Origin of the sequence: uncultured Thomasclavelia sp. (assembly GCF_944324745.1) — a bacterium.
GTDB lineage: Bacteria > Bacillota_I > Bacilli_A > Erysipelotrichales > Coprobacillaceae > Thomasclavelia.
On the sequence record NZ_CALUXO010000053.1, the window covers coordinates 1 to 53225 of the forward strand.

Here is a 53225-nt window from a genome sequence, read left to right on the forward strand (position 1 = left end):
ATATATTCCTCCAATGGATCATCCTTGGAGAAATAGCAATTTTCTTGGTTTCTTATCAAAACAGAAGCATCGTTCTAACGGTGCTAATGTTTAACTTTTTTTAGGACATTTTCAATTTCGCTTGACAGCAGATAATTCTTAAGTTAAAGTAAAATATATGAATTAAAGAAAATGATAACAAAATATTGATATTATTTTATCACTATGATAATATATTTTCATGAGGGGTGTGGATAATGAAAAGTTTAATTGCGATAATACCGTTGTACGATGAAACTAAAAATAGTTATTGGATGTTGCCAGGCTATATGCAGGGAATAGAAATGGCTGGCGGGCTTCCAATAATGTTGCCTTTAAGCGATGATGAACAATTATTAATGCAAGTTGCTAATACATTTGATGGATTTTTATTTACTGGGGGTCATGATGTATCACCAGCACTATATAACCAGCAGCCAATTGAACAATGTGGTATGCCATGCTTAAAAAGAGATAGTATGGAAAAGAAATTATTTGAATTAGTGCTTAAACAAAATAAACCAGCATTAGGAATATGCCGTGGCATTCAATTGTTTAATGTTCTTTCTGGTGGTACTTTATATCAAGATTTGCCAGCACAAAAACCAAGTACTATTAACCATCATCAAACTCCGCCTTATGATCATCCCATTCATCAAGTCAAACTCGTAGATGACACCCCCTTATCTAATTTATTGAAAGAAGACGTAATTGCTGTAAATAGTTATCATCACCAGGCCATTAAAGATTTAGCACCGACTTTTAAAGCGATGGCTTATAGTGAAGATTATTTAATTGAAGCTATTTATCATCCTGATAAAAAATTTATTTGGGCGGTTCAATGGCATCCTGAATTTTCTTATCAAAATGATCAAAATAGTCAAAAAATCCTATCAGCATTTGTCTGTGCCTGCAAAAAAGGAGCTTAATTAAGCTCCTGATTTTTTAATTTATTTAAAATTTCCTGTAATTCACTTTCATCAAAATGATACTTAGAATTACAGAACTGGCAAGACAATTCAGCTCCGTGATCTTCATCAATCATTGCCTGCAGTTCATCTTGACCAACAGTCATCAATGCTGCGGCCATCTTTTCTTTTGAACAATCACATTCAAAATACAAATCTTGAGTTTCTGTAATTTCAACATCTTCAAATAAAAGTTTTAAAATTTCTTCTGGTGTTTTCCCTTCATTAATTAAGGTAGAAACTGGGGGACATTTTTTTACCGCCTGTTCAATATAATCAATATCCTCATCAGTAGCATCTGGAAACAACTGAATAATAAACCCTCCAGCTGCTAATACTTCATTAGTTTCACCAACTAAGACCCCAAGAGAAACAACTGATGGTGTTTGTTCACTAACAGCAAAATAATAACTAAAATCATCACCAATTTCTCCAGTTTGTAATGGTACTGATCCAGTAAACGGCTCTTTTAATCCCATATCACGAACGACTTGTAAAGTCCCTTGATTTCCAACAGCAACGCCTACTGCTAATTTACCAGTATCATTATAAGTATAATGAACTTCAGGATTAGCAACAAAACCTTTAATTTTACCATCACCATTAGTTACACACATCATTGTTCCAATCGGACCACCACCATTAATGATAACTGTCATCTTCTCTTGATCTTTATTCATTTTAGCCATCATCAAAGAAGCAGACATCATTCGACCAATTGCTGCCGATGCTGTTGGCCATAAGTTATGTTTTTTACGCGCTTCATCAACTAAATTTGTGGTTTTACAGGCAAATACTCGACAATTTTTACTATTAACTATACCTCTTACTAAATAATCTTTCATATTAACCTCCTAAAAAAATATCGCAATTGATGATAAAACCATCCAAATTAACATACAAAATATAATAAACCAAATAAATATTTTTCTTCCACGATTAGACATATATATTCCTTTCATATTAATATTGCTTTAACAAACTAATAAAGAACAATAATTTTTGTCAAATCAAAACGAAAACTATGAAAAAAAAGCGACTAGCGCTTTTTATTTCATATCATCTAATAAATCATCAGCATCATCATATGAAGAGTTTTTTGATGAATCATTACTATCATTATCGATAATTTCGACATCATCTCTTCCATTATGACGATCTAACATTTTACCAGTATTAAACAATGATTCAATTTGTTCACCAGCTAATGTTTCATATTCTAACAATGCTTCAGCAATAATTGACAATTTATCCTTATTAGCTTCAATAATTTCTTTAGCTTTAGCATAACTTTCATCAATTATTTTACGAACTTGAACATCAATTTCATAAGCAATTTGGCCAGAATGCGAATTATTATGCTGAGTATAATCACGACCTAAGAAAACATTTCCTTGACCTGAATCATATTTAATAGGTCCTAAATCAGACATCCCTAATTCAGTTACCATTAAACGAGCAATTCTTGTTGCTTGTTCAATATCGTTTTGAGCTCCAGAACTTACATCACCAAAGAAGATTTCTTCAGCAACACGACCACCCATAAATCCGGCAATATTGGCCATTAACTGTGATTTAGTTTGGAAATATGTTTCTTCTTTAGGGGTCATTAAGTTATAACCACCAGCTTGTCCACGAGGAATAATAGTAACTTTCTGTACTTTATTAGCATCTTCCAAAGTTAAACCAATAACCGCATGTCCAGCTTCATGATAAGCAACTAAACGACGTTCTCTTTCAGTATATTTACGAGATTTTTTAGCTGGTCCTCCTAAAACTCTATCAACAGCTTCATCAATATCATCCATTGAAATTACTTTATGGTTTTCACGAACCGCTAATAATGCTGCTTCGTTTAAAACGTTTTCCAATTCAGCTCCAGAGAATCCTGGTGTTCTTTGAGCAATGTTTTTAAAATCAACATCTGGTGCAAATTTCTTATTTCTAGCATGTACTTTTAAGATTTCAGTACGAGCATTTTTGTCTGGATTTGCCACTTGAATTTGACGATCAAAACGACCTGGACGTAATAATGCAGGGTCTAAAACGTCAGCACGGTTAGTTGCAGCTAAGATAATGATACCTTCATTACCACTAAATCCATCCATTTCAACTAGTAACTGGTTAAGAGTTTGTTCTCTTTCATCATGGCCGCCACCCATACCAGTTCCTCTTTGACGCCCAACAGCATCAATTTCATCGATGAAAATAATACATGGTGCAGTTTGTTTAGCTTTTTTAAACATGTCACGGACACGTCCAGCCCCTACCCCAACAAACATTTCAACGAATTCAGAACCAGAGATTGAGTAAAATGGTACACTAGCTTCACCAGCTACAGCACGAGCTAATAAAGTTTTCCCAGTTCCTGGAGGACCTACAAGTAAGACCCCTTTAGGAATACGGGCACCCATTTGAGCAAATTTTTTCGGATTTTTCAAGAATTCCACTAACTCTTTTAATTCTTCTTTTTCTTCATCGGCACCAGCAACATCACTAAAACGTGTATTTTGATTCTTCTCTAATTTAGCACGAGAATTACCAAAATCAAAAGCTTTAGCATTGCCACCGCTTTGTCCCATCATCTTGAAGATAATATACATACCTCCAAGTAATAGTACATAAGGTAATACACTAATTAAAACTTGTACAAATACTCCACGATCATTAGCATCAACGATAGTTGTATCAATATCTTTTTCACTTAATAACGCTGTAAGTGACTGCATTTCTGCTTCAGTATTAGGAATTGTTGTAGTAAACTCAACTGTTTGGTTTTTACCATCAACTTTAGTTTCATAACTTCCTGTTACATCAACTACTAATGAAGATGGAACAATTTCAACTTCTTCGATATCTTCTTCTTGAACAATTTTAACGAACTCGTTATATTTAATTTCTTCACTGCTACTTTGATTCATGAAGGTTACAAAACCAGCAATCAAAAATAGAACAATGACCCAAGGAAGTATCGATTTGATTAATCCACTTTTGTTCATATACACTCCTTATTTATAACATTCTTCTTTTAATATTCCAACATATGGCAATTGGCGATATTTTTCATTAAAATCTAATCCATAGCCAACGACAAATGCGTTAGGAATTTTAAATCCAATGTAGTCAGCTTTCATATCAAAAACATGACATTCTTCTTTATCCAACATGGTAACAATCTTAACACTATTCGCATTTCGCTTCAAGAGCATTTCTTTTACGTTAAATAAAGTTTTTCCAGTATCTAAAATATCTTCTACAATCAAGATATTTTTACCACTGACATCATCTTTTAAATCTTGTTTAACAACTAATGTTTTCGATTCAACACCTTCATAGCTGCTTACATCCATATAATCAAATCGAGCATCGAAATCTAAATATTTAGATAGTTCAGCTAAAAAAGGTACTGACCCTTTTAAAAGTCCTACTAATAATACTTGTTTTCCTCGATAATCTTCATTGATTGTTTTTGCCAGTTCCTGGCATTTTGCACTGATTTGTTCACCAGTAAATAAAACTTCTTTTATATCCTTATGCATACTTTCCACTCCTAGTCATGTTCATAATTTTACCACATATAAATTAGGTTTTAAATATAAATACCTAATATTTTTTGCCAGATGGGGTACTAAAACAATCTCACCTTGATTATTTACGACAATCGGCCAAATACTTCGTTGTTTACGAGGTATTTTATTGTTGATAAATAATCTGGAAACCTTCTTTCTACCACCAGCTGTCATGATTTCATCACCAGGAAGAACTGTTCTTACAACAATTGGAAATTCCTGTTCATTCAAATAAACGCCTTCATTTAAATGACCTACTTCACTTAAATAAAAGTATTTATGATAATCATAGGTTAGATGATCATATTGAATGAAATAGCCATGGTTATCCTCATAACTAGCGACACGTATATTATTATACTCTTTTATGAACCTAATATTAACGGGAAGCGACATCTCAATATTTGGTTTAGAACTTTTCAACTGCTTAATGATTTCTAGAATCAATGTTTCACTAATCAACGGTGGATAGACCTGTTCCTTAACAATTTCATAAATAAAACTTTCTAATAAAGTTTCAGGAATCAACGTATAATCAATCACCCCGTTTTGATGATAAAGCTGCAAATATTTATCAATCTTTTTTAATTGATTAAAATAGCGTTGATTATGTTCATCTTTCCATTGTAATAGTTTAGCCACTTTTGCTTCATCATAATCTTTCAAAACAATATTTCTAACATAATCTCTAGTAAAATCAGTTTGAAAATTAGTATAATCATCGCGATAAGGCACATGATGTTCATGACAATAATTTCTTAAATATTCTTTTTTTACCGATAAGCAAGGTCGAATAACTTCTAAATTAAAAATATGGCTCACTTGCTTAATTCCTAGATACCCTTTAGTATTATTTCTTTTAAGCTGCATAACTACGGTTTCAATGATATCATCTAAGTGATGAGCTAAAATCACCTTTTTTGTCTTAAACTTTCTACCTGTTTCTAAATAAAAATGATACCGCAAGTTTCGTGCTTGTTCCTGAAAATTATCTTTTCCATAACTATCAGGATCGATTTCTTTAACAAAACAAGGAATTTGATTTTTTTTGCAATAATCGCTAACTGTCTGTTGATCCAAATCACTATCATCTCGTAAATGATAATTTACATGACAAACAACAATTTGATATTGGCTTTTAAATAACATATCTAATAAAGCCATTGAATCACAGCCACCAGAAACCCCTACAATATATAGCTGTTCCTTTTCTAACAATCGTTTAAAGCTATCCATAATTCCACCTCGATTATCTTTAACATTATAGCAAATTATTACCTTAATGCCAGATAATTTGCACTTCTTTTTTTGAAAAAATTAGATATTTAGACTTTAAAAAAAATAATGAATCGCATTCAAGCGACTTATTATTACTAATCATACTTAAAAATAATATTTTTCAATTATATTTTATTTCTAAATTTAATTGTCACCCGCTCTAGATGAAAAAGACAAAATTTATAACCTGTTTTACAAAACATAAACTACTTAGTTGCTATTCTACTTAAAACTATTAATCTACTGTCTTCCAATAAGAGTAAAATCCCACTAAGATAGGTTGATTTTTATCTATCTCGGTGGGACTTTATTTAATTAATATCTTTTTTTCAATTGATAAATAATGATTCCTGAAGCTACTAAAACTAATAATGCTGCTGTAAACATCGTTTCATCACCAGTAGCAACTTTTTTAGTCTGTTGCTTAGTAACTTGATCACTAGTCTGATCATCTACTTGACTTTGACTATCATCAATTACTTCATTAGTTTCATCGTTTGTTATTTCTTGATTAACTAATGTATAGTTGTATGGAATTACTGTCACATCATTTAAAATACCATATTCATCACCATCACGATCATCATCTTGATTGACAGCTAAAACTGCATTTAATAATGTAGAAGCAACTTTAACTTCAATTGTATTAGTTCCACTATTTAAATATGGCCCAATATCAACTAATGTATCAATTTGATTTACTGGAATTGTTTGTCCATTGATCAATAATTCATAAGTATCTGTTATGGTACCTAAATCTAAATAAGCGCCACTACCTTCTTGCCAACCTTGATCAACTTCAAAAGTAGCTTTATATGTTCCAATTCCTGATACATCCTGACAACCATCAAGTTGATTCCAAGGGACTAATTGTTTTAAATCAGCAAATTCAAGATATTCTTTTTTCGTACTAGTAGGATTATCTCCTGGTAGCCAGCTTTCAATCGTTAAGTCCCAATTATCAATGACAAAACTATCTTGAGCCTGTGGCAATGATATAGCTACCTGTTTACCATCTGATAAGACCACATTAGCTTCTTGATTAGAGCCGATTGCAATTAATTGATCATTTTCATTATACGCTACTTTAATATCGCTGCTAGTAGCTGTGGCTACATCTTTTAATGGTTCATCCATTAAAACAATTATAGTTGAATCATTACCACTTAAACTTAAATCTACCGTTACCGTATTACCATCACTGCTATATTTAGCTATAGGCGTAATCTTACCAGTCCAAGTATTAAATTGATAAGGAATACCACTACCTTTTAATGTTACTATCGTATTAATATCTGCAATCGATGGAGCTTCACGATAAGTATCCACATCACCATAATTATAGAAATAATAAATATCCTTGTCTTCATCTTGACGATGAACATTTAGTAATTTTGTTTGCTGACTATAAGCTGCTGCCGGTGTAATTTGTAATTCTTGTAACACTTGATATACTTGATCAACACTGGCAACCTGACGCACATTTGTTTGTTGCATTAATTCACTAATAATTGGATTAATATCACTTTCTTGATAGAAAGCATTTTGACTTGGTAAATCTCCCACAATAATAATTGGTAAACCATTTTTAGCATATTCTAAAAATCTCTTTGCCGTTTTTTCTGGTAGATCCTCCTGATAATTTAAGATCAGTGCCTGATAAGCAGGACCATCATAATCCAAACGGCCATTAGTTACTGTGGCATTTTCTAAATCAAGACTAGCTGGTGAAACAAAATCATAAGTATAACCATTTTGTTCCAACAAACCATTATCTTCGTATATTTTCTGACATCCAACAAAGTCAATATTTTCATAATAACTATGATCATAAATAGCTAAATCAACTTTAGCTTCGCCTTGACGTAACAGATATTGATTACGGGCAATAAAATCTGTATAACTACGCGCATCGGTCCAGTTAGGTTGTCTTTCACCCCAGCTATTTGACCATGTTGACGCTTCAAAACCATCAAAACCTGGCCATTGAACCCCATCGACATATCCATTAACACTACCTGGTCCATCATATTGTCCATTATAAGCATAACCATGGAAAACAACCTGATTTACACCTCCGGCAAAAGCTCGCTGAACATGCCACGCCTGGCTTTGGAAAGTTTGTTGATAGTTACCACAATCTTTTTCACCATTACCCCGAGTCTTGTATTCTCCAGTTTCCGGATCTTTTTCATTCCATTGTTCGGTCCATTCAGCAGCTGACTCAATTGAATAAAGTTCTTTATCAGTTAAATGAACCGCTCCTGATTGTAAACGATAAAAATCTAAATAATCATCACCATATAAAGTTTCTGTTTCTGGAATATCAACATACATCGCTGTTCTTGCTGTTTCTAATGTTTTTCCATATGATGTTTGATAACGTAATTCTAAACCATACTTTTGGCAAAATTCTTGTAATGGTTTAAGATGATTTTCAATATACAAATCAGTCAAATAATCTTTAAAATCATTTTGCAGCGCTTCATTATTTTTATTAAATGAAAAATCTGGTTCTGGTTCTCCCATATAATTACCTATAGCATCTTGGTCATAGATAGCTGGTAAATAAGCTGCAACATCATAATTATTTTTTTCTTCAAAACCGGTTAATAAACCGTAAGTCCAATCTAAATGAGTTTCAAACTCTAATGAATCAATAAATAAAGATTTTACATTCTTAAAACCATCACCATAATATGGTATCAAGTTATTTTCCCAATAATCAATAATCATTTGACTACCAGCTTTACTGTAATGATCAACTTGATTATTTCCATATTTTTGATTTCCTGATGGATGCTGCCACCAGGCAAATAACACATATTCTCCATCATCTTCAGGAGTCCATGAAGTCGTATAAGTACCATCTTCATTAGTGATAACGTTGTTAATGTCTAATGATATACAACTATCAAAATCTAATACTTTATTTTCCTTATCGACATATTTGGCAATCGTAACTGCCGCTAATTCAATTTTTCCATTAACTAAACTAACATCTTCCAATGCTTCATCAGACATTGGTAACTGACCATTAAATGGATTATCCTTAGTAATTCCATCTTGATAAGCCCCGTCTAATTCCATTTGAGCTCCTTGACTTGGATCATTGACATCTTTGATTGTTGGTAAAGCTAGTGGCCAAGCAGGAGTCATCGTAAAATCAATTGTAAAAACATATTCTCCGGCCACTTCTAACATATGTTTGATCATTTCATTCCATTGTTCACTGCCCCAATCAATTGAATCGCCACCTTCACCGCCAGTAGCTACTGGAACTATCTCAGCCCCACCAAAACCAGCATTGACCATTGATTTAATTTCAGCTTCAATCTCGGCTTTAGTCATATGTGATCCCGGAACCCACCAACGTGTCCGAGGACGATTTTCCATTGCAACATCAACAAATCCATCTATAAACGGATCATTCCCAGCTGCCTGACTAGGAATAATTAAACCACCGACTAATAATGTAGTTGCCATAATTCCTACTAATCCTTTTTTCCATGTTTTTTTCATATCCTACCTCCATCGCTGTCTAAATAATACCGTTTTACTAAATAAATTAATATTGACGAATCGGACATTTATTATGAAAAAAAACGACATTTTTTATCTTCATGTCAAATAATGCTATAATTAAGGTAACGGAGGCGAATATTATGAGCAAATTATTTTTAGATACTTTAACCGATCAAGAAAAACAACATCCAACTTTTTCTAAGCATAATCCTAATTCTTATTTAAGCAATCAGCCAGTAAGCAACAATAATTTTGAATTACGAAAAATTTTAAAATACTTTGATTCTAGTAAGACTTATATGTCATTAAATGCATCAGAAGAATTTAATAATTCACTTTCTATTGATATTAAATTGGAACAGCTAAATCAAATAGATAAAGATTTAAAGGTTACTTATCGAAAAAGCGTCTATCATAATCATGATTTCTTTGAAATAATCTATGTCTATGCTGGTAAATGTATTACAATTATCAATGATCATAAAATCGAACTACCAGTTAATCACCTTTGTCTATTTGACTTACAAACCGTCCATCAATTAATCATCCCTGATGACCAAACAAAAGTATTTAATATTTTAATTAGTCAGGAATTATTAACTCAAACTTTTTTACAATTATTAGATAATAATGATTTTGTTTCTAATTTCTTTATTAAATCAATTTATAATATCTCCAAACAAAATGAATTTCTAATTTTTGACTTAAACCAATATGACACCGCTTTATCTTATGTTAAACAAATCCTGGTCGAATTTTTTAGCCATAAGCCTTATTACAATAGTATGATTCAAATACTACTAGCAGCATTATTTCTATCATTAGCTAGACTATATCAATCAAAATTAGTCACTACAACAAAACAAGATCATAAAATTGATATCCAGCAATTATTGACTTATATCCAAGATCATTATCAAACTATCACTTTAAAACAGCTGGCTGAACATTTTGGCTATACAACTAGAACGATGATGCGTTTTCTTCAAAAGTATACTGGTCATACTTTTACAGAAATTCTTAAAGATTATCGCTTACAAAATGCCTGCTACTATTTAAAAAATACTTCGACTCCAATTGATGAAATCGCTCAAATGACCGGTTATGGTGATCGCAGTTATTTTGATAAAGTATTTAAACAAACATACCATCTTACACCAAAAGAATATCGTGATGCTTAAAAAGACTAATGGATATTGAAATGACTCCTTATTTAAGCCTCCTAGCTTATTTTTGTTCATTTCCCATCCACTAGTCTTTTATTCACTAGTATTTTCAATTATCTTAATAACCAGGATCGTTATATCATCAAGATTATTTTCATTTAACACTTGATCCATTAAGTATGTCGCAATTTCTTGCGGATGTTTACTTGCCAAGATATCTAAATGACTGCTTAGAATCTGTTCAAAACGACTACCAGTACCATCACTGGACATGATGATTACATCGTTATTTTGTAGACGCATTTCATAACTGTGCATTTTTAATTTAGAGACGACCCCAACCGGTAATGATTTAGTGGCTATTTTTTCTAATTTACCATCTCGTAAATGATAGCTGGGATTAGCACCATATTTAATCATCTTCATTTTAGCACTAGCTAAATTAATATTGCACAAATCTAAGGTCGTAAAGATATCATTGCGGTTTTTTATTTTTAATAATGAGTTAACGGAATCAATCGTATCTTTTAAACTGATTCCATTTAAAATTAACTTTGATAAAACTTCCAATGTCAGCTTGCTTTCATCTGCGGCTAATTTTCCTTGGCCCATGCCATCGCTTAAAGCTAAATAATGTAGATTATTTTGATGAAAGACACTAAAAGAATCGCCACAATGCATAGGATCTAGTGAATATTGCTGGATTCCATATTGTAATGAAAAGTTTTGCTGGTGTTTTAAAACTACTGAAGTATATCCCAGATAATGCATTGTATCCTTGACGGAAACCACATCTAATGTTTCATTTAAATAGGTTTCAATAATTGGGATCAATTCATTGATAACACCATTTTTATCAATATCTAATAAACCAATTTCTAATGTATAAGTATGCATAGAAATTTGATGACGATATAAATATGTAATATTGAAATGATAAGCTAATAAATGTTCTTTTAAACTATCGTCATTTAATGGTGTTTGTGATAATGAAGCGCTAAAGTTATCAAAAACATCACTCAATAGTGAAAATTCATAAAATAAATCTTTTTTTAAATGCGAATTTTCCTGATTGACTCTTTTTATCTTTTCATAACTTTCCCGATATTCATTTACAGCACTAATAAATTTATCAGGATTAATGCAATTTTGTTCAATATACTTCAAATCTTCTTTACTATAACTACTTTTAAATCCTTTATTAATCAATTTACCTAAACGACTGACATTACCATCATGATAGAAACACAAATCACGACTTGGACAATGACTACAAATATCTTCATAAACATATCCGACAAATTCACCAACATTAACGTCACGATTAGCTTCTTGAAAAATTGATGTCAATTGTTTAAATAAAGAGGCGAATGTACTGGCTCGTTGAATTAGTTTATTACGACTAGTAACTTGCTTATATTCTTCACTTAATATGCCGGGCTTTAGCTTTAAAGTGGGAATAAACAAAAATAAAGCTGCACTTATTACAATGACAAATCCATGATAAAAATAGTCGTATGTAATAAAAAACGGCAAAATCAAATGGCTCAATAAATACTGTGATGTACAGATTAATTTATTTTCTGGTTTATACATAAAGAAAATACTAAAAGGAAGGATTAATGATAATATCTCATCTTTAAGTAACGAATTAATAAACATCAAAACAATTGATATATATAAGATCGTGGGCATCGTACTTTGAATACCTAGGTAGTAAACGCTAAGTAATAAGTAGAATCTTAATAATATCATGGTATAAACCTGATTGATTTCCATTAATGAAATAATCGCCAGCATGATTATCACTGATAAAATCATCATTCTCTTATTAGTATAAACTTCTATCGTATTATGGACAAAGAGAGGGATAACTTCCAGGTAAAGTAAACTATGTATAATAGTAAAGGATAATATAACCAATATTTCTACATATGAATATTGGTAAATGTATAGAAAAATCGAACTTACTAAAGTAATTATCAGGGCTAAATACTTACTTTTAATAAACTTTAAATACATCAATATTTGCATCAAAATGATACTAGTAAGGGAGACTATCAATAGCATGTAACCATCATTATTTATATAAGTCACCAATATAATTGCCAGGGTATAAGTGATTATATAACGATAGCCACACGCAAATGATATTACTAGCATGGGCAGGACAAAACAAATAGATGTGTCATAAATTTTTACTAAACCTAGAAGGAGGGTCAGCCCAAAGATTGATAGATACGCCATTTTACCTTTTTTGATTTTTGTTTTTGCTTTCGTTACTGTCAAATCCATTTCATTCACCTCATAATCAAGATTATAGAGAGTAGTAAATGAATATTTTGTCACATTTTTTATTATGGATAAAAAATAACGATATTATTTTAATTTTTACTATTTAAAAGTATCTTAATGGCTGGTAGATTGTAGATATCGTTGATACGCTTCATTCCAGCTTTGATAATTTTCATCATTTCGATGATCACCTAATTGAAAATTATTTTTTAAATAATCTCCTAAATAACTGGTGACTTTTTTAGCACCATAATGATTTAAATGATCTCCTTGATCACGGCTATCTTGATTCCAATCGATACCAGGTGAGGTTTGGGGTAAATTCAAATCTAAATAAGGAATTTGATGTTCATTGACAAATTGTGATATTCCATTATGGCGTGGATAATTCCAGTTAATAGTACTTGGCGTACTTAAAAGCATAAAAGTTACCCCGTTTTCTTGACAAAATTTCGCCATATCTAAAACATAGTTTTCATTTATTTTATTAATTTTTTGAATTTGATCACTGTAAGTCATATAATTACTATCGTCGGCTTTAGCTACTACCGTACTATAAGAATATCCTTTATAATCATCTCTCCAAGTATATTCAACATCACCACCAAAATCAATTACCTTTAATGACTTCCAGCGATTATGATATTTAAAAATCGGTAATTTATTTTCAAATATGTTTGTTAAGGCGGTGGCTAAAGAAAAGTTACGATAAATAGCATCAGTCTCTAAGATCACCAGTTTGGGTTTTTGTTTTTCAAAAGCCTGAAGTAAAAAGTATTTACTTTCAGTCAATAGTTGACCAGAAGTTCCACAAACATAGCTAGTAATTCCATGGTCATTCCATAACTGCATTGGTGTAATTGCCGAATAGGATTCACTATCACCAATTACTAAAACATCAATACTATTTTCTTTTTCACCTAATATGCCATTAGCTGATAAATTATCCATTCCAAACACATCAAGATTATTTTTAGGAATAACAATCAGTGAAGCTCCTAATAAAAATAATCCCAAACCAATAATAAATAATGTACTATACAAGATATTTTTCACTTGCTGCATAATTACACCTCGATTAAAAATTTGCATAAATCGGATCAACTGGTATATATCCAGTTCCATAAGCCCCAAATACAATAATGAAAATAATTAATGCATAATATAGGCCCCATCTTATTACAATATTTTGCTTAGCAACTGTCTGTCTGATCTTAATATTTTTTTCTTTAAGAATACTAATGATCAAAACAATGATCACAGCGATGGCCAGAATGAAAAAATCATATTTATCCATACCTAATTCATATATTTTTCCATTAGTAAATGATTGCAATGAAAAATCACTAAAAATTTTGATAAACATTCTTATACCAACTTTTAATCCTTCTGCTCTAAAAAATAATTCTCCGATAACTACTAGTATACTTGTTTTAATTATCCGAATAAGTTTATATCCAAAACTTGCTGGATTGATATGTAATTTGTTTTGAATCTTTTTAATTGTTGGCTCAATAAAATTAGCCGTTAAAATTAAAGCAAAGTGATATAATCCAAAAAAGATATAATTCCAACCGACTCCATGCCACAACCCATTACCTAACCAGACTGCCAGTAATGCAATCCCGCCAGCCAATACGGCACCATGATGATTACCAAACCGTTTTCGAAGTTTTGATGATAAATTTTTTATCGGTTTACTCATTGAAAGGGGATAAAACAAATAATCCTTAAACCACAAACCTAAAGAAATATGCCAGCGCTGCCAAAATTCTGAAATACTTTTAGAAAAAAATGGTTGCTTAAAATTTTCTGGCATTCTAACTCCAAAAATCTGGCCACTTCCAATGACGACATCCATTGTTCCAGAAAATTCCATATATAATTGGCAAGTATATAACAAAGCGCCAACAAAAATAATACCACCATCATAACTGCTATAATCTTGAAAAACATTACTAATAAATGCATTAAGACGATCAGCAATGACCATTTTTTTAAACAGCCCATAAAATATTCTCTGGATTCCAAAGGTTAGATTTTGATATGTAACAGGATTTCCTTGATATAAAGATTCTGTAACTTCACTATATCGACAAATTGGCCCTTCCATTGTTAGTGGAAAAAAACTCATATACAAAGCTAATCGTCCTAGACTTTGATCAGCTTTTATTTTTTCATAATAGACATCAAATAAATATGATATCGCTCTTAAAGTATAAAACGATATTCCAATTGGAATAATAAATGCTGGAACACTCAATGAAAAATCTAATTTAAATATAGCTAGCAGGCTATTTAGATTCTTGATTAAAAAGCCACTATATTTTAAAACAACTAAAATACCTAAATTTAAAGTTACTGCCAAAGCCAAAATCTTTCTTTGTTTATTGCGATAACAAAGTTTAAGACTTTTGCGCTCACTTTTGGCAACCGTTTTTAATTCTTCATTCTGACGGTTTTGAACTAAAGTCAACCAAATACCAAAATGATGAATACCAAAAGTAGCTAAGACTAAATAAATGACTAATTCTTTACTGATCAAATAGAAAAAACAATAACTACATAATAGTAATACCAGCCACCGATATTTCTTTTTTACCAAATTATAAACAATGACAACAAGTGGTAAAATGATTCCTAAATACTCAAAGGAACAATATGAACGCATCTTAATTATCCTCTTGTAAAGACATGATCATTGTATAGATAGCTTTTACTGAATTAAAATTAGCAGGAACGATAGCTACTGCCGGAACAGTAACATCAAATTCATCTTCAATTTCAGCAACTAATGATAATATCGTTAGTGAATCTAAAATGTGATTATCAACTAATCTTTCATTATTTTCTAAATCTTCTCCTGGTAATAAGTCTTCTAAAATTTCTAATAATTTATCCACCTTTATTTCCTCCTATTGAATTGCTCGATTTAATAAATCGGTTCTAACTGAATCACGAATACAAATAAAACTATTATCGGGATTAACGCGAATTATCATTGGTAAATCCCGGCTTAAAAATAACGAAATACCTTCCATCATACAATATGCACCAGTTTGCCTAAATACCAATAAATCTCCTATTTGTAAATTGGAAATAGGCAACTGTTTAACTAAAATGTCATTGACAGTACATAAAGCCCCACAAATATTCCAATTAATTTCATTTTGCTTATTTCTAGCTGGATAAATATCCATCAATGGATGTTTCATTGCCATTGATTGTCCATAATAAACTAAATGATTGATACCCCCATCAACAATGGCATAGTTTTGATTATTATTAGTTTTTGTATCAACAACTTTTGTCAAATAATAGCCACAACTCGCTGCAATGCTGCGCCCTAATTCTAAAGTAATCGTGGCTGGATAATTAATTGTCTGCAATAACTTGGAAAATTCCACCAAATGATTGCTTTCATTAAAATTATCCTCTTTAAAATACGTTACTGGTAACCCGGGTCCAAATTCTAAATTATGAATTTTAATTCCTGTTTGATCAGTAATTTCATTTAAAAATTCTTCAAGAAATTTCACTTCTTTAGTTAATTTTTTTAATGAATATTTTTGAGTTCCAGAAAAATATTGAATCCCAAAAACTTCAATATACGGATTTGATTTTGTTTCTTGCAATAATTGTAATACTTCTTCTTTATCTAATCCAAATTGATTACCACTAGTCAATCGGATCAACATTGGAGTTATTTGCTGATGCTTTTTAGCACATTGTTCTAATAAACTAAATTGATTTAACGATTCGACTGTATATGCTCGAACTGATAAATGAGAACCAATTAACTCGTCAATCACTTCTGGTGTTTTATATACACCAGAAACAACTAATTGTTTTGGCGCAATCTGTTCTTTTTGGCAAATCCGAAGTTCCCCTGGTGAACAAACTTCAAAACAGGTAACTTGTGATTTTAAAGAGCTAATGATAAATGGATTAGCTTTCATGGCATAACAGATTTTGATTTTATCAGTTAAAATTGTTGATAAAAGTTTTATTCTTTCATTTAAGCGATTGATGTCAAAAACATACATCGGGGTAGGATATTTTTCAACCAATTTTTTTACCATTATCTCATTCATGAACAACACTCCTTTTCAATAATAATTTTCGATCTATTTTTCCATTTTTATTTAATATAAAATTATCAACTTGTTTAATTTTACTAGGAATCATATATATCGGTAACTTTTGTTTAAGATCCTGGTAAATAGCCTCTTTTAAACAATCACCTTGATAAAAACAATAAATACGACTTTTTTTATCATCATAGACAACACAGCTGCGTATAACACCATTAACACCATTGACTGCCAGTTCAATTTCTTCTAATTCAATTCGATGTCCCTGATGTTTAATTTGAAAATCTTTACGACCACAAAAATACAAACTGTCATTTTGATCAATGCGTCCTAAATCACCCGTTCGATAAATAATATCAGGATATTTGTCATTTAATGGATTTTGGACAAATTTAGTATTAGTTTGTTGTAAATCGTTATAATAACCCAAAGCCAAATTGCCACTAACGACTATTTCGCCAAAATCACTCTCTTGATCATGTTCATCTAACAAAAATACTCGTCGATTTGAAAAAGGATGATCAATAGGAATTCCCTGTTGATAATCATGATAACAATCAATAATATGATAACTACAGTTACAAGTTACTTCAGTTGGTCCATATAAATTAACAAATTCAACTTGTGGTAAACTGCTCATCCATTGTTTTAAATGTGATAATGGCATAACTTCACCACTAAATAATACTTTTTTTAAACTTCTGGGTACTTTATAATCTAAACCGTGAAATGATGTAATCAAACATAAAGCCGAAACTGCCCAGATCAAAACAGTTACTTGATGCTGACATAAATAATCAATTAATACGACTGGCTGTAAAAACATTTTTTTATCAACAATCACCAAAGTCGCTCCCACTTTTAATGATGTGTAGATATCTTTAACTGAAACATCAAAATCAAACGGTGCCTGATTAGCCAATATATCTCGATGACCAAATTCAAAAGTTCTGACAAAATCATTGATAAAACTAATTACGCTACGATGAGATACGACTACTCCTTTAGGAACACCAGTTGAACCAGAAGTAAAAATTGTATATAACGGATCGATATCTATCATTTTTTGACGAATACTTTTTAGTTTCTTATAATCACCTGATTGCGTTAGTATTTCTTCAATTAAAACAATCTCTTGTAATCCAAATATTTCTTCAGCCATTTTCAAGTGCTGTTTATCAGTAATCACTACCTGACTTTTTAAAATCTGTTTCATTTGTTTTAACCGTGAAACTGGTAAATCAGGATTAAATAAAACATAAAAATTACCTGAATAAACAATCCCTAAAAAGGATATTAATGTCAAACTGCTTTTTTCCATCAAAACAACAATTGGCTGTTTTGTAAGTTCGTATTTAGCTAGATAACTACCACATATTTGACTTAACGTTTCTAGCTTACCGTAAGTAAACGTTCTTTTTTCATCAATAACAGCAACTTTATCTGGTCTAATCTTCGCCTGATATTCTAAATATTCTAATACATTTTTCATTTTGTCCTCCTTATCTTTACATCTATCACTATAAAACAGCTACCTTTATTAAAGATTTATTGAACCTTAATGTTTGTTAAGATTTGAAAAAAAACAACTATCCTCTTTGATAGTTGTTTTACTTTCGATTAAAAACGATAATAAATTGCGTATGATATGGTTTATCTGGTGGTACTTTAAGGATAATCGTTCCTTGATGCAGTTCGACAATCTTTTTAGCAATCGATAAACCTAAACCAGTTCCTTTGCCACTGGTTCTGGCCTTATCTGCCATAACAAAGGGTTCAAAGATCGATGATGCCAGCTGATGATCGATTCCGATGCCATCATCCCCGATAGTAATGATTATTTGTTTATTAGTTATTTTTAAAGCAACATAGATGGTTGTTCCTTCTTTATTATATTTTAAACTATTAGAAATTAAATTATCTAATAGACGATTAATTAGTTTAGTATCAAGTTCAAAATAAATGGGTTCATCAGGAATATCAACTTCTAAATTAAATCTCGATGCAATAATTTCATTATATTTTTGTATCAACATTAATTTTAAGGTTTCACATAGTTCGACTTGTTTTAATTCTATTTGATATTTAGGATGATCCATGGAAACATAATCAAATAATGTATTGATTAAACCAATTGCATCATCGGCTTTTTTTATCATTATACGTAAATATTTTTCAGCCTGCTTATCATCAATCTTGTTATCAATAAAAGCTTTAGCATAACCTTGAACAACTGTCAGTGGTGTTTTTAGATCATGGGATATATCGACGATTAACTGTTCTTTTTCTTGCCTTGCTGTTTTTAAACGTTCTAACAGATCACGAAACTTGTCTAACACCGTTTGGAATTCACTTGGTAAATGATTATTCTCCACTATTAAATTACCGTTTTGACATGAATCAATAGCTTTATTTAATGGCATAACTAGTTTTTTGATTTTTCTTGCAAATAATAAACTTTGAACAATTGCTACTAACAAGATAACAACTGCGGCGATTAACCAAAGCCAGTTTGTTTCTATAACTACTTTTTCATAAGTTAGATCATTGATTATCGGTGAGATAAATACCAGGGTTCTTTCATCATCATTAACAGTAGTATATGAAGTTTTTGTAATTTCATGTTTATTATCATAAAAACCTTTCAAATAATAAAATTCTTTTTTCGTTAACTGTTGTTTATCATTAAACAAAGTTCCACTAACAATTATCAAATCTTGGTCTAAAACACACTCATCAATAATATACTCCTGTTCATCATCTTGACCATATAAAGTAACATAATACAGTTTTTGATTAGTATCTTGATCAATACCCTGATAAACTGAATATGACATCGATTCTTGATTATCATTAATATAAACCAAGTCAGTGTAGCTAACATTTTCAACTACTTCCTGTCTAGTTCCATAAAGAACTTTTCCATTTTCATCAAAAATAATAAAATCACAGTTTCTAAGCCTATTGGCATCAATTTGAGCAAACTGATCATTTTCTAATTCTGTTTGATATTCATATAAAGTATCAATTGTAGGAAAAGCATTTGTAAGATGATTACTAATCCAATAATTAAATAAAATATAAATTCCTAATAATAAAATGGAATATAAAAAGAATTGTCGTAAACAGATCGTAACAAAACTTCGTTTACGTCTTATTTTCAATTTTATAACCCAGCCCTCTAATTGTTTTAATATATTTAGGATTTGTTGGATCATCTTCAATTTTAGAACGAATATTTGAAATATGAACCATCATGGTATTATCATCATTATCATATAGCTCACCATTAATACAACTATATAGCTGAGCTTTAGTAAAAACTCGTTCTGGTTCTTTCATCATCTTAGCTAATATTTTTAATTCCGTTACTGTTAATGAAACTACTATACCATTTTTCTTTAATCTAAATTTATCTAAATCAAAATCTAGTTCTCCTAAGATTAAATGATTATCTTGTTTGTTTTGGGTTTCTATTTGATAATTATAACGTCTTAACATTGCATTAACATAAGCCAATACTTCTAAAGGATTAAATGGTTTGGTAATATAGCCATCTGCTCCTAAATCTAAACTAGTAATTCGATCAACATCCATCGTTCGGGCTGAAATAATAATAATTGGAAAATTTTTAATTTTTCGAACTTCTTTAATAAACTCATAACCATTCATCACTGGCATCATAATATCAACTAAAGCAATTGATATATCTTGCTTACGAATAATTTCCAGTCCTTCTTCACCATTAAAAGCCGTATAAACATTAAAATCTTGCCCATCAAAATATAACAGTAATAATTCAACGATATCTTGATCATCTTCTACTATCAGCACATTCGGTTTCATTAATAATTCCTCCTGTTCTTTAGTATAGCGAATCTAATTCTAAAAAAGATTATTTCAAAACTAAAGGAAATAAATAATTCCCTTAATTTTTCTTAAGGGAATCTACTTGCTTAAATTGAATATCTACTAAATTATCGGTAGCTAGACAAAATAAATAATTACTAGCGATTATTTTTTGATAATAATATATATTATCAACTTTCCATTTTATTAATTTTGAATCTACAGTAAACAAAGCATCGTTATCGAGTAAACAACTAAATCGATCAAAAGTATTGCTAATACCACTGCCCAAATATTTAACATAACTTTCTTTAGCACACCAGATTTGAAAAAAGCTTTGTTTTATGTCTAAACTATTATTAAGATAATTAATTTCGCTAGGATTAAAAAAACGTTTTGCTAGTTTTAAATAATGGTCATTACTATTTTTTTTCTTTAATTCCATTAATTGGACATCAATACCTAAATTTTGATGACCAAAAGCAACCAGCCAATAAAGACCACTATGAGAAATTGAAAAATGAATTTGGGGATATTTAATATTTGATGGCTTACCTCGATCGTTATACGTAATTTGCCAGTCATTTTTATTTAAGACTAATCCAAGTGTTTTAAAATAATCTTGGGCCATTAAAAATAATAATTCATGTGAAGCTATCTTAGCTTCATTTTTTACTATATATACTATTACAGCATTTTCCATAATAAAATCCATTAGAGAAAAAAGTTGATTAAAATCAACTTTTTATTCAATCATATTCTCTTTCTTTTTAGCTAACATAGCATATTGTGAAACTTGTCGTAACCCGGCATTTAATAACACTAAAACTGTCACCACAGCAATAAATGTTAATAACCATTGCACTAAATAAATATCAGCGCCAAAAGTAATTGGCATATCCCAGATAGCATGTAATGCAATAACATAAACTAAAAATTTTAAGAATTGACCACTTAAAAGATGTTTGCTGGTAAGCGGTTCTTCTTTTTTAGCTACGATCAAACCAACCCCGGCAATTGCACTCCAAGTAGTATGACAGCCAAAAGATAAAATAGATCTTAATAATAAGATATTTAACATCACACTAATTTGACCATTACTATAGATAAAAGCATTAAAAGCATAACCAGCCGTTTCAAACACGGCAAAACCAGCTCCAACACAAGCACCAATTAACATTCCATTTAAAATGTATTTAGTATTTTTTCTTCTTACATAAAAAATTACAACGGCTATCTTTCCAATTTCTTCAATAATTCCTACTAAAATAGCTCCAATATAATCAAGCTGCTCAACATTAATAATTTCATAAAGAATTAAAGTACAAACTAACGATAAAGCCCCACCGACAAAAAACATCGTTACCACATCAAATATACTAATATTTCGAGGAACATTGACTTCCCAGAAGAAAATTAATGCTGAAAATGGAACCATCAGTGCTCCAATAAAAATTGCTCCAGGAATTGCATTGGTGTTATAAAAATTATTAACCATCACAAATAAAGCAATGAAAACAATTAAAAACATCAAAAAAACTCGAGAATATAACCAGGGCTTAGGCCAGCTGGAAACCATATCAGCCTCTTTAGGAGTAGTAGTTTTAGTACCGGTTATAAATAACTCTTCCCGTTCTGCTACAGAATGTTTCTTAAAAACTTCAGAAAATAATTCCTTTAACTTAATTTCAACTTTACCATCTTCACCAGTCATACTATTAATAGTATTAGTAAAATTATCTAGCCCCTTTTTTAAATAAGCTTGAATATTTTCACTATTATTATCATTGACTAACTTAGCCCCACAACTAGGACAATAATTCATTACACCGGTATATGGCTTGCCACATTTATAACAATAGTGAACTTTGTTATCTTCTACCTTATTTTCATGACCACAATATTTACAAAACTTAGCATTTGCATCAATTGTTCTGCCACAATTGGAACATACTTTTTCCATCAAATCACCTTCTTTTTTACTACATTATATACTATATTTAAACAAACGACTATCATTTTTATCTTTACAAAAAACAAGCAGATAAAATTATCTGCTTGCAACCAAACTATAACTCCAATTTAAAACTAATATCACCTAAAATTTTAGATGAATCAAATTGTTTAAAATTCATACTTTCTAATAATCTAATCGAACGATAATTATCATCATAAACATGAGCAAAAACCATTTTAAAGCCATATTCTTCTTTTAAAACACGCAATAATACCTTCAGGGTTTCTCTTGCATAACCATGATGCCAATAAGTACTATCGAAAGTATAACCAATAATCAAACTTTTTTCATCAATAACTTCTAAATAATAATCACCGATCATTTCCTCATTTTCTTTTAAAATAACTGCTAAATGATAATTGCCGATCTTTCCTTCAAAAGGATGCTTTAAACAATATTCAACTCTTTTTACCGCTTTTTTATAAGGATAACGCCACCATGACTGGTAAAAAGCCACTTCTTTTTTATTACGATATTCACTCATCCTTACAGCATCTTCGCGTTGTAATTCCCTAAGATATAAACGCTGGGTATCAATCCTTTCCATCAAGTCACTCCAATCTAACTTTTATCATACACCAACCAGTAGTTAATTACAATTAAGCCGAATCTAAAAATAAGTAAAAATTTGATTTTAATTCACAAATTAATTTACTTTAATGTCTTTTGTTTATAATATTGTTGCATTGTTAATTCATCGTGCTATCGAAACTGTTAATTAAATGGTAAGCAATCTGCCAATTATATCAAATCAAATATAAAAGTTAAAGCTAATCTGCTTATTTAAAAATGTATCTTGATATAATTAGGTCAGCTGGTTAGATGATTGTAATATAGCTGGTAGCTACTAATAAAAAAAATATAAAAACATAAAATAATCGGTCTTTTAAAAGAATAATTTTATTTATGTAAAAGAGGTAAGAACTTATTTCTTACCTCTTTTGGCTTGCAGAGTATTGATCATATGTCTAATAGCAATAATCGGATGCTTATAAATCATCCTTGGTCCCGCATATTTCATGACTTCACGAATTTTTTGTCGATAACTTGGAGCATAGCAATGGATCGGACAGCTGGAACAAAAAGTTTTTTCAGCTTTACGGGGACAGCGATCAATTCTTTGGTAAGCATAATTTTTTAACTCAGTCAAATCCTCATGATTGCCTTTTTCATACATTTCAATCATTAAAGTAATCATTTCTTTTTCCTGCTCGATCGTCATTAGCTTTGTCGCCCCCGTTCAATCTTAATAATGCGATGGCAAATTTTTAATGATGAAGGTCGATGACTAACCATGATGATTGTTTTACCGGCACTATTTTCACTTAACGCCTGTAATACTAATGCTTCATTTAAACTATCTAAATTACTAGTTGGTTCATCTAATAAAATCATTGGCGTATTGTGTAAAAAAGCTCGTGCTAATGATAAACGCTGTAATTGACCACCAGATAATGACTGGTAAAGACTACCTATCATTGTTTCATAACCATCAGGTAATGATTGGATAAATTCATCTAAATTAGCTTTACGACAAGCATCCACTACTTTAGCATCGTCAACATCTAAACCTAACTTGATATTATTTTTAATACTATCGTTAAAAACATATGTATCTTGTGTTACATAACTCATCAGTCCAATCAAAGAATCACTATTCCATTCTTTAATATTATGATGATTGATCAAAATTTCACCACTAGTTGGATCATAAAAGCGCATTAATAGCTTCAACAACGTCGTTTTTCCATTACCGCTCTTTCCTTGAATTCCAATTATCTCACCTGGTTTGATCGTTAAATTAATATTATCTAAAATCAAATCATCCTGATAACTAAATGATAGATTTTTTATTTCAATATCACCTAAATTTCCCGAATATCCATTAGTTACTGGAGTAACTTGTGGCGATTCTTCCAATAAATCTAAGACCCGATTACCACTGGCAAAAGTGATAATTAAATTATGGGCTAATGAAGATAAAGCTAAAACTGGTCCAAATGATGACATTAATGCAATTGTACTTAAAATTACCCCATTAAAACCAATAGCTCCTTGACGATATAGATAATATGCCAATAATAACATTGCCAAGGAAAAAAGACTAACTAATCCATCACTAATCATTTGAAAACGACCTTCTAAACGTTTTAAATATTCATTTTGATAATTTAAATTAGTACTTTTTCTTTCAATATCTTCTAACCGTTTATTACCTCGTGTAAATTGATCAACAATTCTTAAACCATGAACTGCTTCTAAAACATAACTAGTATATTTTCCATAATCATTACGATACTCTAATCCTTTATCTTGAGATATCTGATTGATAATAACAGGAATTACTACACCAATAACCAGATAAGCTACTAGCGCTAACAAGGCTAACGATAAATGGAAGGTACCTAAAAATACCACCATAATTATTGAAACGATCAAAGCAATCATCACCGGTGATATGGTATGGGCATAGAATACTTCTAATAACTCGACATCACTAGTAATCATCGCTACTAAATTTCCCCGGTCTTTACCATCAAGTTTTGCCGGAGCTAGCGTTCTTAATTTTCCAAAGACAATATCACGAATCATTGCTAGTAATTTAAAAGCAATAAAATGGTTACACCATTGCTCACCATAGCGTAAAAAGCCTCTAACTACACCACAAATAATCAATAAATAGCCTAAATTAATAAAACTTTGACGATCAATAATTTTTAAAATTATTTCCCCGGCAATAACTGTTAAGAAAATAGCTGCCAGATAACCTAATACCCCTAGAATAATAGCGATAAACATGATTAACAGCATTGACTTAACTAGGGCAATCAAGCTAATTACAACTTTAATATTACTTCGTTTTTTCACTTGTATTTCCTCCATAATTTTCAATTCTTTGCTGTGTCATCACTAATTGATAATAATCATCATTATTTTCCATCAATTGCTGATGGCTGCCAGTACCTGATAAACGCCCATGACTAAAAACAAAATTTCGTTTACAGTTAATGACATTAGCTAATCGATGACTAATTAAAATAACAATTTTATCTTCTTTCATTTTTTCAATTACAGTTAATATAATTTCTTCACTTTCAATGTCAATATTGCTCGTTGCCTCATCAAAGATATAAACATGGCTATCATGTAATAACGCCCTGGCAATACTTAAGCGTTGTTTTTGACCACCAGAAAGATTATTACCACGTTCTTCAATTTCACTATCCAAGCCCTCTAATTGACTAAAATAATTCCATAAATTAACTTGTTTTAAAACATTGATTAACTGTTCGTCAGTTGCCTGATAATTACCATCTAATAAATTAGACCGAACATTTCCAGCAAAAATATATGGATCATGTTCTACTAAAGTGATTTGTTTCATCAAGCTATCATGTCTAATATCTCGAACTTCACAATCATTATAAGTTAAAGAACCCTGGTAATGATCATAATATCCCATTAATAACTTAGCAATCGTACTTTTACCACTTCCAGAACTTCCAACCACTCCATAAATACCTGGTTCATCTATTAAAATATTGATATCTTGTAAAACCAATTCTTTATCGTAAGCAAATGAAAGATTCTGCATTTTAATATTAACAACTTCACTTAATTCTTGATTAGCTTTTGTAACAACAGGAGTATCTAATAATCTAAAGATTTTTTCACTGGCTGCATTACCATTCATAGCAATATGGAAAAAAGATCCTAACAATCTTAATGGTATAAAAAACTCCGCTGAAAGCATGATCATCATAAAAGTCTGTCCTAAATTGATTTCCTGATGATAAAAAGCATATAATGATAAAATAATTCCGGCTGCCGCCCCACCATAAGCAACCAAATCCATGATACTTATGGAATTTAATTGCATTACTAGCACTTTCATCGTAATTGTTCGAAAACGCTCGGCTTCTTCATTCATTTCAAAATGTTTACTTTTATCACCACGATAACCTTTTAAAGTTGTTAAACCACTAACATTATCTAAAAAACGATCTGCTAAATTTCCATAAAGGCCCCAATATTTACTTAATAATCTTTTAGCAAACTTTTGAACTAGAACAATTGATATTGGAATTAATGGGACGCAAATAAATAAAACTAATGCCGCTTTAAATTCAACTTGTCCTAAAACTACAAATAAAGTAACTGGCGCTAACATACTATAGAAAAACTGTGGCAAGTATTTTCCAAAATAAGTTTCTAGCTGTTCTACACCCTCACTCATTAACTGTGTTAATGATGCCTTACTAATTACTTCTTGATAGTGATTATTTAAAACTAAGACTTTCTTATAAATATCACTCCGTAATTTTCCTTTAATACTCTTAGCCGCTTTAAATGATAAAATTGCTGTTTGTTTAGTAAAAATTCCTTTAATAATTATCAAAACAACAATCGTAACTATTTTAAGTTCTAAAGAACTAATGACATTTTTTTGATAAATATCATTAATCATCGAAGCTGTAATGGCAATAATAATTATTTGACATATTAAGCCTAACCACTGCATCAAAACTTGCAGATAAATATATTTCTTATCTTCTTTTAAATAACTAACTAATCTTTTATTAATCATTTCTTACTTCTTTGATTGTCGCTATCTTCATTGTAAAATAATAATATTTAAAGATTACTAATAGAACAATCACGATCCTTCCATAAATATTGTTCATCATTAAAAAAGCAATTAATAGCATAGTACTGGCAAAACTTAATAACATTACTTTAGTTTTTAAAGTCATTGATCTTCTTTGAACAAAACTATCTAAATGATTTTGATATAGCTTTGTTCCCTCAAACCAGATTTTAGCGCGCTTAGAGCTCTTGGTAAAAAAGAACATCGCTAACAATAAAAATGGTGTTGTTGGTAAGATTGGTAAAAACACCCCAATCATCCCTAATACCATTGCAATTAAGCCTAATCCAAAATATAAGTATTTCATCGTTTTCTCCTTTTTGTTATATCAAACTAACTTAGTTATACCAGACTAACTTTAACATTATCAACGAATCTTTGCAACTAAAATAATAAATGTTTCCGAGCTTTTTTTAAAATTAACATATGAAATTTTAATTTTTTAATGGTAAAATAAAAGTAGTTAACGTGCGGTTTGGATAACGTAAGTCCAGTTACAGACCGCACTTTTATTTTCTAAGGAGATGATTAAATGTATCAAATCGGAGATTCTTTTTTATATGGTCGCGAAGGTGTTTGTAAGATAACAGATATTGTAACTAGACAAATCAAAGGAGAAGATAAACAATATTATGTTTTAGAGCCTCAAGATCAACACATTAAGATCTTTATTCCAGTTGATAACAATCAGGCAGTTTCGAAAATGCGACGGGTACTATCTAAAGAAGATATTTATAAGTTAATTAAAGCCATGCCTGATAATGAAACAATCTGGATTGAAGATAAAAATGTTCGTAAGCAAAAATATAATAATATTATCATCAACGGTGATCACGAACAACTAGTTAAGTTAATTAAAACTCTCTATTTACATCGTGAAGAAAAACTTAAAAGTGGCAAAAACTTCCATGTCCAAGATCAACAATTTTTAGATACTTGTGAAAAAATTTTATATGATGAATTTTCAACTGTTTTAAACATTAAGCCAGACCAAGTAATTCCATTTATTATTAATACAATCAATGAGGAAAATAGCGATGTATAAAATTAATGATTGTGTCATCTTAAATAATTATCACGTCTATCAAATCATCAAAAACAATCAGGACAAATATACGCTCACTTCATTTACCAGCCAGGATACTATTGAAGTCACCAGTAAACAAATTATTAAAGCTCTACCAACAGTAGAACAAATTAATGAAGTCATTGAACGAATTCCTTATATTCGAACATTACAAATTGAAAATGAGAAGTATCGTCAGGAAATTTATCAAAAAACAATCAGTACTTTTGATGAGGTTGATTTAATTAAAATTATTAAATCGGTTTATCTCCGTCGTAAAAGAAACAAATATCATGATTATGAAGAAAAATACTATCATTTAGCTAAAAATCTCTTTCATGAAGAAGTTGCCGTTAGTTTAAAAATGCCATTAGATACAGTAGAAGCCTATATTAATGAAAAAGTGTTGGAATTTTAAAAAACCTATCAGGTGAGCCTGATAGGTTTTATTTTAAATTATGATAAATAAATAACATTCGATCCTTACCATTCATATCTTTAATGATTTCATAAGGTTCGTTTGGAAAATAGGTTGCTAGAGCTTCTTCCATCAATTCTCGTTGATCAAACCCCATTTCAAAAGCTAATAATGCTCGATGATTCAATAATGGCTTTACTTCATTAAAAATTCGCCGATAGAAATATAAGCCATCATTACCACCAAATAAAGCTAAATGCGGTTCATTATCTTTTACCATTGCTTCAATTTCTTGATTATTAGGAATATATGGGGGATTAGAAACAAAGATATCCACTTTAATTTGTTTTTCTAATAATGGTTCTAATAAATCACCAACCATAAAATCTACATTAGCCTGCAATCTTGCAGCGTTTTCTTTAGCTACTGCGATTGCTTTATCAGATATATCACTGGCATAAACTTTTGTTTTTGGTTCTTCTAAAGCTAAGCTGATGGCAATCGCCCCACTTCCAGTACCAACATCACAAAGACTAATTGTCTGATAATCATTAAAATAATCATCAATTCGATACAAGATATTTTCAACTAATTCTTCTGTTTCATAACGAGGAATCAAAACATCTTCGTTGACAATAAAATCCCGTCCAAAAAAAGTTTCCATTCCTATAATATATTGAATTGGTTTCCCTTGATAATATTCTTCCATCCCAGCTAAAAACTTAGCTTCCAATTCTGGTTCAACTTCCTGATCATACATTAGATATAATTCATGAGGCTGTTTATTAGCTAAATGATAGAATAAAACTTTAGCCGCATTTACATCTTGATAATTTTCATCAAGTTTGCTTTCTGCCGTTTTGATTAACTCCTTGACTGTGGCCATTAATGTTGTCCTTCCATTTTTAAACGTTGATCTTCATTAATTAAAGCGGTAATAATATCATCTAATTTACCTTCCATAATTCGATCTAACTGTTGAATTGTTAAACCGATTCGATGGTCAGTAACTCGGTTTTGTGGATAGTTATAAGTTCTAATTTTTTCAGCACGATCCCCTGTTCCGATTTTACTTTTACGTTCACTATCAACTTGTTGATTTTGTTGCTGTTGATAATAATCATAAATACGTGCAATTAAAGCTTTCATCGCTTTATCTTTATTATCGTGTTGTGAACGACCATCTTGGCTGGCAGCAACTATTCCCGTAGGTAAATGGGTAATCCGGACTGCAGAGTCAGTTTTATTAATATGCTGTCCTCCAGCACCACTAGCACGATAAGTATCAATTCTCAAATCATTTTTATTAATTTCAACATCAACTTCTTCAACTTCTGGCATAACTAGAACTGTAGCTGTTGAAGTATGAACACGACCTTGAGTTTCTGTCTTTGGTACTCTTTGAACCCGATGTGAACCCGATTCAAATTTTAATTTACCATAAACATCTTCACCTTTAACCATGAAAGAAATTAAAGAATAACCACCAGCTTCAGCTGGATCAGCTTCCATAACTTCAATCTTCCAACCTTGTGATTCAGCATATTTTACATACATCCGATATAAATCACCGGCAAAAATATTTCCTTCATCACCACCAGCAGCTCCACGAATTTCCATAATAACATCTTTGTTATCATTAGGATCTTTAGGAATTAATTCAATTTCTAATTTATGAATTAGATCAGGTAATTTATCTTCTAAATCAGCTAATTCCATTTTTGCCATTTCTTTAATTTCAGGATCATTTTCCTTAGTTAACTCTTTAGCTTCTTCAATTCCTTTTTCAATCTTTTTATACTCTTGATATAAATCGTAGGCGCTTTGAAGTGAAGCTTGTTCTTTAGTGACTTCAGTCATTTTTTTAATATCACTACCAATATTAGGATCCATCAACATCTGACTTAATTCTTCATATCTATTTTCCATTGTTTTTAATCGTTCTAACATGCTTTCATTCATGACAATACCTCCAAACCTATCATATTATATAATAAAGCGTCTAAATAAGCAAAATAAATTTTTAGTTGGCTTAATCGTCATTTTTTTTAATAAAAAATTTTTTTAGTTCACATTGAGTTCACTAAGTTACTTTATTATATAAGTGTAGTAAGAAAACTACCCTCCCTTTAATCATAAAAACTAGAGACAAGTTACTGATGTAACTTGTCTTTAATTTTGTAATCTTTTCTAATTAACTACTTATTATATCCTTTTAATGACAAAAATTAAAAGATTAAATGATTTTCTCATCTAATCTTTATCTAAATTTATATGGTTTATTATTAACTTGATGACAATGCCGACAACGTGGCTCATAGTGATCTTTAGCTCCAACCAAAACAATTGGGTCTTCAAAATCAGCAGGTTTACCATTAACTAAACGTTGTGTTCTAGTTGCTGGTGCTCCACATTTAGCACATACTGCCGTTAGCTTAGTAACAAACTCTGCCCTAGTTAATAATTCAGGCATTACCCCAAATGATTCGCCCCTAAAATCTTTATCTAATCCAGCAACCATAACTCTTAGTCCTTTATCAGCCAGATATTCACATACTTCAATAATATCTTCATCAAAAAATTGCACTTCATCAATGGCAACCACTTCTACTTCTGGTTTGACCTTTTTTAAAATATCCTGAGCTTTTTTGACCACTAAACAAGGAACATGAGCTCCTGAATGTGAAATAATTTCACTATCAGAATAACGATTATCAATTTTAGGTTTAAATACGACGATTTCTTTTTTAGCATAGCTTAAAACATTGATTCTTCGAATCAGTTCCTCGGTTTTCCCGGCAAACATACAACCACAAATTACTTCAATCCAGCCATCACGAAATAAATGATACATCTTTCCACTCCTAACTTCTTAAATCACGAACGCCTTCACCCGTACCATCAGGACCAACTTGAGCCAAATCAGAAAAACGACTGTAATTTTTTTCAAATGCTAAATTAACTTCACCAGTAGCCCCATTACGATGTTTAGCGATAATAATTTCCGTTAAACCACTGTTACTTTCGTTTTGTTCCTCAACATTTTTATAATAGTCTTCACGATAGATAAAGGAAACAATATCGGCATCTTGTTCGATTGCTCCAGATTCACGTAAGTCCGACAACATCGGACGTTTATTAGGGCGTTGTTCTACCGAACGTGATAATTGTGATAATGAAATTACCGGTACTTCCAACTCTCTGGCCAATGCTTTTAAAGCTCGAGAAATATCAGATACTTCTTGTTGTCGACTTTCACGATTTTTAGAAGCAGTTGTAATTAACTGCAAATAATCGATAACGATCATCTTTAAACCATGTTCGCTTTTTAATTTACGACTTTTAGCAATGATATCATTGATCTTAATTCCCGGACTATCATCAATATATAAATTACATTTTGAAACTCGTTCTGCTGCTGCATAATATTTATTAGCATTAGTTTTTAAAATTTCACCAGTTCTAATTGCTGAACCTTCAATCCCACCCATAGAGCAGATAATTCTTTGCACCAGCTGTTCAGCTGGCATTTCTAGTGAGAAAATAGCTACCGGTTCATCTGATTTATAGGCAGCATTATGAGCAATATTTAAAGCAAAAGCGGTTTTCCCCATTGCTGGACGAGCCGCTAAAATAATCAAATCGCCTTTTTGAAAACCTGATGTTATTTTATCAAGATCTCGAAACCCCGATTTAACTCCAGAAATATTTCCTTCTACTTTCTGTAATAAATTTAAACGATCGGTTACGCTTCTAATTACTCCTCGAATATCACGAAATTCACCAGCATTACGTTCTTGGGTCACATTTAAAATTGCTTTTTCGGTATCATCAATAAAAGCATCGACATCTTCAACATCATCATAAGCTGCTTCGGCTATTCGCGTTGTTTCCCGAATTATTTTTCTCAACGTTGCTTTATTATGTAACATTTTTAAATAATGATCACTGTGAGATACGGTTGGTATTGATTCACTTAGCTGTAATAAATAATCAACGCCACCAACTTTTTCCAATAAATTATGATCCATTAAATAAGAAGTTACGGTAGTAACATCAACAACACTGCCGGCATCATTTATATCAGACATCGCTTTAAAAATAGTTTGATGACTATTTTCATAAAAGTCATCTTCTACTGCTTTATTTAATATATCAATACACTTATCTTTAGATATCAGCATCGCTCCTAATAACGATCTTTCTGCTACGATATCATGAGGATATTCACGACCAGCCATAGTAATTGTCTCCTAACGTTCTTTTAAATGAACAGTCACTGTTCCCATAATTCCTTTATATAAATCCACCTTTAATTTTGTATATCCTAATGCTCCAATTGGGTGTGCATCAACAAATTTTCTTTTATCAATTTTAATATCATATTTTTCTCTTAATTGTTGGACAATTTGCTTAGTTGAAACACTTCCAAAAGTTTTACCTTCTTTACCAGATTTTAAAGTAAACTCTAAAGTAATTTCTTCAAGTCTTTTGGCTAAAGCTTTAGCATCAGCTTGATTTTGAAGATCTTGTTCATGTGCTGCTTCTTTTTCACTTTCAACTATTTTACGACTAACTGTTGTTTCCATAACTGCTAATTTATTTTTAATTAAATAGTTTTGTCCATAACCATCGGCAACTTTAACAACATCACCTTTTTTCCCTAATTTTCTAACATCTTGTAATAAAATAACTTTCATTAATCATTCGTCCTTTCATCTAAATATTCATCAATTGCTTCTTCTAAAGCATTGATTGCCATTTTAATATCTTCATATTTTAATTGGCAGGCCGCCATTGTAAAATGTCCCCCACCACCTAACTTTTCCATTACTAACTGAACATTAAATTCTTTAGTTCCACGGGCACTAATTGATATTTCCTCTTTACCAGTTCTTCCAACAATAAATACCGCTTTTATGCCACTAATACCTAATAACTCATTTCCAGCTTTAGCTAGTAAAGTACGACTATAAATACTATCTTGTTTTCCATAAGCAATTAAAATATTTTTACCAAAACGGTAGGCTGTTTGAGTAATTGATAATTTAGTTAAGGTCGTATCATAATCATCCTCTAAATATTTATAAGCCTCACCAACATTTGCCTGCATTTCTTTTAATTTAGCAGCAGACTGAAATGTTCTCGTTCCAACTCGCGTTTTAAAATAATTAGTATCAATCAACATTCCAGCATACATAATTGTGGCTTCCCGTTCTGTAACATTAATGTTTTCTTTTTGATAATCAAACAACTCAACAATTAATTCGACAGTTGAAGAAGCTGAAGGCTCTAAATATGTTAATAACGGTAAATCAATAAATTCCTCACCACGACGATGGTGATCAATAACAACTTTATTTTGAATAATATCTAATACATTACCATCGATGGCTAAAGAAGGCTTATGATTATCAACACTAATTAATAAACTATGTGGGCGCTTAAAATCATCGACCCGTTGTGGGGAAATAAAAACACCACGATACCGCCCATCACTTTGTAAACTTTTAGCCACAACCGCTGTTTTTTCCTCTAATGAATCATTATCAATAATAATCTTGGCTTCTTTTTCATAAGCTTTAGCCATTGCATACATTGCAATTGAAGCTCCAAAAGAATCAAAATCAGATTGCTTATGCCCCATGATAAAAACATTGTCGGCTTGTTTGATCAATCCTGCCAAAGTTTGACCTATTACTCGAGCTCTGATTTTATTAGATTTTTCGGTACTTTCAGTATTACCACCAAAATAACGAATTGGCTCATCACTAGATTTAACAGTTACCTGATCCCCACCACGTGAATAAGACAACGATAAAGCTGAAAAGGCCATTTGATCTAGCTCCCTTAAAATATTACTGCCACGACCAATCCCAATTGATAGAGTCATCATTTGGCCTAATTCATCGGCTTTTTCTTTAAAATAATCGAGAATTCTAAACTTATCTTCTACTTGTTTACGATAAGTTCTTTCGTTGAAAATAGCAAAATAGCCATCGCTTTTATACCTTTTTAAAACTACACCATTTTCCTTGCCCCAATCAAGCATAACTTGTCTTGTAGTTGATTGAATTGAAGCAACAGTCTGTTCATCAGCCTGTTCAATTGACTCTTCATAGTTATCAATTGTTATATAGGCAACAGCAATTTGCTGGTCAACAAACTCTTTACTAACTGCGGTATAATCAGTTACATCTTTTAAATATAATAATCTTTTTTCTTTACTATTATATACTTCATATTTTCTCGAATTAATATCAATAACTTTAATATCATCATCTTCAAATAGTGAAGCTAATAGTGGTTGCCATTCAAGTAGTTTTTTTCCAACAATATCTAATTTTAATTCAGTAAATAAATCACTAATCCAGGTGATATTACGACTTTCATCATATTGAATCAAACCAACGCCACCAAAGATAAAAGCGTTTTTTGCCTCATCATTTAATGCTTCACTGACACTTAAATTATTTTCATGAGCAATACTTGAAGCATATAAGATAAAACCAATAATAACAGCATTTTTAATCCAGGCATATAACATGAAAAATAAGAAATTACTTGAAACAAATAAATATAAAAATAACGCCAAAACACTTTCAATTGCTAAAAGAATTGCGCCAAAATTTCTTAAACGTATCATTTTTACTGTCACTTATCATCACCTCACAGCAATACCATTATACATTAATTTCACTTTCTTTTCATCATTTTGACAATCAATAGATTGGAATATACTCTAATAATATAAGATTCACAAAAAAACATTATGATCCACAATAAAACAAACGTAATTTCTGGACTAATAATATTTTTTAAAACTGGTATCATTCCAATTATTCCCTGATATATTTCCAATCCTTCTTGCATTACATTAATTCCTAATAACGTACCTAAAACAAAAAAGATTACTAGATTTTTTATCGCCGATAAAATAATCATTCCATACTTACTAAAACGTAAACTTTTTTGTCGTTTTAAACACCAGCCATAAAACACTCCTAAAATTAATGTAAAGCTAGTAAAGAAAGTAAAAAACATTTCACCAACTAAAAACAAGACAACAAATGCTGCCAAAACCACCATTAATCCAGCTTGATAATCATACTTATAAGTATAATAGGCTAAAAAAACAACCATTACATAGGCAAATACGATATCAAATAAACTGCCAGTATAAAGATTAATGATCCCTAAAACACCAAATAATGCACTCAACATTGCGCCACTAGTCAGCATCTTGATCCGTTGATGATTCATAATAAGCCTCCTCAAGATTTTGATAAAACTTTTTATGATTATATCATAATCTTATTCCTTCATCAATTCCACTTCAGTTGTCTAATTACAACAAAAAAAGGAAAATATCGTCTATATTTTCCCAAAACTAATTATTCTTTTGAATAGTGTAAATGAACTATTTTCCAGTGACCATTTATTTTTTGAATGACTTGAGTTTCTAGTCCATGAATTCCATATTCTTCATTGCTATCTCTTTTAATACATTCTGTTCGATATTCAAAAATAACTAATGCCAGCTCATTAGTTATAAACTTAATTTCTAAATCTTGGGCAATCAAGTCAATTTTGGCATAATTTTTTTGAATCGACCCAATTAAAAAATCTTGATAAATATTTTCAAGTCCCTCATATTTGTTAATGACCGATATCAAAGTATTATTTTTCCCGGTCCATAAATTCATAAAATCATCTTTATCTTGGCTGCTAATAGCTTTGATATAATTATTTACTAACAGCTCAATTTGTTTATAATCATCCATTATTTTCACCCCACTTATTTATCAAAATTATATCATATTTTAAAAAAAAGAATATCCTAATAGGATATTCTAGTCTTCAAATAAACAAGCTCCATTAGTTTCAATTACTTTTTTATACCAATAGAAACTCTTCTTTGGAATCCGTTTATATGTTCCTTTACCATAATCATCAGCATCAACATAAATAAATCCATAACGCTTTGACATTTGTTTAGTTGATTCTGATACTAAATCGATACATCCCCAAGATGTATAACCTAAACATTCAACACCATCAATTTCAATCGCATTAAGCATTTCTCTAAAGTGGGCATCAAAATAATCAATTCGATATTGATCATCAATCGTACCATCAGGTAATACTACATCCTTAGCTCCTAAACCATTTTCAACAATAAATAATGGTTTACGATAACGATCATATAAATCAACCATTGAAACCCTTAAACCAATTGGGTCAATTTGCCAACCCCAATCACTTGAAGGGATATATGGATTTTTGATTGCGGTCATTGTATTAGCAGCTGTTTTCTTTAAACCTTTGTCATCTTTAGCAACACAACTACTTGAATAATAACTAAATGAAACAAAATCAACCGGATAATTTTTCATTAGTTCATCATCACCAGGTTCCTTAACGATTTCAACCCCTTCGTTTTTAAACTTAGCTAATAAATAAGCTGGATATTCTCCAAATACTTGAGTATCACTATAACAATAAGTACTACGCATATCTTGTTGTGCTTGAAGAACATCTTCAGGTTTACATGTATATGGATAATATGTTAATTTTGTCAACATACATCCTACCATTGAACCAGGAATTATTTCATGACATATTTTTGTTGCTAGAGCACTAGCGACAAATTGATGATGCATTGATTGGAAAATAATTTGATTCCAATTAACATCTTCAGGGAAACGATCTCTAACTAAACCACCAGTAGTGTATGGATGACGGATCATACTATCAACTTCATTGAAAGTTAGCCAGTATTTTACTTTATCTTTGTAACGAGTACAGATCGTTCTAACAAATTTTTCAAAGAAACCAACTAATTTACGGTTATACCATCCATTATATTTTAAAACTAAATTAATTGGTGGTTCATAATGGGACATTGTAACTAATGGTTCGATTCCATATTTTAAACATTCATCAAAGACATTATCGTAGAATTGTAATCCTTCTTCATTTGGTGTTTCATCATCACCATTAGGAAAAATTCTGGTCCAGGCAATTGATAATCTAAATACTTTAAATCCCATCTCCGCAAACATTTTGATATCTTCTTTATAATGATGATAAAAATCACTACCATGGCGTTTTGGATATAAAGTTTCATCATCAGTTGCTAACGCTTCTTCAATCTCTTTACTACTTATTTCATTTTGTTTAGCGTAATCTTGAACATCAACATCTAAATGCGAACGAGCACAATCAGATACTGAAATTCCTTTTCCGCCTTCTTTCCAGCCACCTTCTACTTGGTTAGCAGCAGTAGCACCACCCCATAAAAAACCTTCAGGAAATTGTCTTGTCATTAATTATATACCTCCATAACTTTATCTAAGTAAATATTAACATTTTTATCATCTTTTCATTTAGTTATTTCACTTCATGAAACAACTTTTTATTCATAGCCCTGATCAACAAGCAGCCAATTCCCCTTATCCTTAGTTATAATAAAGCGATAATCACATTAATTGCTTTTATCATATTAATCGGTAAAATAATAACTAATATAATCAATAGGAGTTATCAAATGGAACTAAAAAAAATACACGAACTAATTATTAATGATCCTCATAATCAAAGCTATACCAGCAAACAGATTCCACCAGTATATCAAGTTAGCCCTGATGCTAAAATCTTAATTATCGGTCAAGCTCCTGGCAGTCATGTTGCCAAAACATTTATTCCTTTTAATGATAAATCTGGTGAAAAACTAATGCAGTGGTTAAGAATTGATAAAAATATTTTTTATTCTAACCAGATTGCGATCTTACCGATGGATTTTTATTACCCTGGAAAAGGAAAAACTGGCGATTTGCCACCGCGAAAATTCATTAGTGAAAAATATCATCATTTATTTTTAGAGTTAATGCCTCAAATTCAATTAACGATCTTAACTGGTAAATATGCCATTGACCATTATTTAAAAAATCAAACATATAAAAATTTAACTGAAACTGTTTATCACTATCAAGAATATTTACCGGAATATTTTCCAATTGTCCATCCTAGCCCGTTAAACTTTCGCTGGCATGCCAAAAATCCCTGGTTTGAACAAGATGTTATCCCCGTATTACAACAATTAGTTAATGAAATAATAGAATATCCCCAATAGTTAGGGATATTCTAGATATTTATTTACTGGCTATTTCCCAGCCGTTCATCATCTTACGACAAGAATAAAGTATTAAAAAACTAATCAATAGATTAATAACTAAACTAACATAACTGCTTAAAACTAAAGCAGTCTCTGAATTACTTTGAATTAAGACAATCGCTAATATAATTGAACTAGGAATAGCTCCAGCAATCATCACAACCATTTGCATTATGGCTTCTAACAGACCAGATGAACGATCTTTAAAGATTTTTAATGATAAAACCGAACCACTTACAAAAATAGCGATATAACCTAAAATCGTGGTAAAATAAGTCATAATAACCCCAAGACTATGCTGATAGTAAATTCCCACAATTAAAAAAGCTAAAAAAGCATAAACAAATATTTTAATAAACGTTGGAATTATTACTGCAATTAGTTTATTAAACGGCTTATCAGGAATTAAGTAAATCTGATAATTTTTTAAATCACGGCTTAACTGTGATTGTTTGATGGCACTAAATACCCAAAGAATAATCCAATAAACAAATAAGTCCAAATCAAAGTCTAATCCAATAGTCAATCCAATATAGATTCCTAAAGTAATTAAATCATTTTTATTGAAAAAATCATTACTTTTACGCATAATCAAGAAATTTTTTGATAACAGTGCCCAAGCTCCTGGTAAAAAGCCACTAGTAATTTTGGTTTTAACTTTTTGATTATTAATTGATTGTTGCAGCCCCTGCCGAACTGCTTTTAATGCTTTAGAAAATTCTAAACCATCTATTAATGCCTGTTCATAAAAATCACCACGATAATTAATAAATGCTAAATAAACTATCAACATAAAACCAAGCAATAAAGCTAAACCTAACAGCATCATTAAGATATTACTTTCAACATAAGCAACTAATACCAACTTGATCCAGCCAAAGACTGGCACAAAATAAAATAAGTCTGATTGAGCAAAATTCATTAATAAATTTTTATAATTGCCGGTTTGTAAATATACAATTCCTAAGATAAGTACAACTATGCCAATAATTATTCCTGGAATGATTTTGGCATATTTTCGATATTTCTTATCACCAATCGATAACACATAAAGATAATCATTTAAGATAGAAAAACTGAAAAAAGCAAGTATAGAAACTAAAATTGTTATAAAAAGAAAAGTATAGGTAATTGAAACAAATAAAGCAAATGACAATAAAACCATTAAAGTAATCAAAGTAAATTGCAAAGCTTGTAATACCGTCTGTAATGTTAAATAAATCATTATTTGTTTTCTAGTAAAAGGCCCCGTAAACAAATAAAATGCATCTTCTCCATAAAACAAAGCTTTTCTTGAACTTAAAAATGATGAAAAGATTAATATCGCCAAAAAACCAATATAAACAAGGATCATTACATGTAAATAAGGATCATCATTTATCATTGCTGAGGTATTTTTTAATAGGGTTACTACTGCCATTAAATAGAACAAACCACAAATAATTACTGTTATTCCTGCTGCTTTACTGGCAAAAAGATTTCTAAGAGCCGCTTTAGCTTTTAAGCACCATAATTTAAATAAAACTTTCATTCTTCATTACCATCCGTTGACTCAAAGAAATATTCTTTTAATGATTCATTTTGCAGATTTTCTTTAGTTACATGATTAACGATTTTCCCTTTATCCATAATATAAGCTTCATCAAATATATCATCAATTATGTCAATAATATGGGTACTAATCAAAATTGCACAATTTTGCTCTTTCATCCGTTTAAAAATTTCCAGAACTTTTTCAATACTAGAGGGATCTAATCCAATCATCGGTTCATCAACCAATAATGCTCTAGGTTGTATCATCAAAGCTAAAAGCATGCTCAACTTTTGGCGCATTCCCTTAGACAACTCTTTTGCCAGATTATTTCTTTTTCCCTGCAATTTAAATAACTCTAAATATTCATTGGCAATTTCTTGATAATTTTCAATTCGATATGCACTTCCAATAAACTCGATATGTTCCCAAACTGTTAAAACATCATACAAAACTGGGGTTTCTGGCACATAGCCAAAACATTTTTTAGCTTCGATAGAATCATTAAAATAGCCACATATTTTAATTTCCCCATCAAAAGCTACCAAATTGGCAATACTTTTAATAGTTGTTGATTTTCCAGCACCATTTGGACCCAATAAAATTGTAATTTTACCGGGTTTGGCAATTAAATCAACATTACTTACCGCCTGATAACCATCATAATTTTTAGTCAGATTCATCACTTCAATCATATATCGATCCTCCCTTTACTATCATTATAGAAAAAGCCAATCAAGAAGTATATAACTGTTTTATTAATATTTATTAAGAAAAACGACTTATCAAAAAGATAAGTCGCTAGTCACCATCACATTCACGAATGGCCTGTATAAAACTGCCAATAAAACTATAATCTTGGAGGTAATCAATCTTCACAATTTTAGGGCAATAATCCTTTGGTAAATATTTATACAGCTCTTTTTTTAATTTATTTACATCCAAAAGCCCATTACAGATAACCACTAGTTCTGGAGCTACCGTAACGGTGCACAATAAAACTATCTGTGCTAATAATTCAACCGTTCCTTCAGCTGTTTTATTTAATTCAAAACGACTCTTAGATAATACTAACGGCATATATTGGACTTCACCGCTTAAAGAATGATTTCCCACATGAAGCCGATCATTAATAATATTACCGATTCCTGCATTAGTTCCAACTGGTTGAAAAATAACTGATATATTATGATAAGTATTTTGACAGGCATGATAACCTATTGCTACTGAATTAACATCATTGCATAAAATAATTTTTTGACGATAACGTTGTTTCAAAGCGGCTTTAATATTAGTGCCATCATCCATTCCCTCTAATTTCATCGTATCAACAATACCATCATTAATTATCCCTGGAGTCGCTATGGCAATCGCATCGATATGTTTATGATGCAGCATCATCGTATCAATCACATCACAAATATCATCAATCGTTAAATACGTTTTAATAATCTCCCCATCTTCTAAAATATCATTATTACGCCCAAATAACCGATAACCAACATGAATTCTAACACTATTTCTTATAAGTGCCAAAGTAAGAATTTCGCCATGTTTTCGTGTTATTTCACCTAGCGTTAAGTCCTCATGTTTCTTTTTATATTCTTTTATCCGTGTTTTAGCAATCAAATTAAGCATTTTACTAGTATCATATTTAGCAAAAACACGAGTTGGAATTTTTAAAACTATTTTATTAGGAAACTGCTCTTGAACTTTGGCATGTTGGTAAGATATCTGTGGTGCTAATAAAATGATATCATAATCTTTAGCAACATTTTTTAACTGGTCAAAAGCTATGGCATCAAATAAATAATCCTCATCTAAAATCTTAACTGATTCATTTAATTTCATGGCAAAAAAGCCCGTAGTTAATCCACCACTACAACTAAGTAATACTCTTGTTTTAGGTTTTTGGACCAATGTTTCGATTATCTCCAGCATTTCTTCAAATAGCTCTAATGCATGTTTCATGTTTTTCATTTGAAAATGTAAATAAAATTCATCTTCATTTTTATAAGTATTAAAAACTTTAAATTCAAAGATTTGGAGATCATAACTATTGATTTCACTATGGCTATATGCTGTTTTAATGACAACACTTTTTTCCTGTAATTCTACCTGCATGTTATTTTTATAGTGATAATTTTTAATATATTGCCAAAATACTGTAGCATTTATCTCCCGTAAAAATTCATCCATTGAATAACACCCCACTTTAAAATATATTATCATGTTTTTTTAAAAAATGATGTATTTAACAACTATTTTTACTTTATTTCTTTACTTATAATTATAACCGTTGTTTATCTTCTATCAATATTTAGCGAAATATGTAAAAAACAAGCATTAATACAATTATAATATGATTGAAATCAATCATAGAAGGTGAGATTATGATACCAAAAATACGACGGGATATAATTATTGAAGCTTTAAATGCTAGAGGATACATCTCTATTGAAGAATTAGCCCAACTTTTATATGTCAGTTTGGCAACTGTTAGAAGAGATTTAAATGAATTAGAAAATGAAGTTTTGTTAAAAAGAACTTATGGTGGGGCTTCATTTATTTTACAAGATCACATGATTGTTTCAGGGGACTATCGAACTAATTTTAATAGTGATGAAAAAATTAAAATTGGTAAAAAAGCGACTGAATTAGTTGTTGTATGGTTTGCCAAACAATTAGCTAACAAAATTAATTTACATGTTCTAACTAATAATGTCTCGATTGCCCAGATTTTAGCTAAAGAAAGCACTAATGAAATTACTTGTGATACCTACAATTATAAACACGGTAGTATTTATGGTAGTGATGCCGCTAGTTATGTCCACCAACGTCATAGTGAATTATGACATTGCCCCTAAACAAGCATTTCAATCATGTGCAGATTTAACAGTTTTATTATTTGTCAGGAAAACCAGATTAATGTTCTTGTTGCCAAATAAAAAGGGATATCAAAATAGATATCCCTAACTGTCTTCAATTACTCCCATTAATTCTAAAATACGATTTAAATCTTTAATATCAGTGTATTTTATTGTTAATGTATTATCATCAACTTTAATCTTTGTTCTAAATTTCTTTCTTAAAATATCTTCAACATATTTATATTCTTTTGGTTTTTCAACCTTAGGCTGTTTTTTACGGCTTTTTTGCAGCTCAATTCCTTTAACAATATTTTCAACTTCACGTACGGATAAACCTTCTTCAATACAGCGATCAGCTAAACTTTCTGCTCTTTCTTTTTCTAAAGTAATTAAGCAACGTGCGTGACCCATCGTCAGCTTTCCTTCTAATACATAGTTTTGAATTTTCTCAGGTAACTGTAACAATCTTAATGTATTAGCAATATAGCTTCGTGATTTTCCAATTCTTTTTCCTAGTTCTTCTTGTGTTAAATCTAGCCGTTCCATCAATTGTTGATAAGCTCGTGCTTCTTCAATTGCATTTAAATCTTCACGTTGAATATTTTCAAGTAAAGCAATTTCCATCATCTGTTGATCAGTAAATTCCACAATAATAGCTGGAATATTAGATAACCCAGCCATTCTAGCGGCACGACATCTTCTTTCACCAGCAACAATTTCATAACCTTGAATTGATGATTTTAAAATTACTGGCTGGAAAACCCCATGTTCTTTGATTGATGAAGCTAACTCCTGGAGTTTTTCTTCATCAAACAATTTTCTTGGCTGATAAGGATTTGGTCTGATTTCATCTAGCGGTACTAGTACCTGTTTTGAAAGTGGGGTATTATTTTCAATATCATCGATCAAAGTCGTAATATCACCACCAAAAATCGCATCAAGTCCCTTTCCTAAACGTTTATTTTTAGGTGTTGTATTTTTCTTAGTTTTATTATTATTTGGCATTTCGTTTACACACCTCTTTTGTAAATTCTCGATAAGCACGAGCTCCTTCTGAATTATTATCATAATCAAAAATTGCTAACCCTTCAGATGGGGCTTCTGATAACTTTATATTACGAGGAATAACTGTTTTATATACTTTTTCTTTAAAATATTTACGTACTTCTTGAGAAACCTCAACCCCAAGATTAGTTCTTTGGTCTAACATGGTCAACAATATTCCTTCAATTGTTAATTTAGGATTGAATACACTTTGAGTTAATAAAATTGTGTTTAATAATTGAGTCAATCCTTCCAAAGCATAATATTCACATTGAACCGGAATTAATACTGAATCACAAGCTGTTAGAGCATTGGTATTTAATAATCCTAAGGCTGGTGGACAATCAATAATTACATAATCATAACTTTTTTTAACTTTATCTAATGCTTTTCTTAGTCTTTTTTCACGACCAGATTTTACATTAGCCAATTCCAAATCAGCACCAGCTAAATCAATACTAGCTGGAGCAACATCAAGTTTTGCAATATATGAAGGAACAATAACATCTTTCATATCACATTCATCAACGATGATATTATAAGTAGATAATTCCATGTTATCACGGTCGATACCGATACCTTGTGTTGCATTTGCCTGAGGGTCCATATCAATAAGAAGAACACGATAGTTATTATTAGCCAAAGCTGCCGCTAAGTTAATACTAGTCGTCGTCTTACCAACACCACCCTTTTGATTTGTAATTGCAATTACTCTTGTCATTATTTGACCTCCTTCATTCCTTCTTACCTATAGTCTCTCCTAATTTTACTACTGTTTCTCGATTATTAATAGTATTTTTAATAATATCTTCATCAATTACAACCTGGTTTTCTTTCAATAAAATGATTACTGTCGAACCCCCGAATTCAAAATAACCTTTTTCTTCACCACGATGACAAATCTTTTTAGCGTAGTTCACTATGCGGCCAACCATCATCGCTCCGACTTCCATTTGAACAATTTGTCCAAAATTTTTAGTTTCGATAATAGTATAACTACGCGTATTTTGTTTATAAATTGGAAAATAATCATTGGCAATTGGATTAACTGTATGAAACCTTCCCTTGATAAACTCTTCTTTAATTATTTTGCCATCATCAATATAACTATACCGGTGATAATCATCAACTGTCAATCTAAATACTAACCAATATCCATTTAAATACTCCTGAGCTAGATTTTCATCATTTAAAATTTCTGAAAGTGAATAACTGGTATCTTTAATTTCAACTCGACAATTTTGATCAATTGAATAACAAGAAAGCTTAGCATCGCAAGGACTAATTAAAACATTATCATCTGTCGAAAAAGGACGCTTTCCTGGTTTTATTTTTCTAGTAAAAAAGTCATTATAACTACGATATTCCTGTTTTTCAAATTGTGACATATCAATGTTATTATGTTGAATAAATGATTTAATCTGATGTTTAGATAACCATGAATTCATATAAAAACCACCAAGGTCACTGATAAATTTACAAACAAGAATTTTTAAAGCACATCTACCAAGAAATGTGCCATAAAGTTTCTTTAAAAAATTATTTTGTGTTTCACCATTAGTTTGAATATTTCCTGAACGATCAACTACAATCATTTCATCACCACTATCTGTATTAATTCGACAATCACTAAAACTCCCAAAGCAGCTAAACCTTTAGACTGTACTTTAGGAACTTTAAAATCTACAATAAATAAAATACCAATAATTAACATCAATGTTCCATAAATATAATCTAACCCAAAAATAACATAACGAAACGCATATGCCAGTGGCAAAATAAATGAAGATGTTGTCACTGGTAGTCCCTGATAAAATTTTCGCTTTTCATTTGTTTCCTGTTGCCGGATTTCTTCTTGAACATTAAAATAAGCTAACCTAATAACCGCAGCAAGCACATAAAAAATTTCAATAGCCAGCCAGGCATTGGAACTTAGACCAACATTATATCCTAAAATAGCAGGAAAAACTCCAAAAGCAACTAAATCACACAGTGAATCGATTTGAATACCAAATTTCTTTTCTTCTTCTGTCCGGTTTTTCTTACTGCGAGCTACCATACCATCAAAAGTATCACAAATACCACACATAATTAAACAAATAAATGCCCACTGATACATACCATTAAAAGATAGATGGATTCCTGCCATGGCAAAGACCAGTGATAGATATGTAAGAATAACCGTATAACTATAATATCCGATCATTTTTCTACTCCCTAATTAATTTTTACCAAAAACAGTATAGCACAGATTTAAATAATCCGGTATTAAAATTAAGCTAAATTTAGGTTTATCATCATCTTAACTTAAGAAAAATTAATATACTATTTTGGCTAAAATTTTCCCAATATCACTTTAAATATTTAATTGATCAAATCAAACACTTAGTGTTTCAAGTTGTTATTATAACATAAAAATTCTATTTGCAAAGCCAGGTTATAAAAAAACAGTCTACTTTAAAAGTAAACTGTTTATTGATAATAACGACTTGATTGATATAAAATGATCTGATTTTCTTTTAATGATGCTGGCACATCAATGATTCTTTGATTTGAAGAACCACGAAAACGTAATTTCCGATCACTTAAATGATCAATATAAGGACCATCAATCAAAACATCTAAATATGGTAAAATTGCCACATCAAAATCTTTTATTTTTTCATATAAATAAGCTGAATATAACCAGATTGTTCGATTAGGACAATTTTCCCTGATCTTATGTAATAATTTAGCAACATCATAGCGATTTTCAGGTTCTAACGGTTCTCCGCCTAAAATCGTCACTCCATTGATATGAGGCTTATTGATTAAATCAATCAATGTATTTTCCATTTCCTCATTAAACAAGTCACCGCCACTAAAATCCCAAGTTTCTGGATTAAAACAATTTAAACAATGCTGATGGCATCCTTGAACATATAAAGAAACTCGAATTCCTTCGCCATTAGCAATATCTGTTTGTCTAATTTGTGCGTATCTCACAAATTATTCTCCATATAAATGATTATCTAAGTGTACAAAGCGTTCTTGAATCTCTTGAGTTCGTCCCTGATTCCAGAAATTGTCACCTAAATAACCACAAGTACGACGGCAAACATTTAATGTTTTATGATTACGGTTACCACAATTTGGACAATACCATTCACGATTTTCATCTAATAAGATTTCACCATCAAAACCACATTCTTGACAATAATCAGATTTAGTATTGATTTCAGCATATTGAATTGTTTCATACATATAATCTACTAAAGCTGACAAGGCATCTAAGTTTTGTGACATGTTAGTTACTTCAACATAACTAATGGCTCCACCAGAAGATAATTTTTGGAATTTAGCTTCAACTTCTAATTTACTAAAGGCATCAATGTGTTCTCTAACATTAACATGATAAGAATTTGTTAAATAATCTTTATCAGTAACCCCTGGAACAATTCCAAACCGTTTTTTCAAGGCTTTAGCAAATGTATAAGTAGTTGATTCAGCTGGGGTTCCATATAAACCAAATCCCAGTCCTGTTTCTTCTTTCCAAGTATCACAAGCATTTCTTAAACGCTCCATGATCTTCGTAGCTAATTCATTACCTTCTTTTGAAGTGTGGGTTTGTCCAATTAAAGCTACAACACATTCATATAACCCTATATATCCTAAACTAATTGTTGAATAACCGTTTTCTAATAACTTATCAATTTTTTCACCAGACTTTAAGCGTGCTAAGGCACCATAACGCCAGTGAATTGGACTAACATCAGCAAGTGTTCCTTTTAAACTTTCATGACGTAACATTAAAGCTTCTTTACATAACTCTAATCTTTCATCTAAAATTTTCCAGAAATCATCAATATTATGATTTGCTGATAAACCAGCATCAGCTAAGTTTAAAGTTACTACTCCCTGGTTAAAGCGACCATACCATTTATATTCGCCATTTTCATCTTTCCAAGGTGATAAAAAGCTACGACAACCCATACATGGGAATACTTGTCCTTCATAATTTTCACGCATGATCTTAGCTGAAATAAAATCAGGCATCATTCGTTTAGCCACACATTTTACCGCTAAATCAGTCAAATAACGATATTTACTATCTTGTGGGACATTATTATCATCTAAGACATATAATAACTTTGGAAAAGCTGGTGTTACATAAGCACCTACTGGATTTTTCATTCCGACATAACGCTGTCTTAGAGTTTCTTCAATTAACATTGCTGTTTCTTCAATATATTCTGGTTCTTCTTTTAAATACATGAAAATTGATAAAAATGGTGCTTGTCCATTTGTCGTTGAAAAAGTGTTAATTTGATATTGAATCGTTTGAATACCGGCTCTAATTTCGTCTTGTAAACGTGATTTAGCAATTTTTTCAATTTGTTCATCACTATATTCAATTCCAATCATTTTTCCTTCATTAGCAACATTCTTTTTATGTTTTTCATAACTTACTCTTACATATGGTGATAAATGTGCTAAAGAAATCGTTTGACCACCATATTGACCATTAGCAACTTGTTGAACTATTTGAGTAGCTACAGTACAAGCTGTTTGCAAAGACTTTGGTGTTTCAATTAATTTATCATTAATAACTGTTCCATGAGCAAACATATCTTTTAAATTAACTAAATCACAATTATGCATCTTTTGAATATAATAATCCATATCATGAAAATGAATAATTCCATCATCATGAGCCTGAACAATTTTTGGTGGCAACAACAAACGCCGACAATAATCTTTAGAAAACTCTCCGGCAATTAAATCTCTTTGAGTTGCTAAAACGGTCGCATCTTTATTTGAATTTTCTTCCATGGCTTCTTTATTAGTCTGATTGACAATACCATAGATTTCATTATCAATTGTATTGGTTTCTCGTTGAAATTCCCTAACTTTACGATAACCTTCATATGCTTTAGCAGTCAAAATCTGCCCTTTTTCAATTAACTTTTCAAATACTTGACCTTCAATTCGATAGATTGAAATATCACTATCACTATAACGATGCCACTCTTCAATTTCTCTGGCAATATCTTTTGCACATTGTTCATCTACAATACCACTACCACATTTCATGGCCTTTAAAATAGCATTTTCAATTTTCGTCGCATCAAACTCTACAGTGTGACCGTCTCTTTTTATAACTCTCATTTTGTTCCCTCCTAAAATTACAAAACCTATAATACCATTAAAAAAAATATTTTGATAATGATATACATCATAAACCTCGAATTTTTTTTACACAAACTTAAGACTCATAATTCACCAATTGCCTACTCTATCATAAATTATCCGATAAATCACGCTTTTTTTGTCTAATTGTTTAAAAAAAGGATAAACTATTACCACAATTAATAATTATTAATTTATTCTTTAGAAAGCTTTAAAAACTTTAATAAAAGACTATGTTAAAATATGGCTATGAAAAAAATAATTATCGTTATCACATTAATATTATTAAATTGTTCCAGTCATGTTAAACCGACAATCTATCAACCACTCCATCAAGAACTATTTGATCAGATCAATTTTGCCGAATACGATAAAATCATGATTGTCGCCCATCCTGATGATGAAACAATCTGGGGTGGTATGCATTTGCTTCAAGATAAATATTTCGTGATTTGCCTGACAAATGGTAACAACAAAGTTCGAGCTAATGAATTTATGAATGTTTTAAAGAATACAGCATCCTTTGGAATTATTCTAGATTATCCTGATAAAGTCAATGGTAAAAAAGATAACTGGGCAACTTGTAAAAATAAAATAAGAAACGATTTATATTATGTATTATCTAAACATTCATTTAATCTTATCGTAACTCATAATCCTGATGGTGAGTATGGTCATATTCATCATAAAATGACTAACTCAATAGTTACCAAGATTCAAGAAAATTTACATGCTACCGATAAACTTTATTATTTTGGCAAATATCACAAAAAAAATAGTGCATATCTGCCAATGACTCCAACTTACGATGCTAAACTATTAGAAGAAAAAAATAATCTTTTAAAATTATATTCTTCTCAAAAGAAGGTATGCAAGCATCTGCAACATATGTTTCCATATGAATATTGGATTAGTTACCAGGATTGGTCCTAATCCTTTTTACTTTTGAATTAAAATTTAATATACTTAAGCATATAGGGGGATAACATGAAATTTGATCAAATTACCAATAGTAGAATTGTTCAAGCTATCAATCAATCTTTAAATCCAATTTATTTAATTTTGAATCTAGCATCAATTGCTCTAATCATTAATCAATTGGTTGATGAAGCATTGATTCAAACTATAGCTTTAACAATTATTAAGCTGCTGCCTTTTTTCATGGCAATTGCTTTAACTTACTTTCTAACTAACAAAATCCAATCATGCGTATTGGTACTGGCTATTTTGGCAATAACTAAACAAAATAATCTTTTAGATGCCATTGTTTTAGCAATTATTATCTATCTAATTGATCATCTCTATCAAAAGCAATTGTTTTCTAAACATTTTATAACTAGTCTTCCAAAATTTGTTGAAGATTCTTTAAAAAACATCATTTTACTATTAACGATCATTATAATAATAGTAATCTTCAAATATCTTACTTTACCATTAAATTGGTTAACGATCTTTGATTGGCCAATTACTTGTATTGGGATTATTTTTCTATATTGTTTATTGTTTTATTATGGTTATCATCCAGCTTTATTATTAGCTTTTCTAGGACCAATTCAAATATTATTTTTAAGTGAAAATATTCAGGCTTTTTTATTAAACGAACCCTTAATTCATTTATTTACTCATGGTTCAATGTCCGCTTTTGCTAATCTATCAGGAACTGGGGTTACCATTGGAATTGCTTTACTTTCTAAACGGCTACCAAAAGATTGCTTTAAAGCCGGCTGGTTTGGGGTTAATGAAAGTGTTATTTTTGCCCTGCCCATTACTAGAAATAAAAAAGCGTTTATTCCTTATGTCCTTGGTGGCACTATTCTTGGCAGTTTTCCTTTTGTATTAATGGCTTTAGGATATTTAAATAAACCAATTTTTGATGCTCCATATTTAGGTCTTTTTATCGAAGGGTTTCTTGTCAATTTAGATTGGCGCAGTATCTTAGTTAATCTTGTTCAAATCATTGGTTCAATTATTATTTGGAAATTTTTATATCGGGAGGAAAATCATGAAATATAACTTTGATCAAGTAATTAATCGTAAAAATACCTATAGTACGCAATGGGACTTTATCAGTGATCGTTTTGGTCGTGATGATATTTTACCGTTCTCTATCTCAGATACTGATTTTTTAGTTCCTCAGCCAGTAACTGATGCTTTAAAAAAAGCTACTGATCTCCAGATTTTTGGTTATAGCCGCTGGAATCATGATGACTTTTTTAATGCCATCGTCAATTATTTTAAAAATAATTTTGCTACAAATATTAACTCCAAGTGGATCGTCTACAGTCCTTCAGTAATGTATAGTTTATCAACATTAATGGCTATTTTAACTGATCCTGGTGACTATGTTGCCACCTTTTCACCGATGTACCCAGATTTTGAAGATGCTATCATTAATCACCAGCGTCAAAGTCTTCGCGTAGAATTACAAAACCAGGACGGTTACTATACCATTAACTTTAAAAGCTTAGAACAGGCTTTTAAACAGGCAAAAGTCTTTTTACTTTGTTCGCCTCATAATCCAACTGGAAGAGTCTGGAATGAAGATGAATTAACAAAAATCATTATGTTAGCTAAAAAATATGATGTTAAGATTATTGCTGATGAAATTCACATGGATATTGTTTATCATAAAAAGCATCTACCAATTGTATCTTTTCTTGATGAATATTTACAGTTGTACTTAGTTTCATCTGGATCTAAAACATATAATTATCCTAGTCTTGGTGGCAGTTATGCCTTAATTCCTGATGCTAAGATCAAAGAAAGATTTTTAAATATTACCAAACACCGTGATTTTGTTAATTCGGCAAACTTTATGGGTATGAACGCTTTAATTGCTTCATATAATCAATGTCATGATTATCGTCAACAGTTAGTGGCTTATTTAGAAAATAATATGAATATTATTGAGCAGTTTATCAATGAAAAATGTCAGCCCCTGCACTTTGTAAAACCAGAAGCAACTTATTTAGCTTGGATTGATTGCCGGCAATTACCAGTTGACTTAAAAACATTTCAAGATGTTTTAGTTAACTATGGTAAAGTTGGAATTATGCCTGGAACTACTTATTTTGGCGACGGTTATTTAAGAATGTGCGTTGGCTGTAGTCAAACAAAATTACTTGATGGTTTAAATCGGTTAAAAAGAAGTTTAGATTATCTAAAAAGCAACAACTACAAATAATTACATCACATACTTAAAGCCACTACAATTTAATTTGTAGTGGCTTCATTTTTGTAAACGATGAATAAACTCTTTTGATTAGTTATCTTTTTGGCTTCCACAATACTTCACATTGTTTTTGACGATGCGCCAGTCCGATATATATTACTCGCCCCTTTAATCCCATGTCATATTGATTAGTGATAATTTGGTCAACAGCTTCTTTAGCCAGGTCTTTTAAATCTACTTTCTTATCTCTTGTATATTTAAATTCTATTACATATGATGGCTTGTTTTCATTTCTGGCCTTTAAGATTATATCACTTCTTCCTTTTCCACTTTCCTGATTGCTTTTTATTT

48 protein-coding genes are annotated in these 53225 nt (G+C 30.7%); 9 read left to right on the top strand and 39 right to left on the bottom strand.

Features of this window, described 5'->3' with window-relative positions; all coding sequences use genetic code 11:
- The first annotated feature begins 236 nt into the window (after positions 1-236).
- The gene (locus Q0K54_RS06605; RefSeq protein ID WP_294579349.1) at positions 237-947 is read left to right on the top strand and encodes a gamma-glutamyl-gamma-aminobutyrate hydrolase family protein; all 711 of its coding nucleotides are present in this window, start codon (positions 237-239) and stop codon (positions 945-947) included.
- Here the strand turns inward: Q0K54_RS06605 and hslO are convergent.
- From hslO to Q0K54_RS06630, 5 genes are all read right to left on the bottom strand, one after another.
- A complete protein-coding gene (gene hslO / locus Q0K54_RS06610) occupies positions 944-1831 on the bottom strand; it encodes an Hsp33 family molecular chaperone HslO (RefSeq protein ID WP_294579351.1) in 888 nt (295 codons plus the stop codon). The two genes, Q0K54_RS06605 and hslO, sit on opposite strands and share 4 nt — an antisense overlap.
- Positions 1832-2035: 204 nt before the next feature.
- The gene (ftsH, locus tag Q0K54_RS06615) at positions 2036-3985 is read right to left on the bottom strand and encodes an ATP-dependent zinc metalloprotease FtsH (protein ID WP_294579354.1); all 1950 of its coding nucleotides are present in this window, start codon (positions 3983-3985) and stop codon (positions 2036-2038) included.
- A 9-nt stretch (positions 3986-3994) separates the two neighbouring features.
- Positions 3995-4525 carry a hypoxanthine phosphoribosyltransferase gene (hpt, locus tag Q0K54_RS06620; protein WP_294579357.1) on the bottom strand — a complete coding sequence of 177 codons (531 nt, stop codon included), beginning with the start codon at positions 4523-4525 and terminating at the stop codon, positions 3995-3997.
- 21 nt (positions 4526-4546) lie between these two features.
- Complete coding sequence (gene tilS / locus Q0K54_RS06625; protein WP_294579360.1) at positions 4547-5791, bottom strand: tRNA lysidine(34) synthetase TilS; 1245 nt, start codon at positions 5789-5791, stop codon at positions 4547-4549.
- A gap of 357 nt (positions 5792-6148) precedes the next feature.
- Positions 6149-9355: a glycosyl hydrolase gene (locus Q0K54_RS06630; RefSeq protein ID WP_294579363.1), complete on the bottom strand. Its 3207-nt coding sequence runs from the start codon at positions 9353-9355 to the stop codon at positions 6149-6151.
- 143 nt (positions 9356-9498) lie between these two features.
- On the opposite strand from Q0K54_RS06630, the gene Q0K54_RS06635 reads away from it, so the two are divergent.
- Positions 9499-10539 (top strand): AraC family transcriptional regulator, encoded by a 1041-nt coding sequence (locus Q0K54_RS06635; RefSeq protein ID WP_294579365.1) that lies wholly within the window; start codon positions 9499-9501, stop codon positions 10537-10539.
- A gap of 78 nt (positions 10540-10617) precedes the next feature.
- Here Q0K54_RS06635 and Q0K54_RS06640 read toward each other — a convergent pair whose 3' ends face one another.
- From Q0K54_RS06640 to Q0K54_RS06710, 15 genes are all read right to left on the bottom strand, one after another.
- Positions 10618-12345, bottom strand: coding sequence for a PP2C family protein-serine/threonine phosphatase (locus Q0K54_RS06640; protein ID WP_294579370.1), 1728 nt, complete (start codon positions 12343-12345; stop codon positions 10618-10620).
- Positions 12346-12933: 588 nt separating this feature from the next.
- Entirely contained in the window at positions 12934-13884 is a 951-nt protein-coding gene (locus tag Q0K54_RS06645; RefSeq protein WP_294579374.1) for a hypothetical protein, read from the bottom strand.
- A gap of 13 nt (positions 13885-13897) precedes the next feature.
- Positions 13898-15490, bottom strand: coding sequence for an MBOAT family protein (locus tag Q0K54_RS06650; protein ID WP_294579377.1), 1593 nt, complete (start codon positions 15488-15490; stop codon positions 13898-13900).
- A gap of 1 nt (position 15491) precedes the next feature.
- A complete protein-coding gene (locus Q0K54_RS06655; RefSeq protein ID WP_294579379.1) occupies positions 15492-15722 on the bottom strand; it encodes an acyl carrier protein in 231 nt (76 codons plus the stop codon).
- A gap of 12 nt (positions 15723-15734) precedes the next feature.
- Complete coding sequence (locus Q0K54_RS06660; protein WP_294579381.1) at positions 15735-16913, bottom strand: alanine racemase; 1179 nt, start codon at positions 16911-16913, stop codon at positions 15735-15737.
- The gene (locus Q0K54_RS06665) at positions 16906-18405 is read right to left on the bottom strand and encodes an amino acid adenylation domain-containing protein (protein WP_294579384.1); all 1500 of its coding nucleotides are present in this window, start codon (positions 18403-18405) and stop codon (positions 16906-16908) included. The genes Q0K54_RS06660 and Q0K54_RS06665 overlap by 8 nt, the downstream gene beginning before the upstream one ends.
- 118 nt (positions 18406-18523) lie before the next feature.
- Positions 18524-20077, bottom strand: coding sequence for a sensor histidine kinase KdpD (locus Q0K54_RS06670; protein WP_294579387.1), 1554 nt, complete (start codon positions 20075-20077; stop codon positions 18524-18526).
- Positions 20061-20759 (bottom strand): response regulator transcription factor, encoded by a 699-nt coding sequence (locus Q0K54_RS06675; RefSeq protein WP_294579389.1) that lies wholly within the window; start codon positions 20757-20759, stop codon positions 20061-20063. The genes Q0K54_RS06670 and Q0K54_RS06675 overlap by 17 nt, the downstream gene beginning before the upstream one ends.
- 82 nt (positions 20760-20841) lie before the next feature.
- Entirely contained in the window at positions 20842-21465 is a 624-nt protein-coding gene (locus tag Q0K54_RS06680; RefSeq protein WP_294579392.1) for a 4'-phosphopantetheinyl transferase superfamily protein, read from the bottom strand.
- A gap of 42 nt (positions 21466-21507) precedes the next feature.
- The gene (locus Q0K54_RS06685) at positions 21508-22725 is read right to left on the bottom strand and encodes a PrsW family glutamic-type intramembrane protease (protein ID WP_294579395.1); all 1218 of its coding nucleotides are present in this window, start codon (positions 22723-22725) and stop codon (positions 21508-21510) included.
- Positions 22726-22831: 106 nt separating this feature from the next.
- The gene (locus tag Q0K54_RS06690; protein ID WP_294579397.1) at positions 22832-23326 is read right to left on the bottom strand and encodes a GNAT family N-acetyltransferase; all 495 of its coding nucleotides are present in this window, start codon (positions 23324-23326) and stop codon (positions 22832-22834) included.
- A 378-nt stretch (positions 23327-23704) separates the two neighbouring features.
- Entirely contained in the window at positions 23705-24001 is a 297-nt protein-coding gene (locus tag Q0K54_RS06695; protein ID WP_294579399.1) for a nitrous oxide-stimulated promoter family protein, read from the bottom strand.
- The gene (locus tag Q0K54_RS06700; protein ID WP_294579401.1) at positions 24001-25647 is read right to left on the bottom strand and encodes an amino acid ABC transporter ATP-binding/permease protein; all 1647 of its coding nucleotides are present in this window, start codon (positions 25645-25647) and stop codon (positions 24001-24003) included. The genes Q0K54_RS06695 and Q0K54_RS06700 overlap by 1 nt, the downstream gene beginning before the upstream one ends.
- The gene (locus tag Q0K54_RS06705) at positions 25631-27367 is read right to left on the bottom strand and encodes an ABC transporter ATP-binding protein/permease (RefSeq protein ID WP_294579402.1); all 1737 of its coding nucleotides are present in this window, start codon (positions 27365-27367) and stop codon (positions 25631-25633) included. Before Q0K54_RS06705 ends, Q0K54_RS06700 begins: the two co-directional genes overlap by 17 nt.
- A complete protein-coding gene (locus Q0K54_RS06710; protein WP_294579404.1) occupies positions 27360-27734 on the bottom strand; it encodes a YbaN family protein in 375 nt (124 codons plus the stop codon). Before Q0K54_RS06710 ends, Q0K54_RS06705 begins: the two co-directional genes overlap by 8 nt.
- A gap of 225 nt (positions 27735-27959) precedes the next feature.
- On the opposite strand from Q0K54_RS06710, the gene Q0K54_RS06715 reads away from it, so the two are divergent.
- Positions 27960-28472, top strand: coding sequence for a CarD family transcriptional regulator (locus tag Q0K54_RS06715; protein ID WP_294579406.1), 513 nt, complete (start codon positions 27960-27962; stop codon positions 28470-28472).
- On the top strand, positions 28465-28911 hold the full coding sequence (locus Q0K54_RS06720; protein ID WP_294579407.1) for a hypothetical protein: 447 nt from the start codon (positions 28465-28467) through the stop codon (positions 28909-28911). The genes Q0K54_RS06715 and Q0K54_RS06720 overlap by 8 nt, the downstream gene beginning before the upstream one ends.
- A gap of 28 nt (positions 28912-28939) precedes the next feature.
- Here Q0K54_RS06720 and prmC read toward each other — a convergent pair whose 3' ends face one another.
- From prmC to ascB, 9 genes are all read right to left on the bottom strand, one after another.
- On the bottom strand, positions 28940-29797 hold the full coding sequence (gene prmC, locus Q0K54_RS06725; protein WP_294579409.1) for a peptide chain release factor N(5)-glutamine methyltransferase: 858 nt from the start codon (positions 29795-29797) through the stop codon (positions 28940-28942).
- A complete protein-coding gene (gene prfA / locus Q0K54_RS06730) occupies positions 29797-30873 on the bottom strand; it encodes a peptide chain release factor 1 (RefSeq protein ID WP_294579411.1) in 1077 nt (358 codons plus the stop codon). Before prfA ends, prmC begins: the two co-directional genes overlap by 1 nt.
- Before the next feature lie 298 nt (positions 30874-31171).
- Positions 31172-31765 carry a thymidine kinase gene (locus Q0K54_RS06735; RefSeq protein WP_294579413.1) on the bottom strand — a complete coding sequence of 198 codons (594 nt, stop codon included), beginning with the start codon at positions 31763-31765 and terminating at the stop codon, positions 31172-31174.
- Between the two features lie 10 nt (positions 31766-31775).
- Complete coding sequence (gene dnaB, locus Q0K54_RS06740; protein WP_294579415.1) at positions 31776-33152, bottom strand: replicative DNA helicase; 1377 nt, start codon at positions 33150-33152, stop codon at positions 31776-31778.
- Between the two features lie 12 nt (positions 33153-33164).
- Positions 33165-33611, bottom strand: a complete 447-nt coding sequence (rplI, locus tag Q0K54_RS06745) for a 50S ribosomal protein L9 (protein ID WP_294579417.1) — start codon at positions 33609-33611, stop codon at positions 33165-33167.
- Positions 33611-35569: a DHH family phosphoesterase gene (locus Q0K54_RS06750; RefSeq protein ID WP_294579419.1), complete on the bottom strand. Its 1959-nt coding sequence runs from the start codon at positions 35567-35569 to the stop codon at positions 33611-33613. Before Q0K54_RS06750 ends, rplI begins: the two co-directional genes overlap by 1 nt.
- 38 nt (positions 35570-35607) lie before the next feature.
- Positions 35608-36174 (bottom strand): DUF2232 domain-containing protein, encoded by a 567-nt coding sequence (locus Q0K54_RS06755; RefSeq protein WP_294579421.1) that lies wholly within the window; start codon positions 36172-36174, stop codon positions 35608-35610.
- 131 nt (positions 36175-36305) lie between these two features.
- Positions 36306-36695 (bottom strand): nuclear transport factor 2 family protein, encoded by a 390-nt coding sequence (locus tag Q0K54_RS06760; RefSeq protein ID WP_294579425.1) that lies wholly within the window; start codon positions 36693-36695, stop codon positions 36306-36308.
- A 69-nt stretch (positions 36696-36764) separates the two neighbouring features.
- On the bottom strand, positions 36765-38240 hold the full coding sequence (gene ascB, locus Q0K54_RS06765; RefSeq protein ID WP_294579427.1) for a 6-phospho-beta-glucosidase: 1476 nt from the start codon (positions 38238-38240) through the stop codon (positions 36765-36767).
- Positions 38241-38461: 221 nt separating this feature from the next.
- Between ascB and Q0K54_RS06770 the strand changes: the two genes are divergently transcribed.
- On the top strand, positions 38462-39046 hold the full coding sequence (locus Q0K54_RS06770; RefSeq protein ID WP_294579428.1) for a uracil-DNA glycosylase family protein: 585 nt from the start codon (positions 38462-38464) through the stop codon (positions 39044-39046).
- A gap of 19 nt (positions 39047-39065) precedes the next feature.
- Here the strand turns inward: Q0K54_RS06770 and Q0K54_RS06775 are convergent, their stop codons facing one another.
- From Q0K54_RS06775 to Q0K54_RS06785, 3 genes are all read right to left on the bottom strand, one after another.
- Positions 39066-40619 carry a putative ABC exporter domain-containing protein gene (locus Q0K54_RS06775; RefSeq protein WP_294579431.1) on the bottom strand — a complete coding sequence of 518 codons (1554 nt, stop codon included), beginning with the start codon at positions 40617-40619 and terminating at the stop codon, positions 39066-39068.
- Entirely contained in the window at positions 40616-41314 is a 699-nt protein-coding gene (locus Q0K54_RS06780; protein ID WP_294579432.1) for an ABC transporter ATP-binding protein, read from the bottom strand. Before Q0K54_RS06780 ends, Q0K54_RS06775 begins: the two co-directional genes overlap by 4 nt.
- A 106-nt stretch (positions 41315-41420) precedes the next feature.
- Complete coding sequence (locus Q0K54_RS06785; RefSeq protein ID WP_294579434.1) at positions 41421-42818, bottom strand: ROK family protein; 1398 nt, start codon at positions 42816-42818, stop codon at positions 41421-41423.
- A gap of 194 nt (positions 42819-43012) precedes the next feature.
- Here Q0K54_RS06785 and Q0K54_RS06790 point away from each other — a divergent pair, with 194 nt between their 5' ends.
- Positions 43013-43474, top strand: coding sequence for a DeoR/GlpR family DNA-binding transcription regulator (locus tag Q0K54_RS06790; RefSeq protein ID WP_294579436.1), 462 nt, complete (start codon positions 43013-43015; stop codon positions 43472-43474).
- A gap of 117 nt (positions 43475-43591) precedes the next feature.
- On the opposite strand, the gene Q0K54_RS06795 is transcribed toward Q0K54_RS06790, so the two are convergent.
- The 6 genes from Q0K54_RS06795 to nrdD form a co-directional block, all read right to left on the bottom strand.
- The gene (locus tag Q0K54_RS06795; protein ID WP_294579440.1) at positions 43592-44494 is read right to left on the bottom strand and encodes a ParB/RepB/Spo0J family partition protein; all 903 of its coding nucleotides are present in this window, start codon (positions 44492-44494) and stop codon (positions 43592-43594) included.
- On the bottom strand, positions 44484-45254 hold the full coding sequence (locus Q0K54_RS06800) for a ParA family protein (RefSeq protein WP_294579443.1): 771 nt from the start codon (positions 45252-45254) through the stop codon (positions 44484-44486). The genes Q0K54_RS06795 and Q0K54_RS06800 overlap by 11 nt, the downstream gene beginning before the upstream one ends.
- A 13-nt stretch (positions 45255-45267) precedes the next feature.
- Positions 45268-46128, bottom strand: coding sequence for a phosphatidylserine decarboxylase (locus Q0K54_RS06805; RefSeq protein ID WP_294579446.1), 861 nt, complete (start codon positions 46126-46128; stop codon positions 45268-45270).
- The gene (locus tag Q0K54_RS06810) at positions 46125-46739 is read right to left on the bottom strand and encodes a phosphatidylcholine/phosphatidylserine synthase (RefSeq protein WP_294579450.1); all 615 of its coding nucleotides are present in this window, start codon (positions 46737-46739) and stop codon (positions 46125-46127) included. Before Q0K54_RS06810 ends, Q0K54_RS06805 begins: the two co-directional genes overlap by 4 nt.
- A gap of 266 nt (positions 46740-47005) precedes the next feature.
- Positions 47006-47518, bottom strand: coding sequence for an anaerobic ribonucleoside-triphosphate reductase activating protein (gene nrdG, locus Q0K54_RS06815; protein WP_294579452.1), 513 nt, complete (start codon positions 47516-47518; stop codon positions 47006-47008).
- A gap of 3 nt (positions 47519-47521) precedes the next feature.
- The gene (gene nrdD / locus Q0K54_RS06820) at positions 47522-49681 is read right to left on the bottom strand and encodes an anaerobic ribonucleoside-triphosphate reductase (protein ID WP_294579455.1); all 2160 of its coding nucleotides are present in this window, start codon (positions 49679-49681) and stop codon (positions 47522-47524) included.
- A gap of 270 nt (positions 49682-49951) precedes the next feature.
- On the opposite strand from nrdD, the gene Q0K54_RS06825 reads away from it, so the two are divergent.
- From Q0K54_RS06825 to Q0K54_RS06835, 3 genes are read left to right on the top strand one after another with little or no spacing between them, the layout of a single operon-like run.
- Positions 49952-50635, top strand: coding sequence for a PIG-L family deacetylase (locus tag Q0K54_RS06825; RefSeq protein ID WP_294579459.1), 684 nt, complete (start codon positions 49952-49954; stop codon positions 50633-50635).
- A 54-nt stretch (positions 50636-50689) separates the two neighbouring features.
- On the top strand, positions 50690-51715 hold the full coding sequence (locus tag Q0K54_RS06830) for a hypothetical protein (RefSeq protein ID WP_294579461.1): 1026 nt from the start codon (positions 50690-50692) through the stop codon (positions 51713-51715).
- Positions 51705-52886, top strand: coding sequence for a MalY/PatB family protein (locus tag Q0K54_RS06835; protein WP_294579463.1), 1182 nt, complete (start codon positions 51705-51707; stop codon positions 52884-52886). The genes Q0K54_RS06830 and Q0K54_RS06835 overlap by 11 nt, the downstream gene beginning before the upstream one ends.
- An 82-nt stretch (positions 52887-52968) precedes the next feature.
- On the opposite strand, the gene Q0K54_RS06840 is transcribed toward Q0K54_RS06835, so the two are convergent.
- The coding region (locus tag Q0K54_RS06840) for a PD-(D/E)XK nuclease domain-containing protein (protein WP_294579465.1) at positions 52969-53225 on the bottom strand (257 nt) is incomplete at its 5' end.

What these genes read in the sequence shown, in the direction of transcription:
- Q0K54_RS06720 (WP_294579407.1), top strand. Translation starts at nt 28,465, where the DNA reads ATGTATAAAATTAATGATTGTGTCATCTTAAATAATTATCACGTCTAT.
- Q0K54_RS06755 (WP_294579421.1), bottom strand. Translation starts at nt 36,174, where the DNA reads ATGAATCATCAACGGATCAAGATGCTGACTAGTGGCGCAATGTTGAGT.
- Q0K54_RS06690 (WP_294579397.1), bottom strand. Translation starts at nt 23,326, where the DNA reads ATGGAAAGGATTGATACCCAGCGTTTATATCTTAGGGAATTACAACGC.
- Q0K54_RS06760 (WP_294579425.1), bottom strand. Translation starts at nt 36,695, where the DNA reads ATGGATGATTATAAACAAATTGAGCTGTTAGTAAATAATTATATCAAA.
- prmC (WP_294579409.1), bottom strand. Translation starts at nt 29,797, where the DNA reads ATGGCCACAGTCAAGGAGTTAATCAAAACGGCAGAAAGCAAACTTGAT.
- tilS (WP_294579360.1), bottom strand. Translation starts at nt 5,791, where the DNA reads ATGGATAGCTTTAAACGATTGTTAGAAAAGGAACAGCTATATATTGTA.
- rplI (WP_294579417.1), bottom strand. Translation starts at nt 33,611, where the DNA reads ATGAAAGTTATTTTATTACAAGATGTTAGAAAATTAGGGAAAAAAGGT.
- Q0K54_RS06825 (WP_294579459.1), top strand. Translation starts at nt 49,952, where the DNA reads ATGAAAAAAATAATTATCGTTATCACATTAATATTATTAAATTGTTCC.
- Q0K54_RS06770 (WP_294579428.1), top strand. Translation starts at nt 38,462, where the DNA reads ATGGAACTAAAAAAAATACACGAACTAATTATTAATGATCCTCATAAT.
- Q0K54_RS06775 (WP_294579431.1), bottom strand. Translation starts at nt 40,619, where the DNA reads ATGAAAGTTTTATTTAAATTATGGTGCTTAAAAGCTAAAGCGGCTCTT.
- ftsH (WP_294579354.1), bottom strand. Translation starts at nt 3,985, where the DNA reads ATGAACAAAAGTGGATTAATCAAATCGATACTTCCTTGGGTCATTGTT.
- hslO (WP_294579351.1), bottom strand. Translation starts at nt 1,831, where the DNA reads ATGAAAGATTATTTAGTAAGAGGTATAGTTAATAGTAAAAATTGTCGA.
- Q0K54_RS06715 (WP_294579406.1), top strand. Translation starts at nt 27,960, where the DNA reads ATGTATCAAATCGGAGATTCTTTTTTATATGGTCGCGAAGGTGTTTGT.
- Q0K54_RS06660 (WP_294579381.1), bottom strand. Translation starts at nt 16,913, where the DNA reads ATGAATGAGATAATGGTAAAAAAATTGGTTGAAAAATATCCTACCCCG.
- Q0K54_RS06710 (WP_294579404.1), bottom strand. Translation starts at nt 27,734, where the DNA reads ATGAAATACTTATATTTTGGATTAGGCTTAATTGCAATGGTATTAGGG.
- Q0K54_RS06630 (WP_294579363.1), bottom strand. Translation starts at nt 9,355, where the DNA reads ATGAAAAAAACATGGAAAAAAGGATTAGTAGGAATTATGGCAACTACA.
- prfA (WP_294579411.1), bottom strand. Translation starts at nt 30,873, where the DNA reads ATGAATGAAAGCATGTTAGAACGATTAAAAACAATGGAAAATAGATAT.
- Q0K54_RS06680 (WP_294579392.1), bottom strand. Translation starts at nt 21,465, where the DNA reads ATGGAAAATGCTGTAATAGTATATATAGTAAAAAATGAAGCTAAGATA.
- Q0K54_RS06810 (WP_294579450.1), bottom strand. Translation starts at nt 46,739, where the DNA reads ATGATCGGATATTATAGTTATACGGTTATTCTTACATATCTATCACTG.
- Q0K54_RS06640 (WP_294579370.1), bottom strand. Translation starts at nt 12,345, where the DNA reads ATGATTTTATCAGTGATAATCATGCTGGCGATTATTTCATTAATGGAA.
- dnaB (WP_294579415.1), bottom strand. Translation starts at nt 33,152, where the DNA reads ATGGCTGGTCGTGAATATCCTCATGATATCGTAGCAGAAAGATCGTTA.
- Q0K54_RS06795 (WP_294579440.1), bottom strand. Translation starts at nt 44,494, where the DNA reads ATGCCAAATAATAATAAAACTAAGAAAAATACAACACCTAAAAATAAA.
- Q0K54_RS06650 (WP_294579377.1), bottom strand. Translation starts at nt 15,490, where the DNA reads ATGCGTTCATATTGTTCCTTTGAGTATTTAGGAATCATTTTACCACTT.
- Q0K54_RS06790 (WP_294579436.1), top strand. Translation starts at nt 43,013, where the DNA reads ATGATACCAAAAATACGACGGGATATAATTATTGAAGCTTTAAATGCT.
- nrdD (WP_294579455.1), bottom strand. Translation starts at nt 49,681, where the DNA reads ATGAGAGTTATAAAAAGAGACGGTCACACTGTAGAGTTTGATGCGACG.
- hpt (WP_294579357.1), bottom strand. Translation starts at nt 4,525, where the DNA reads ATGCATAAGGATATAAAAGAAGTTTTATTTACTGGTGAACAAATCAGT.
- Q0K54_RS06835 (WP_294579463.1), top strand. Translation starts at nt 51,705, where the DNA reads ATGAAATATAACTTTGATCAAGTAATTAATCGTAAAAATACCTATAGT.
- Q0K54_RS06785 (WP_294579434.1), bottom strand. Translation starts at nt 42,818, where the DNA reads ATGGATGAATTTTTACGGGAGATAAATGCTACAGTATTTTGGCAATAT.
- Q0K54_RS06685 (WP_294579395.1), bottom strand. Translation starts at nt 22,725, where the DNA reads ATGGAAAAAGTATGTTCCAATTGTGGCAGAACAATTGATGCAAATGCT.
- Q0K54_RS06645 (WP_294579374.1), bottom strand. Translation starts at nt 13,884, where the DNA reads ATGCAGCAAGTGAAAAATATCTTGTATAGTACATTATTTATTATTGGT.
- Q0K54_RS06830 (WP_294579461.1), top strand. Translation starts at nt 50,690, where the DNA reads ATGAAATTTGATCAAATTACCAATAGTAGAATTGTTCAAGCTATCAAT.
- Q0K54_RS06800 (WP_294579443.1), bottom strand. Translation starts at nt 45,254, where the DNA reads ATGACAAGAGTAATTGCAATTACAAATCAAAAGGGTGGTGTTGGTAAG.
- Q0K54_RS06780 (WP_294579432.1), bottom strand. Translation starts at nt 41,314, where the DNA reads ATGATTGAAGTGATGAATCTGACTAAAAATTATGATGGTTATCAGGCG.
- Q0K54_RS06805 (WP_294579446.1), bottom strand. Translation starts at nt 46,128, where the DNA reads ATGATTGTAGTTGATCGTTCAGGAAATATTCAAACTAATGGTGAAACA.
- Q0K54_RS06635 (WP_294579365.1), top strand. Translation starts at nt 9,499, where the DNA reads ATGAGCAAATTATTTTTAGATACTTTAACCGATCAAGAAAAACAACAT.
- Q0K54_RS06605 (WP_294579349.1), top strand. Translation starts at nt 237, where the DNA reads ATGAAAAGTTTAATTGCGATAATACCGTTGTACGATGAAACTAAAAAT.
- Q0K54_RS06675 (WP_294579389.1), bottom strand. Translation starts at nt 20,759, where the DNA reads ATGAAACCGAATGTGCTGATAGTAGAAGATGATCAAGATATCGTTGAA.
- Q0K54_RS06735 (WP_294579413.1), bottom strand. Translation starts at nt 31,765, where the DNA reads ATGTATCATTTATTTCGTGATGGCTGGATTGAAGTAATTTGTGGTTGT.
- Q0K54_RS06695 (WP_294579399.1), bottom strand. Translation starts at nt 24,001, where the DNA reads ATGACGATCGAGCAGGAAAAAGAAATGATTACTTTAATGATTGAAATG.
- ascB (WP_294579427.1), bottom strand. Translation starts at nt 38,240, where the DNA reads ATGACAAGACAATTTCCTGAAGGTTTTTTATGGGGTGGTGCTACTGCT.
- Q0K54_RS06705 (WP_294579402.1), bottom strand. Translation starts at nt 27,367, where the DNA reads ATGATTAATAAAAGATTAGTTAGTTATTTAAAAGAAGATAAGAAATAT.
- Q0K54_RS06665 (WP_294579384.1), bottom strand. Translation starts at nt 18,405, where the DNA reads ATGAAAAATGTATTAGAATATTTAGAATATCAGGCGAAGATTAGACCA.